Below are 57,671 nucleotides of genomic sequence, written 5' to 3'. Positions count from 1 at the left end.
CGGCGTTAATATCTTGAGAGATGATGACTTGTTGTTTCATATTCGTGGTGTTATGTTAGCGTGGCGATGGTCAGTCGGCATGGGGCACGCTCTTCTTTTTGCCCGAAAATTCGGTGAAATCAACGCGTATGATTTCTACTCTGTGAAAACTGCCATGCGCGTACTTGTCGCCTATCTGCTTGAAATCGGGTGATAGCTTGTCGATGAGCAGGTGGAGGGCTTTCATCTTTTCCTCGTCGCTAAGGCCGCGGCGGGCCTGCCCAAAGAGGATGACGCTTTCGTATTCGGTGGTGAAGCGGCCGGGCAATAGGTTGACATGGCCTACTATGCACAGCGAAACATTGGGATTGGCGTCCAAGGCTTGGAGCTTGCGACCTTGCGGGGCGCAGTGGATGTAGACGCTGCTGTCGCCGTCCCAAACAAAGTTTACGGGTATGCCATAGCCCCCGTTGTCGGCTACCATCGACAAAACACCGTACTCGCCATGGGCCAGCAGCTCTATGGCACGTGACTCTTCCATGAGCCGGTCCTGCCGACGGACCGACTCGTTTGTATATTTCATTTTCATAATCGTTAGGGTTTAGAAGGGATAACCGATGGCTAAATGTAGGCTTTGGCCGTCCTTGAATCGGGGAATATTGTAGAAACCGGAGGCGCCGGGGATATGAAGACCAACGCCCCAATCGACTCTTATGACGAAGAAATCGAGGTTGTAACGCAGTCCTATGCCCGTACCTAAGGCCATATCCTTTAGCAAGCTCTTGAGCTTTAGGGTGCTGTTGGGGCGTGTTTCGTCATTGCGCATGGCCCATACGTTGCCCGCGTCAAGGAACAAAGCGCCGTATAGATTGCCGAAAAGGCGGGGACGATACTCTAAATTGAACTGAAGTTTGATGTCACCCGTCTGGTCTAAATAGGAGGTTGTGTTGCTATGGGCCTGATAAGCGCCCGGTCCGATAGTCCTGACGGTGAAGGCTCGAATGCTGTTGGCGCCACCCACGTAGAACTGTTCGCTCCATGGCGCCGCGTCGGAGTTGCCATACGACCATATCGCTCCGCCGCTGACATGGCCTACCAACTCGTCGTGCTCGGTGAGCCGCCATGTCTTTCGGAGCTCGGTTTCTATCTTGAAGAATTGGGTATAGGGATTCTTGAAGAATCGTTTGCCCCGTTCGTTCCATTTGTTGCCTGCCAATAGGTAGCCCAGCGATAGGAAGTTGGCCGCCTCGCTGACGGTTGTCTGCCACCAAATGGGGTTGCGGTAGCTTGTGGGACTGGAGTAAATATAGCTGTAACGCATCTTGGGCACCAAGTGATCGGCCATGGTTACTTGCAGATAAGGGCTGGTCTTGAGGATGGAATCAAACTTTTCCGTGTGGCCGGACATGTAGTCGTACTGCAAGACTAAGGGCGTAAACTGGTGCATGGAGGTCTCTGACGTCTGGAAAGTGTACGACAGTTCGCCCGAAACGACATGACGTTTGAAGAAGCTAGCCCTATTTATGACGCTCGTAGAAGCCTTGAGCAGCGTGGTGGGCGTGGTGTAGAAACGATGTCGACGGAGGATGGGCAGCACCAAACGGGGGAGTTCCAACGAAATGTCACCGCCGTATTCGTAGGAATTTATCTTGTCTCCCGAGCCCGAAAGGTTGCCTCCCGTCTGCCATTCATAGGACCCTTTGAGGTTTATATCGAGCTTCTCGCCGCCATGGAAGGCGTTGCGCTTGGTCAGACCGATGACCAATCCGGGCCCCATGCGTCCGCTGGTGCGCCCCGTGTAGTTGGTTTCCACGTAGAAATCGTAGGGCTTATCGAAGACGCAATTTAATCGGAGATCGAGCGTGTCGCAAGTGGCGCTGCTGTCGCGGGGCGTAAATTGGAAATCAACGGAGCTGAACATGCCGCTACTGATAATCTTGTTGGATGATTCCAAGTACTGATCGTAGCTGTAAAGGCGGCCGGGACGCAGCTTCAGATCGCGAAGGATGACGCGTGGACGGAGGGGAGAACGGCGCCCATTGAAGTGCACCGTGAGGCGCCGACGGCGTATCGTGTCGTTCAATGTCTCCATGAATTGCTTGCGAAGTTCCAAGTCTACTTTTCCGATATACCACTTATGCTTGGCTTTTTCAGGCAAATTGTCGATTAATTTCATCTTCATGTTGACCTGACCGCTGGCCGATAGCGTGTCGGCCAAGTAGGATGCGTAGCCCGGTTGGTAATAATAATAACCGTTGTTACGGAAAAGTGTGCTGATACGGCTGCGCTCCGCGTCAAGCGAAGCTACGTTGAAAGGGTCGCCCGATTTGACCGCGGCCTTGTCGTGAGTGGTGTGTATCAGGCTGTCGGCTTCATGAGGGAAACCTTCATAGGTGAGGGTGTCAATGGTAAAGAGCCGGCCCATGTTTACCGTATAGCCCAACTTGGCCTTCTTAGGGTTGTTACCCGATTTGATTTCGTAGTCTACATTGCCGCGGAAATAGCCATGATTGCGTAGCACGGAGCGGGCGACGCTGGCTCGAAGGGCCGGATTGACCCAACTGATGAGCACGGGTGCCTTGCCAAAGGTCTTGGTTATCCATTTGGAAAGGTCGTCGTCGCTGTCATGAAATGCGTTCCATATCCATAAACGGTAGGGGAATGGCGTGCGATAATAGGAGCTGCCGAGGAACGCTCCATTGGGTTCACAGGCCAAGGCGGCCTCTATTTCCTCGCTGGTGGTCACAAAGTGGGGGCTCTTTTCGTACTGGGTATAGTTGATTTTTGAGATACCGGTGTAGAGTTGGTCGCCTTCCGGCACGCCCGACGTGGACGAGCAGGAGACGCTCAAAAGGCAACTGACTCCGAGCAGGAGCCATATATAAAGCTTACGTTTCATTGCTTTACGGATTAATCTTGTTGGGATTTCGGAGAGAGTCTTGGGGAGTGGGCAACATGATGGGCAGGTTGTCCTTGAAGTTGAGCAAGTCCTTGAAATGCTGTAGCTTGCGTCTCCAAATGAAACCGGCGCCATATTTGCCCACTGCTCCTTCGAGCCAGTCGTAGCTATCACGGTCGTAGAAGAGCTTGAGATACTGGGTTGAGCTCTCATTGAGTCGATATTCAAAGGATATGTTGTCGAAGAAAGACGCGTTTTTGTTAGCTACATCGGGGCCGGTAGACAGCTTTCCGCCCACGATAATGCGTAAACGATTGTTCCAAAAGCGCTTGGAGAACTTGAAAGAGTAGTCCGTATGCGTGTTACCGTTGACGTCTGTGGAGTTATCCATGCCGAAACTGAGGTCCAATGTGCGCAGGGCGTTGCCGGCAATGCTGTTGATTTGGCTCTGAAGGAAGGCGCTTAGGGCGGAGTTCATTGAGAATCCGCTCGTGTTGCCATCGGCCAAGTACATACCCGTGGTGAGCATGGTAACGGCTATCTTGCCCCGTTCCTCCTTGCTCATGGTGTTAAGCTGGTTGCTGATGGTCATGTCCTCGGGGGCGTCGATGATAAATTCAAGCCCCATGTTCTTCAATGTCTTTGTAATAACGACGCCGGTTTCAAAGGCCACTGACCTGCCGGCGCTGCCCGCGGTTGACACTGTAGCCTTGTTTTGTTCGACGGCTGTGATGTTAAGACGTGGATTCATGGCGTCGCCCGTGAACTCTATGTAGCTTCCATCTTGGATAGTAAAGGTCTTTAATGGGATAACGGGGAGTGAATATTTCATTTCTCCGTTGCTCAATGTGTAGCGGCCGGTCAGTCGAAGGTTGTCGACGGTGTTGTACTGCATGCGTAAGTCGCCGCCACCAATGAGGTCTACGTAGTTGGATTTGTCAGCGTTGAGCGCGCAAAGGATATGAGCGCTCTCGTTAATGCTCATCGTTAAGTCCATGTTAAAGCCTGACAGTGGCGGTCTTTGTACGGTTTGGCGGGTAGAATCGGTAAAGTCCGTGAATTTAACAAGCTCATCCAATTGGTTGTCAGTGGTCAACGGACTGTCGCGAAGGATGTAAGTCATGTCCGTAGAGCCTAAAACATCGAGCTTACCACGCATTTGTAGGTTGTCGATAGGCCCGTTCATGCGTGCAAAGAAATTGACGAATGCTTTTCCGAAAGCCTCAGAACGCAGGTTTTCCTTGGCGTTTATGATTTCAAAATTGCGGGCACGCATGCGCACATCCATGTTCATTTGTGCTATGTCGGAGAAGTCGAGATAGCCTGAAACATCCAATGGACTGTCATTATAGGCATACATTTCAAAGTTCTCAAACAAGAGATGACTGTTGTGAATGGTGACGGGGTCATTGTCGAATCGCATGACTACGCCGTAAGGATCGCTGAACATATAGGCTGAATCCAAATAAGCTTCGCCATTAATGTTAGGTTTCGTGGGTGAGCCGGCCACGTCCAACGTTCCTTCAGCATATCCCTTGAAGCCAATGAGCTGGTCGGGAATGAATCCGTTGATGAAACTTAGGGGCATGCGGGCCATCTTCAACTTGGCGTCTAAGCTGCCTTCACCTTCTGATTGATACGTTCCGGTGAGTGTAGCCACCTCTTTTCCATTCTGAGAAAGGATTCCTTCCAAGTAGTGGGAGCCATCCGACTTAGGCATATATACGAATTCGGTACCTATGTTGCCCATCGGATTCTTCTCATAGAACAAGTTATCGATGGTCATGTCTGACGAAACAGACAGTTGATCGTTGGTTTGAATCAAGTGGTAGTCGCCATTCAGCACGCCTTTTATGTCGGGAGTGTAGGGGAGAACCGACAGAACCTCGGCCAAGTTGAATTGATTTAAGCTGACCGTTACGTCTTGCAAGGCTTCCTGATTGTCATCATTCGTGTAGATATGGGCACCCATTCCGTCTGCGCTTTTCAGCTCCACATTGGCCGATAAGCGTTTGTTGTCGCCCAAGAAGACGTAGTTTCCTTCGTTTACATTGAACTTCTTATATCCCAATATGGGATTGTTCTCCATGATACTTAGCCTGATTCCATCAGGTTCCATGGCCGCTGAAAGTCCTAAGTCGACACCTAATTTGTTCTTGGCGTCATAAAGTTTGGTCTTCAAGAATGAGCCGCGCTCGTTCAATGCGCCGTTGGCTTCGGCGCGGAAAGTGTATTGCGGGTTCTTCTTATTATTGATAACTTGCGCTTGGTAGACAAAGGTGTCGTGGTCAGATTGTATGTTGAACCTGACCGTATCGAGCTGCATGTTATTATAAATAAGCGAGTCAATCTGCAAATTGCCGTTCAATCCCGATACGGGTGATGACTCCATGTGAATGTTGGCCCGTGCAAATTGATAGCCATAGCGTGAAAGGAGATGGCTGAAGAAATTGTTTTTGCCGGTCCGGAGATAGAGTGAAGCCAACGGCAAGGCCTTTCGCAAGGCAACTTGGTCAATGGTTCGGTTCTTGAAAAGAGTAGCGATCTCGTCGCTGAAGCCTTGGCTTTGTGCCAAAAGTTTCTTATAGCCACCTTGTCCGTTGAGGCGAAGCACAAAGTCATCGTTGTTGATAACGGCATGTGTAGTGTCGGGACGAGAGAGTACGTCGAGCGTTATGTAGCCCGGTTTATAGACCTGATGATTGTCATGGATAACCAAATTACCCAATGAACCCTGCACGTTATAGACGTCTTTCAGGTCGGTCTCTATGCTCAAAGAGGCGATGGCAGAGGCGTCGAAAGGCTTTTCCGTCAGGCGAAGGGCATAGAAATCGATACCCGTAACGTTGCCTTGGAGAAATGCTTTGACACGTCTATGGTGTAATTGGGCCGTAAGATTGACGTCACCGTTAACGAGTGGGTTGTTGCTATGGATGGTCGCGTGGGCTTGTCCCTTGCTTATGGTAGCATCAGCCGTTACATTGTCCAGCCTATAACCGCCATATCCGAAGCTGACAATGCGAGCCTTAGCTTGCAAATGCGTGTGAGGAGAGAGAAAATCAGTACCGACGCCCTTGGCATTGATGGTTCCTGTGAACGGGCGTAGGCCCATTCGGGGGAGAAATTGTTGCACGGGCAACTGATGGGCTTGCAGTTGTGCGTTATACGCCATGCGACGAGTATCGAGTGCCACGGTGCCTTTCAGCCGTCCGTTACCTTGTCGTGCCATGAAGCGGGCTGCGTAGTTATTGGCCGTGAACTTAACATTGCCATCCAAAGACATGTTTCTTGGGATGCGAACAGCGCTTGATTTGCCGTTTGAAAGCAAGCCGGACATGAAATCCAAATTATAGGTTTTAATGCTTGCTTCCATGTTTCCACTCAATTGTTGAGGGGTGTAGAGCCGGTCGATATGGCCATTGAAGCGTGCATGAGCGGCTGTTGGAATCTTCAATAACAGCCCTATGAGCCGCATACGCTCCATATTGCCACGTACAACACCGTCTATCTGTAAAGGATAATTGGGCCACTTAGCTTTGAAGCGGGCAGGAACGTCGCTCATGAAGCGTAAGAGGTCTTGCTTGCCCAAGCTGCCATGGAGCGTGGCACTCAACTTTCCGGGGTGGTGAGTGTCAAAGGTGTTTAGGTCGAAATCAACCTTTGCGTTGAGTTGGGACTCAGGAGTGACCAATGAGAAATCGGGAAGTTGCAGCTTGGTGGAATCCAAATAAACCGGGCCCGTCAAGGAACTGATGGCCAAACCGCTTTTGTCAACCATCGAACAAGTACGGAGCCGTAATCCCAATTTGGGCTTGTTGTATTCAAAGGAATCAATACCAATATTGATATTTGAAAGAGCCAAGTGGTTATAATCAAACCCTTTTCGGGTGGCTTCATAAGGAATGTCGTACTTGAGCTTGCCTTTCTTCCAGTCAAAAGTAGCGACCTTATAAATATTTTTATATAAATCGAAGAATCCACGCTGTGCGATGGCTTGCCCCATGTAGGCATTCAGCAGGATGGAATCGCCCGGCATGTGGACCGTCACGCTTGAACGGTCGACCCGTAATTGGTCAACGGATATTTTCCAAAAGGTTTCTGTGTGAGTGGTATCTTCCTTTACGGTATCGCTCAGTGCCACGTCGACTGCCGCATCCTGCAGGTTTACATGGTTCACTTTCACCCATTGAGCACCCAAATCTATGTCGCGGGCTTTTACGCTAAGTTGTCCGATACGGCCTTTTACACGGGTAGAGTGGATAAAATTGGTCGTGTTAAAATGGAGTTTCTCGAAATCGAGCCGATTGATGACCACCCGTTTGCTCAACAAAGGGAGCAACTCAATGTCGACAACGGCTTTACGAATGTCGGCCACGGTGTCCTTCAACTGCGGCAATGAGTCGTTGGGACGAATGGCCTCCACGCCTTCAATACCGAGATTGAAAGGAAATTCAAGATTGACATGCTTGATGTCAATCTGCATGCCGGTCTTGGAAGAAGCATAACTTGTGATTTGTTTTACTGCCCAATTCTGAAAAGGAGGAAAGTAAAACAGCAAAAAACAAAGGAGAAAAAGTAATATAGGGGATAGGATTGCGATTCCTATGAGCTTTATAATCTTATTTTTCATCGAAAATTATGCTTACATGTGCAAAGTAAGCGATTATTTTTGACAAACAGAAACAAATAAGTGAGGTTTTTTGAGCTGCTGAATTTTATTTCGCGATACCCTTCCAAAGATTGTCATTCGGTAGCGGTGAGTCGACAGAAATAGGCTCTTTGGATACCGGATGCGTAAATTCCACGTGATGGGAAAGCAAACTGATACTGCCATCGGGGTTGCTTCGCTTGGCGCCATACTTTAAGTCGCCCTTAATAGGGCAGCCCATGTGGGCCAATTGGCAGCGAATCTGATGGTGGCGGCCTGTGAGTAAGATGATTTCCAGCAAGGTATAGTTATCTGTATGGGCTATCTCGCGATATTTTAAGATAGATTTTTTTGAGTCGGGCACCTCGTGATCGTAAGCATAACTCTTGTTTTGCTTCTCGTTGCGTACGAGCCAATTCACGAGTGTTCCTTCGCTTTGGGCAGGTTTGTTTTTTGTTATGGCCCAATAGGTCTTATGGACCTCGCCGTTGCGGAACATGCTGTTGAGGCGTGACAAGGCCTTGGAGGTTTTGGCAAACACCACTAACCCCGATACGGGACGGTCAAGACGATGCACCACACCCAGAAAAACATTCCCGGGTTTGTGGTACTTCTCCTTGATATAAGCTTTCACAGTCTCGGAGAGTGGTGTGTCTCCGGTTTTGTCACCTTGCACGATTTCGCCACTCTCTTTGTAGACTATGATGATATGGTTGTCTTCAAAAACGACCTGCATCTTACATGTTCATGCCGCCGTCTACCTGAATCACCTGACCTGAAACATAGCTTGAGAGGTCAGAAGCCAAGTAAACCGCCGTGTTAGCGATGTCCTCTACCGTTCCGCCGCGGCGCAATGGAATCTTGCTTACCCACTCTTTGCGGATGTCATCGGGCAGAGCTTGTGTCATGGCTGTGTCGATAAAGCCGGGCGCAATGGCGTTGGCACGAATGCCTTTGGGGCCCATTTCCTGACCTACGCTCTTGGCCAAGGCAATCATACCGGCCTTGGAAGCCGCATAGTTGGCTTGTCCGGCATTGCCATGCACACCTACTACGGAAGCCATGTTGATGATTGAGCCACCACGTTGGCGCATCATGACGGGTACGCAGGCATGAATGAAGTTGAAAGCACTCTTTAAGTTAACGGCGATAACGGCATCCCACTGCTGTTCTGTCATGCGAAGCATGAGTCCATCCTTAGTAATACCGGCGTTATTAACCAATATATCGATAGAACCGAACTCTTCTTTCACCATCTTAACTACCTCTTCGGTCTGTGCAAAGTCAGCGGCGTTGCTGGCGTAGCCCTTGGCTTTCACGCCTTTAGCGGCGATCTCATTTTCAGTGGCCTTACCATTCTCGTCGATAACGAGGTCGGTAAATGCGACATTAGCTCCTTCTTCAGCGAATTTCAGGGCAATAGCTTTGCCGATACCGCGGGCTGCACCTGTAACCAAAGCGGTCTTTCCTTCTAACAATTTCATTTTTTTGTTTTATTAAGTGAATACTATTCTCATTTTGAATTCATCTTTCCCAACGCTCCGTAGACCACTTTGGCCACGAGCGGTTTGCTGGCTTCCTCGGTCATGCCGTGGCCTAAGCGCCCGTAGATGAACGGCACTTCGAGGCCCTTAATACAATAATGTGTAATGTCGGCCACCAATTCTACGTTGTCAATGTCGAACTCTCCATCGGCTTTACCATCGGCATAAACCTTCCGAAACAGCTCTATCTCGTCCTCGTCGAAATTCTTGCGCACTTTCTCTACCATCCAAATGTTCCTGAAAAACTCGGCTCTCAGATTGCCGTTGCGCACGACTGTCTCCTTGATGAGGCTCAAATGGGTGTAAATCAGTTCGATGATTTTCTCTTGGGGGCGTATGTTTTTAGAGGCAACTTCGTCCAATCGGTCCGACAATCGCTCTAATTCAGACTCTATAACAGCGTAGTAGACGTCTTCCTTTCTATTAAAATAGGTGTAAAGTGTGCGTCTGCCCTTACCGGAGGCCACCGCAATATCATTCATTGTTGTATTGGCGACTCCTTTTTTGGCAAACAACTGGCGGGCCACATCAACTAATTTTTGTCTTGTTTTTGATATTGACATACAAAAGTTCCTCCGTAGTAATATTATTGCACATTACTTTTAATTGTGCAAATGTAAAAGTTTTGTTTTATATGACCAAATTATTAAAGCTAAAAAGGGTATAAAACCTTTCTTTGAACTTTATTCTTAAAAAAGTTGATAAATATTTTGTCAGTTCCAAAAAATTACCTACCTTTGCACTCGCAAATAAGGAACAACCCGTTTGTAAACCTTGTTTGAGTGGTTAATATCGCGGAGTGGAGCAGTTGGTAGCTCGCCAGGCTCATAACCTGGAGGTCGCATGTTCGAGTCTTGCCTCCGCAACTTAGGTCCGAAAAGTTTATCTTTTCGGACTTTTTTATTTGTTTTTAAGCCAATGAAAACGCTGTGGTTGCATCGTTATTCTTTGTTTCCTGAAATAGGATAGGGTATAAAAAAAGTGACGAAACCATGCTTCGTCACTTGTAATTAATTGGTATTCTTTGAGTTTTTTCCCGCTTCTATGAATATGGAAATAATGCCGGCGACGGCCGTAAAGCCAAATATGCCGGCAAACTTTTGTTTTCTTTCTTCTTTTACTTTCTTTCAATCATAGAGGCTAAAACAGAAAGTAAAGCGGGGAGATATAGCGTTTAATTAAATGCGAACAATCTTTACAAAATGCTGTTGTAGAATGCTTTATTTGAAAAAAGAAAACAGTTGGGTGGAAATATCGTAATTTTAAGGCTGTTTGTAACGGATTGATAGTTAATGGTTTGTGTTTTATGGCTAAGAAATAGGTGTGTTTTTAGGGTATGAAAGCTATGCTTTTAACTGTTGATATGGCTTATTTTATAAGTGGAAAGATGCGCTTTTATCGGATGAAAGGATAGCTTTGATAAGGTGATAGGGGCAAGATAGGCGCATAGTGATAAAATTTTGGCAGTATGAAAGGCATTAAAAGAGATTTTCATACTTAGATGATGATAAAATAAGAGCTATTTTTTTGACAATTTATTTTGACAAAAAGGTGAAGAAATAGTCGATGTTTTGCAGCTTGATATAAATCATTTTTTGATATTTTTTCATAGGTTTATGTGCTTGTTATTAAACTATTGGAGGGGCCATGCGTCCAAAACTCAAATTTGAATTATATTTTTTTAGACAGTTAAATGAAACGTTATTTACTACAACTTCTTGTGCTCGGCTGCTCGGTTGCGGCTTATGCGCAGTCTACTATATCGGGACGGGTGCTCGATAGGGACACCAAAGAAGGATTGATGCAGGCTACCGTGCAGCTACTTCATGCGAAAGACAGCACTTTCGCGGCAGGAACCGTGTCGGACTTGGAGGGAAAATTCAGCGTGAAAGCTCCGTCGGGAGGCAGTTTTATCGTAAGAATCACGAGCGTAGGTTATCGCCAATATGCGAAGAAAATAGCCGTGGACGCCGTTAAGGACGTGGCCTTGGGCGACATCGTCATGGGCTCTGACGCCATTATGTTGAAGGGAACGACCATTTCGGGACAGGCTCGCAAGGTGACGTTGAAGGAGGATACGTTCGTTTACAATGCGTCGGCCTATCGCACGCCGGAGGGCTCGGCCGTGGAGGAATTGGTGAAACGCATTCCCGGCGCGCAGGTTTCGGACGACGGAACGATTACCATTAACGGCAAAACAGTGAAGAAAATCAAGGTAGACGGTAAGGATTTCATGGCCGGTGATACAAAAACGGCGCTGAAAAACCTGCCTACTTCGATTATCAATAACATCAAGGCTTATGACGAGAAGAGCGATTTGGCCCGCATCACGGGTATTGATGATGGAGACGAATCGACGGTGTTGGACTTTGGTATGAAGCCCGGCATGAATAAAGGCATGTTTTCCAATATCGATTTGGGTGCCGGTACGGAGGGCCGTTATGCGGCTCGGGGCATGGGCGCGTACTTTAACAATGGGAATCAATTGATGGCTTTTGCCAACGCTAACAACACGAACGACATGGGATTTGGCCGTGGCGGTGGTCGATGGGGTGGCGGACAGAACGGTCTGAACGCCGCTAAAATGTTGGGTTTCAACTATAATTATGAAAAGAAAGATAAGTTGAAATTCGACGCCAGCGCCCGTTGGAACCATTCCGATGGCGACCGCAACGCCGTGAGTGCCGTGCAGAGTTTTGTCAATCGTGCGGGCGCGTTCTCTAATAGCATAAGTCAGAACTACAGCCGGAGCAACAATTTTGATGGCAGACTGCGCTTGGAGTGGACTCCCGACTCAATGACCAATATTTTGTTCAGGCCTTCGTTCACCTATTCTAATAATGATGGACGGGCATTTAGCAACTCGGCCGCGTTTAATGTGGACCCCTATCTTACGGTGACCGACCCATTGAGTGAGGACGCTTTGAATCGTCTTGACGCCCAAGGGGAGGTGGTGAACCGTAGGGATAACGCCACATTGAGCTATGGAAACAACAAGAATTTCAGGGCTGTGGCTCAATTGAATCGTAAGTTTGGCAGCAAGGGGCGCAATGTTACCCTGCGAGGAGAGCTTAATTCGGGAAGTAGCGACAGCAAGAACCTATCGTTGAGCAATGTTCATCTGTACCAAGTACTCAACGCGCTTGGGACTGATTCAACCTATCAGACCAACCGTTGGAATTTGGCTCCTGCCAAGAATTGGGGCTACAGCATGCAACTGACTTACAGTGAGCCTGTTTTCAGGGCTGCTTTTTTGCAGTTCAGCTATAAGTATCAATACAAATATAGTAAGAGCGATCGGTCTACTTACGATTTCAGTAACTTGGGAGAAGGCTTCTTCAGTGGCGTTCCCTTGGTTTATGGTGGCTGGAATGCTTACCTGAACAAGTTGGCCAATCCTTTAAGTTCTTATCTTGACGAGGGATTGAGTCGCTATTCTGAATACCGCAATTATATCCATGAGTTGGAAGTGATGTTACGAGTTATCCGTGAGAAGTACAATTTCAACGTGGGCGTGATGGTCCAACCGCAGAGCAGTAAGTTTCTTCAGGATTATCAAGGCTTGCATGTCGACACGACACGGCAGGTGACTAATTTCAGTCCTACGCTCGATTTTCGCTACCGTTTCAGTAAGGTGAGCAACCTGCGCATTAACTATAGGGGTACGACTTCGCAGCCCGGAATGGCCGACTTGCTCGATATTACCGACGACAGCGACCCGCTCAACATCGTGAAAGGTAATCCGGGGCTGAAGCCTTCGTTTACCAACAGCTTCCGACTTTTCTACAACACTTATATGGAAAAGCGCCAGCGGGCCATCATGACCTTTGCCAACTACAATAGTACACGCAACAGTATCAGCAATATGGTGACCTATGACGAGGCCACGGGTGGTCGCACGACGCGTCCCGAGAACATTAACGGCAATTGGGATGCCAATGTCGGCTTCATGTTTAACACGGCCATCGACTCTGCGGGCTATTTTAATGTCAATACGTTCACGCACTTCCGTTACAATAATTATGTGGGTTATTTGAGCCAAAATGCCCATTCGAGTTCGGTAAAGAATACGACCCGCTCTACAACCTTTATGGAGCGCTTATCGGGTAGCTATCGTAACAGTTGGTTGGAATTTGAGTTGGATGGTACGTTGAACTATACTCACAGCCGCAACAAGCTGTTGAGCCAGAGCAATCTCGACACTTGGCAATTCTCTTACGGTGCTACGGTAGGGCTGACGGCCCCTTGGGGCACGAGCATTTCCACGGATTTGCATGAGAACAGTCGTCGCGGCTATAGCGATAAGGCCATGAACACGAACGAACTGATATGGAATGCCCAAATATCACAAGGCTTCATGCGGGGCAATCCGCTCACGGTAATGTTGCAGTTCTATGATTTGCTGCGCAATCAGAGCAATGTAAGCCGTGCCATCAATGCCATACAAAGCAGTGACACCCGTTATAACAGCGTTAACAGCTACGTAATGCTTCATGTGGTTTACCGCCTGAATATATTTGGAGGCAAGCAGGCACGTGAGAATATGCGCCACGGTGGCCCGAGAGAAGGACGTTTCGGTCCTCCTCATGGTGGTCCGGGCAGATTTGGAAGGGGCGGTTTTGGTGGCCGAAGATTCTAAGAACCAACATAAGAATACTATATATAAATAGGTGTAAGTACACCGGAAGATTTGTAAAGGGATGATGAGATGGGCTGTGTCAGCGTGCTGACACAGCCTATTTGTTTGTATATGAGGCCGTAAAAACAAGCATGCCGACAGTCAGTCATTGGCTGTCGGCATGCTTTTATAGTTCGTTGTAGGAAGGAATGTCTTGCAGGAAAGAATAGGATTGCGTAGCGTAGTCTATCTTACAGCAGAAGTGATTCAAACCGTTTGATACGATCAGATAGTCTACATGTAGCTGGGTGTTGTAGGCGAAGATTTGATCAAAGACCTTCTGAGTGATGGGGATGGACGGTGCCTTGTATTCAATGATCATTCTTGGTTGGAGCTTTGCGTCATACAAGACGCTGTCGGCACGAAGCTGTTTATCGCCGATTTGAATCTGTATCTCGTTGGCCATGAGCGCTTGGGGATAGCCCTTGTGCTCTATGAGGTAATGAACAAAATGTTGTCTTACCCATTCCTCGGGCGTCAGGGCTACATAGCGGCGGCGCAGTATATCTAGAATTTTGGGCTTGTCTTGGGTGCCCGATAATTTCAGTTCAAAGCCGGGTAAGTTTAATTGATTCATTTCTTTATTTTATTTTCCCATTCATTTTTTTACGCTACCTTTGCAATTGCGAGATGTTTGTGCAAAGATACGAAAAAACACACAGATTTTTCGCCTTGGTAAAAATGAAATAATAGAAAGTGATGGCAGAGAAAAAAAATGGTCCTTCTTATGACTCCATCATGAGAGATTTGAGAGCGAGAAAGTTTGCTCCTATCTATATACTGATGGGCGAGGAGTCTTATTATATTGATAAAATATCAGACTATATCGCGGAAAACGTATTGCGGCCCGAAGAACGTGACTTTAATCAGTCCGTGGTTTTTGGCTCGGATGTCACGGCAGCTCAAGTGGCTGATTTGTCAAAAGGTTATCCCATGATGGCAGAGCATAGGGTTGTTATCGTTAAAGAGTTTCAGAACCTGAAGGCTACCGATGTTTTGGAAAAGTATATGGAGCGCCCCGTCAGTTCTACGATTTTGGTGTTGTGCCATAAGAATGGAACGGTTGATCGCCGTAAGAAGATTGTGGCTAAAGCCGAGCAGGCAGGTGGAGTGGTTTTTGATAGTAAGAAACTTTATGATCGTGAGCTTCCCGGTTTTATATCTTCATACCTCCAGCAACGACAAACTACGATTGAACCGAAAGCTGCTCAAATGATGGCCGATCATATTGGGGCCGATTTGAATCGGTTGACTTCGGAACTGGATAAGGTCTTGATTTCTCTTCCGGAGAATGATAGGAGAGTTACGCCAGAAGTTGTGGAGCGTGAAGTGGGAGTGAGCAAAGATTTCAATGCGTTTGAATTTAGAAACGCTGTCATAAATCGTGACATTTTTAAGGCTAATCAGATTATGAAATATTTTGACAAAAACCCAAAGGCCGGGTCCATCTATTCGTTCCTTCCTTTTATTTTTTCATATTTTGAAAATCTGATGTTGGCCTATTATGCGCCACAAAAAAACAATGAAAACAGTGTCGCTCAGTATTTGGATTTGCGATCTGCGTGGGCTGCTAAAGACTATATGACGGGGATGAGAAATTATTCCGGAGTAAAAACAATGCAGATAATTTCTAAAATTAGAGAGATTGACGCCAAAAGTAAGGGCTTAGATAACCCAAATACGAGTGCGGGAGAGCTGATGCAGGAGCTGATTTTCTTCATTTTCCACTAAATTTTAGCTGTTTTTACCCTCTTTTTTCTCTAGATGAAGTGCTCCGCAAGAGCACTTTTTTTTAGCTAAATGCCAATGTTATCAGTCGTTTAGCTTCAAAATACCCCCTTAAAAATTCGATTATTTTGAAATATTCTGCCCGTCGTTCGGAATTCTTTAAGCATTTAAAATTTGCTTGTTTTTGAGTCTTCGTAATTTAGTGTTAGGCTTTATTAAGATTTAAAAGGCTAAATAATAGCTCGATTAAACAAAAGTGAATTTGCAAACGTAGCCTTTTAAATCAACAACTGTTCGTTTTTATAAAAGTAATATACAATTAGCAAAACTATATTTAGAAATGTTTTGTTTAGTTATTGATATTGATATGTATATAAATACGTCCACTTTTTGTATATTATAATACACTGAAAACCAATATGTTATAATTGTTTTGGAAATAGATATATGCTATTAAACTGCATAATTAGCCTATAATATCCTATTAAAGCTATTATATGGTTTTGTTGTTTGTAATTAATGAATTTATAGCCAGTTGTTTATAAAACTACGATAAATAAAAGGATAAGTCCTAAAAAGCAGATATTGTTTACATTTACAAATAAAAAGTGTAGCGTTGTAAGTTTTGATTTGTTGATATATAAATTTGAGTATAGAATCTTGAATTGTATATTTGTAAAATTAGAAAAATATAGTTGCGAATGTAAATTCTTTTGTTTACTTTTGTAAAATCAATATGAAATGATATTTAATGCGTTATTTCAGCACTTTTGACTTATGAAAGATAGAATTAGATTGATAATGGAGGGTTCTCACATGAACCAACAAACCTTTGCTCAATTCATAGGAATGTCGTCAGCTTCGCTTAGTAGTATTTTTACCGGGCGTACAAAACCGACGCTCAACATCGTGGAAGCAATCAAAAATAAGATACCGGATATTTCTACGGATTGGTTGATGTTTGGGAATGGTGAGATGTATATTAATAAGGAGAAGAAAAATGATGAGGTGGCAGACACGACCACTTCCTCACCCCATCGGCAAAATGTTGACTTTGAAATGTCACCTCAGGGCGTTGTTCCTTCTTTGTTTGATCCAATTCAAGAGCAAGCGGTTCATTCCTCACCCCAACACGCTCAGAAAATCATTGTCAAAGAAATTGACAAAAAGGTGCGAAAAATTACAGAGATAAGAGTGTTCTATGACGACCAAACTTGGGAGACTTTTGCCCCTAAATAGTAAGAGATAATTCGCTCTGATAATGAGATTTTCTTTGCTCTTTTTTTGCAATTCCATGCTTTTAGATTACCTTTGTTTTATCTAATGATAGCATAATGAAAAAGTATAACCTTGATCTTACGGTTACGTCGGTGGAGCGATTGGGCGCAACACATGTAATCTTAAAATTAACGTCGTGCCAACCATTGCCGGCGATGATACCCGGTCAATTTGTAGAATTGCGTGTAGACCATTCTCCTACAACCTTTCTGCGTCGTCCTATTTCGATTAATTTTGTGGATAGAGCCACGAATGAGTTGTGGCTTCTTATCGCTCTTGTGGGTGATGGGACACGGCAATTGGGACAACTTGTGGTTGGTGACACCGTTAACTGTCTCTTTCCTTTGGGTAATGGTTTCACAATTCCTTCAACGCCGTCCCGTGTTCTCCTTATAGGTGGTGGCGTGGGAGTGGCCCCTCTGCTTTTCTTGGGAAAAGAATTGCAGTCCCAACATGAGGTAACATTCTTATTAGGTGCCCGTTCTTCCAAAGATTTAATGGAATTGGAGTTATTCAGTCAGTACGGGCGCGTGTGTGTTACAACGGAAGATGGCAGCATGGGCGAAAGAGGATATGTGACAAACCATTCTATTCTTCAGACAGAAGAGTTTGATCAAATAAGCACATGCGGTCCCAAACCTATGATGGTGAGCGTAGCTAAATATGCGTTGGAAAGAGGCATATATTGCGAGGCTTCGTTGGAAAACAAGATGGCTTGCGGTGTAGGTGCTTGTCTCTGTTGCGTAGAAAAGACGGTGGAGGGTAATCTTTGTGTGTGCAAGGAAGGTCCCGTATTTAATGTAAAGGATTTGTTATGGCAAGTTTAAAAGTACAGATAAAGGATTTAGAATTAAAGAATCCGGTAATGACTGCTTCGGGAACGTTTGGCTATGGGCTGGAGTTTTCCGATTTCGTAGACCTTAATGAGCTGGGAGGCATTATCGTGAAGGGTACCACTTTGACACCGCGTGAGGGCAATGATTATCCCCGTATGGCTGAAACGCCGATGGGAATGCTTAATTGTGTCGGTCTGCAAAACAAAGGAGTAGATTATTTCTGTCAATCTATTTACCCGCAAATTAGCCATTTTGACACCCACATGATTGTAAATGTGAGTGGGAACAGCCCCGAAAATTATGCCGCTTGCGCCGAAAGAATAGCCTCGTTAGATAAAATTCCCGCCATAGAGCTTAACATCAGTTGTCCGAATGTAAAAGAAGGAGGTATGGCTTTTGGTGTAACTTGCAGCGGAGCTGCCAGCGTTGTAAAGGCTGTTCGTAAGGTTTATCCCAAAACTTTGATAGTAAAGCTGTCACCTAATGTGACAAATATAGCTGATATAGCGCGGGCTTGTGAAGCCGAAGGGGCTGATAGCGTGTCGTTGATCAATACCTTGATGGGGATGGCTGTCGACATAGAGCGTCGCAAACCTTCATTAAGTATCCGCACGGGTGGACTTAGTGGGCCTGCCGTAAAGCCGGTTGCTTTACGTATGGTCTATGATGTTGCCCATGCGGTATCGATTCCCGTAGTCGGCTTAGGGGGCATATCGTGCGCTGAAGACGCCGTAGAGTTTATGATGTGTGGCGCGACCGCCATCGAAATAGGCACGGCTAATTTCATAGATCCTTCGATAACGACGAAGGTAATTCATGGTATGAATACTTGGCTTGATAAGCATGGAGTGCAGGATGTGAACGATATTATAGGAGTAATAGCCTAAAATTTGAGGGAGAGCAAAGGCTCTCCCTCAACCAACACAAAAACTAAACTAGACTTAACTAAACGAATTCGGTGTTTTCACAAATACCAAATTGTCAATTGCAAATATACGACGTTTTTTTAACTGTGGGAAATAAAAAGCTTTAAAAAAGGTTCTTTCTATTTGTTTTTTACAGTTTTGTTGTCCTATTGAGAAGAAAATTGTCCAAAATGACCATAGCGGCCATCGCTTCAACAATAGGCACTGCCCTTGGCAAAACGCAAGGGTCATGTCGTCCTTTGGCTGTAAACGTGATGTTTTCGCCATCTTTTGTTACCGTATTTTGAGGCATTAGAATGGTTGCGACGGGCTTGAAAGCCACTCTGAAATAGATGTCCTGCCCATTGCTGATACCTCCTTGAATGCCTCCGCTGTGGTTAGATGTCATGTGAATGTCCTGCTGTCCTTCAAAAGCATCGTTCTGTTTGCTTCCCCGGTCAGTCACTCCATCAAAGCCCTCGCCATACTCAAAGCCTTTCGCGGCATTGATACTGAGCATTGCAGCGCCTAATTGTGCATGGAGCTTGTTAAATTCCGGTTCTCCCAAACCTATCGGACATCCTTTTATTACTCCCGTTATCACGCCTCCGATGGTGTCGCCATCGTTCTTGACTTCTGTGATTAGAGCTTCCATTTCCTTTGCTTTCTCAGGATCAGGACACCTTACCGGCGATTCTTCAATTAAGTCGAGATTGTATAATCGATAATCTTTATCCAGTTTGATATGGCCCACTTGTGAGGTGTAGGCTTTGATTTCAATGCCCAATTGGCGCAATACCAACTTGGCCAAGGCCCCTCCTACACATCGGGCTATGGTTATTCGTGCCGACGATCTGCCCCCTCCCTTGTGATCTCTTATGCCAAACTTATTATAATAGGTGAAGTCTGCATGCGAAGGTCGGAAGAGATCGCGCATGTTATCATAATCCTTGCTATGCTGGTTGGTATTTCTCACGATGAAACCGATAGGCGCTCCGGTAGATTTCCCTTCAAAGACACCACTCAACAGCTCTACTTCGTCAGCTTCTTTCCTGCTGGTCGTGAGTTTGCTTTGGCCGGGCCGACGGCGTGCCAATTCCGCTTGGATAAAGTCGAGGTCAATGTTTATTCCGGCAGGCATGCCGTCAACAACCCCTCCTATGGCCTGTCCGTGGCTCTCACCAAACGAGGTCAACGTGAAAATATTACCAAAAGTATTGCGCATAGCGTCTTGAATTATCGATATTAATGATGTCCGCAGTTGCCTCCGCAGCCACCGTCATGGCAGTTGCAGTCACCATCCTCGCCGCAGTTACCTCCACAACCGCCGCCACACCCCTTTGAGAAGGAATTGACGTAGTCGGCCATTTCCTCGGCCGAAGCTTCGTGAATCTGCTTGATTTCACCCTTGAAATTCAGCGTCTTACCGGCCAATGGGTGGTTGAAATCCATCTTCACACTGTTTTCAGTGATGGCCAATACGTGCCCGTTAAAGCGTTCGCCCTCTTCGTTTTGCAAGGGAACGATGGCTCCAACGTAGATAAATTCCTCGTCAAACTTACCATCTCTCGTGAAAATAGCCTTATCCAAATCGGTTACATGCTCCTCGTTGTACTCACCATAGGCCTCGGCCGGTGTAAGGTTGAAGTCAAATTTATCGCCTTCATGCAAGTCGTTGAGCGCGTTCTCAAATGCTTCCAACGCAATACCCATACCACTGATAAAGTCAAACGGACGGTTTTCCGTTGTTTCTTCCAGCAGTTCATTCTTTCCGTTGCTTACGTCGTAAAGTTGATACGAAGCAGCAATATACATGTTCTTTTTCTTATCCATATCGGCTTTTTTATCTTTCTATATTAATAATGTGTGTGCAAAGGTAGTGTAATTGGGCGAGATATAAAAGTTAACCCGTTGTTTTTTCATCTTTATGCTTTTGAAGATGATAGAGTGATGATATGAAAGAAATATGATAGAGTGGCGTGATGAAAAGTGTATTTTATGCGCAAATATCTTTCAGTTTGTTATGTTTTGTTTGATATAAGTCAATAATTGTGCCCGTTTGCGCAAACAATGAGGGCAAAAGCTTGCCAATAAGAGCGAATGATAGTACTTTTGCATTGTCTTCAAACGAAGACTATAGGATAATTAACAAATAGGTAACAAGGGAAAGTTCTTGGTGAACGACTCCCTCAAAAGAAAGGTAAAAAGATTATGAAAAAGATGATGATGACCCTCGTGGCACTTCTGTCGATGACAATGAGCTATGCTGCTGATGAGAATGCAAACAACGCTAACGCCAACGCAGCTTATGATATGACCGTTAATTACAACAGTCTTTCTTACGCGCTCAACCTGTCTTCCGACCAGCTCGAAAGCGTTAAAGATGTTCACAGAACGTTTTGCGTAGAGATGATGAATGCCGCCAACGCTCCAAAAGAAGATAAAGCTCAGTTAGTAAATAAAGCTGTTGTGAAAGATTTGAAGTACATGCATTTCATATTGGATAAGGACCAATATCGCAAATATGTAATGCTGCTCAATGCAACGATGAACAATCGTGGATTGAAATAAGAGAGATAAAATTTAAGAGAGAGAATAATTTTTAAGAGGTTGCAAGCTCATTTGATGACTTGCAGCCTTTTTTTATGCCCTGAAAGTTTACTTTTTCCTTTTTATAGGGCTTATTTTAGCAAAAAGAGTAACAATTAGTTGACTTGTTCATAGATTTTAGTATCTTTGTCATACTTTTAAAAAACGACTGTAGTTTATAAGTTTTAATATAATAAAGCAATGAAAAAAATCAAGTTTCTTTTATTATCATTGGTGGCCTTAACGCTCTTCTCGGCTTGTGGAACCACGTCTGTGGTGCCCGTGACCGGCCGTAAGCATACGCTGCTTGTATCAGATGCGGAGGTGCTGAGCTTGAGTAATCAGGAGTACACCAAGTACATGAGATCGGCCAAACGCTCCTCCAATGCGGCCAATACGGCCATGGTACAGCGTGTAGGTAAGCGTTTGGCAACAGCCGTAGAAGGCTATTTAAGAAATAACGGCATGGGGTCCGAAATTCAGAACTTCCAATGGGAGTTTAATTTAGTGGCCGATCAAAATGTCAATGCCTTCTGTATGCCGGGTGGTAAGATTGTGGTTTACGAAGGCTTGTTGCCCATTACGCAGAATGAGTCGGCCTTGGCCGTAGTGTTGGGCCATGAGATTGCCCACGCCGTAGCTAAGCATAGCGCCGAGCAGATGTCGAAAAAAATGCGCCAACAGTACGCTACTCAGATTGGCGGAGCGGTGCTCGGACAGATAGCAGGACAGAGCACTGCCAGCATTGCCACAGCCATTGCACAGCAAGGTTTTCAGTTTGCTAACCTCAAGTACAGCCGTGACGACGAAACCGAAGCCGACCATATAGGACTTATTTTCGCAGCCATGGCCGGTTACGATCCGGCTGTTGCCGTACCTTTTTGGCAGCGTATGGCCGCTTTAGGCGGTGGAAGCAAGAGCGACATCTTTAGCGATCACCCCTCCGATACGAAGCGTATAGCCGCCATTCAGGCCCTTTTACCCACGGCCAATAAGTATTATCAGGCGTCAGGCTATGCCCCCGTGCAGTCTGTCAGGGTTGGTTCTGCCGCCAAATCTTCTGCCAAGTCAACTAAAAAGACGGGCAAGAAGTCAACCCGCAAATAGCATAACCCTTTCATATTCATCAGTTATGGTAGAGTATTTAACCACCCATCTTTGGCTTGTTTGGACCATAGTGGTCTTTGTTTGCCTAACGCTGGAGTTGAGTTCCGGCGACTTCTATGTGACGTGTTTTGCCATTGGTGCCGTCGGCGCCACCCTCTCTGCCATCTTCCATGCGCCCCTTTGGCTTCAAGTTCTCGTATGGGCGGCCTGCTCGGTCTTAAGTATTTGGCTGATACGGCCCCGCCTTTTGCGGCGTCTTCACGACGGACAGCATGAGCGTCTCAGCAATGCCGACGCCCTCATAGGCAGCCACGGAGTGGTCATAGAGCCTATTGAGCCCGGTGGTTCTGGCTATGTGAAAGTAGATGGCGACGCTTGGAAGGCAGTGAGTGCTGCCGAAGATACCATCGGTATCGGTGAAAAAGTAAAAATTATTTCTCGCAACAGTATTATCGTTACTGTTGCTCGTGTTTAACCAAGTTGAGGTTGGCGCGCCGCAAAAGCCTGTTTCTAACGGCTTCTTTTGTGTCGGTCAACCTCTTTTTAATTAAAAACCTAAGTATCATGGACGTTGTAACGTATGTACTGATTGCCTTAGTGGTCTTGGCACTTATCTTTGTTAAGAAGACCATCGTGATTATTCCGCAGAGCGAAACCAAGATTATTGAGCGCCTCGGAAAGTATTATGCCATGCTCTCACCGGGCATTAACCTCATCATTCCCTTTATAGACAGGGCCAAGGAAATCGTTTCTCTGCGCAGTGGTCGCTATGTTTATACCAATACTATCGACCTACGTGAGCAGGTATATGACTTCGATCGTCAGAATGTTATCACAAAAGATAACATCCAAATGCAAATTAACGCGCTGCTCTATTTCCAAATCGTAGACCCATTTAAGGCGGTGTACGAAATCAATAACCTGCCCAACGCCATTGAGAAGCTGACGCAGACCACCCTGCGTAACATCATCGGCGAGATGGAACTCGACCAAACGCTCACCAGCCGCGACGTAATCAATACCAAACTGCGGGCCGTGCTCGATGACGCCACCAACAAATGGGGTATCAAAGTCAATCGGGTAGAGTTGCAGGACATCATTCCTCCCGAGAGCGTTCTCTCCGCAATGGAGAAGCAAATGCAGGCCGAGCGTAACAAGCGTGCCACCATTCTTACGAGCGAAGGCCAAAAGCAAAGCGTTATTTTGCAATCAGAGGGTGAGAAAACCTCAACCATCAACCGTGCCGAAGCTACCAAGCAGCAGGCTATTCTCTTTGCCGAGGGTGAGGCTACAGCCCGTATTCGCAAGGCCGAGGCCGAGGCTATCGCCATACAGAAGATAACCGACTCCGTGGGCAGCAGCACCAATCCGGCCAACTATTTGTTAGCTCAAAAGTATATACAAATGATGCAGGAAGTGGCCCAAGGCGACAAGAGCAAGACGGTTTACCTGCCTTACGAGGCAACCAACCTGCTGGGAAGTATCGGCGGTATCAAGGAACTGTTCACTTCCTCGCAATCGAAGAAGTAATTACTCGTGACCCATGGCGAGGTCATAACTTAGTTAATAAAATGATAAGGGGCAACATTCCGTATGAATGTTGCCCCTTATTTGTTATTTAAGACGTAACTCTTTGTTATTTAAGACGTAATTTTTATTATCAAATCTCTAACTCTGTGTTATCGAAGTTGTAACTCTTTGCTTTTAAATCTCTGACTTTTAGTTATCAAATCTCTAACTCGGTGTTATCGAAGTTGTAACTCTTACAATCTTTTAACTGCCTTTTTTACTTATCTTCAGGTGCTTCGTCAATCAAGTCCATGAACTGATCGAGCTTCGGAGTGATGATAATCTGCGTACGACGGTTGCGCTGTCGGCCCAGCTCGGTATCGTTAGTAGCCACCGGATTGTACTCTCCGCGGCCGCCGGCAGTCAATCGTTTGGGCTCAATACCATAGCGATTCTGCAAGTATTGCACCACGCTGGAGGCACGAAGTGCCGAAAGGTCCCAGTTATTGCGGATATTCTTCATGCTCGCAGCGGCATTGTTAACGGGTACATTGTCGGTGTTGCCCTCTATCAGCACATCGTAATCCTTGTAATCAATGATGATTTTGGCTATTTTGCTTAGCGTTTCCTCGGCCCGGTCGTTGATTTCGTAGCTGCCACTCTTGTAGAGCATGTTGTCGGCCAATGATATATAGACCACGCCTTTCAGCACTTGCACGTCTACTTCCTTCAACTCTTCCTTGCTCAAAGAGCGGGTGAGGTTATTGGTCAGCACCATGTTGAGCGAGTCGCTCTTGCTCTTTACCTCTACCAAATGGCGTATGTATTGGTTGCTCTCATTGATTTGGTCTACCAATTTCGATATATTGATATTGTTAGAGTTGGCATTGCTCAAACTCTGATCCAGCGATTGCTGCAGTCGGGCGTAGTTATTCTTCTGTTGGGCCAACTGCTCTTCCAAGCTGGCTACACGGGCTTTTGAGGCCGCCAATTCCTCTTTGGTGCTTTGATAGTTGGCCGTCAGTTCCCGATTCTCGGTCTGACAGTTTTCCAAGTCTTTCTTGCTGGCACAGCTACTCACCAGTAAAACTCCGGCCATCGCTGCTATAAACAATCTGTTTTTTCTCATATTCATTGGTTTTGGGTTAATGATTTAATTAGTGTTTAGGCCGCTTAAGGGCCGTTCTTTGTTGCATATAATGTGTGCAAATATATAATAGATGACCGCCATTCGGCCTTAAAAGTTTAAGGCTTTAGCTTATTTTAACCGCTAATGCGGCAAATTCAAATTCTTTGACGTTTTACTTTGGCTTTGCGATAGCAGGCCTTTGACCGTGTAAGAGGGCAGCTTTGACATGATGAAAAAGCTGCTTTGAGGCGCTCAAAGGCCCACTATCGCAAAAGCGTAATTGGGCCCTTATGCGGTGGGAGCTAAGGGCGGAAAGTTGTAACATTTATCCATAATTATGTAATATATATATAAGGTGGAATTCGTAACTTTGCATCAGTCAATTATAAATCAAACAATATGAAACAAACTTTTTCAGTATCAGGTATGAAATGCGTACATTGCAAGGCCAATGTAGAGAACGCTATCAAGAGTGTTAACGGCGTAACAGCGGCCGAAGCCAGCCTTGAGGCCGCCAATGTGGTAGTGGATTTCGAGGCGCCCGCTACGGTTGAGGCCATTCGTGACGCCGTAAACGGGGCCGGACGTTACGAACTTACTTTGTAATAGCGGTCGATGAAGCAAACTATTCCCGTGGTCGGCATGGCCTGCTCGGCTTGTTCGGCCAATGTAGAGCGCAAGCTTTGCTCGTTGGAAGGCGTCAGTTCGGCCTCCGTGAGCTTGCCCGGCAGGAGCGCGTTGGTAGATTTCAACGCCGATGTCATTACGCTCGAGCAGATGAAAAAGGCCATTAACGATATAGGCTACGACCTGATTATCGAGGCCGATCGCTCGGTGGAGGAAATCACGAAGCGTGAGTTTGTACGCTTGCGGCGCACCACTGCGCTCTCTTGGTTGTTCTCCTTGCTCGTCATGAGCCTATCTATGGGATGGTTGGGAATTACCGATAAGAGCGTGACCAATCAGTTGGCACTGATCGTTTCGCTGGCCAATATGATTTATTGCGGTCGCTCTTTCTACATCGTGGCGGTGAAACAATTGCGCCATGCCACGGCCAATATGGATAGCTTGGTGGCCCTTTCTACGGGCGTGGCTTTCCTTTTCAGCGCTTTCAACACCTTTTGGGGTGAGCAGGTATGGGGCAGCCGAGGCATAGAGTGGCATACGTATTTCGACGCTTCGGTCATGATTATCACCTTTGTGCTGACCGGCCGACTGCTCGAAGAGAAGGCCAAGGACGGCACGGCGTCGAGTATTCGCCAACTGATGGGCCTTCAGCCCAAGACGGCCCGGCTGGTTGATGGCGACCGTTTGGAGCAAGTGCCCTTGTCGACAATAGAAAAAGGCGACGTGCTCGAGGTGCGGGCAGGTGAGAAAATACCTGTCGATGGCGAGGTGGTATGGGCCGAGAGCTTCATGACGGCTGACGCCGCGTACGTAGATGAGAGCATGATTTCGGGCGAACCGTCGCCGGTTATGAAGCGCCAAGGCAGCAAAGTATTGGCCGGAACCATCCCTAATCAGGGCAAACTGCGTATGAAAGCCCGCCAAATAGGTGAGGAAACGGCGCTTGCACAGATAATAAGAATGGTGCAACAAGCGCAGGGTTCCAAGGCTCCCGTGCAGCGGGTTATCGACAAGGTGGCGCTGGTGTTCGTGCCGGTGGTGGCCGGTTTGTCGCTGCTCACCTTTCTGTTATGGTGGATTATCGGTGGTAATGCCGCCTTGCCCCATGCCGTTTTGAGTGCCATAGCGGTGCTGGTGATCGCTTGTCCGTGTGCCATGGGATTGGCTACGCCTACCGCTTTGATGGTGGGCATAGGCAAGGCAGCCGAGAAGCAGGTGCTTATAAAGGACGCGGCGGCGCTCGAACGACTGCGCAAAGTAAACGCCATTGTCATCGATAAGACCGGAACGCTCACCATACCCAACCAAAACATAGACTTCACCAAGGCCGACGCGCTGCCGCTCAATGAGCGAGAGACGCTGAAACCCAATGCCCGTAACGTGATGGAACGCTTGCAGCGCGAGGGCATAGAGGTATATATGATGAGTGGAGATAAGGAAGAAGCCGCCGCTTATTGGGCCTCGCAGGCCGGTATAAAGCACTATCGCAGCAAGGCATTGCCGCAGGATAAAGAGCAGTTGGTGCGTGAGTTGCAGGCCCGGGGCAAGACGGTGGCCATGATAGGCGACGGTATCAACGATACGCAAGCCTTGGCTTTGGCCGATGTGAGCATGGCTATGGGGCGTGGAACCGACGTGGCCATGGACGTGGCGCAGGTGACCTTGATGGGCGACGACTTACAAAGTATAGCCGATGCGCTTAGCTTAAGCCGCCGAACAGTGAAGATGATAGGGCAGAATTTGTTCTGGGCCTTTATCTATAACATCGTTTGTATTCCCTTGGCTGCCGGCGTATTGTACTTGTTTGGCATAGCTTTTCAGATTTCACCCATGTGGGCTTCGGCACTCATGGCGTTCTCCAGCCTTTCCGTAGTGCTTAATTCCATGCGCTTGAAGTGGGCCGCCTAACGGCTATGCAGCCCATGGAGAAATGATAAAGGTGGAAGTTTCCAATTGGAATCTTCCACCTTTATCATTATAGTTTCTACTTTGGGAATGAGGATTTTTAGGTTTTCATCGCCCATTTCATTATCTTTCATCGGCTCATCCCATGTTCTTTCATTATCTCATTCTCTTATTTTTCATCCTCTCACCTCCATAATCTAACAACCGGACCTTAGGTCCCTCACCCCTATCCTTAATCTTTCCCCTCGGCATTAAAGGTACCTGAGACGCTCGTGAGGCTGTCAGGATTGAGTTGCCATGCCTTTTTCATGTCTTCCTCGGCCCCCGCTTTATCGCCCGTTTGCATCAGTAGGCGGCCATGGAGCAGGTAAAGGTCGGCGGCTTTGGCGTATGATACGGCCTCGTTTTCAAACAACATGATGGCTTTGGTGGCCATAGCGATGGCGTTGACCATGTCGTTTTGGGACGTGCAGGCTTGTGCGTAAAGGTGGTAGGCCTCAATAAGATGGCTGTCGATGATGATAACTTTCTCGCACGCATCTTGCATGGCGACGTAGTCTTTCAGTTGAAAGGCAACGTGGGCCATTTGGATGAGCAGGCCGGTATCATCGGGATGGGCTTCAGAGAGCTTCCTTAATCGCTCGAAATCGTCGGCCAAGGAGTAGGAGGGTTGCTCTGTGGGAGAGGGAGAAACGGGATCGCTGACTTGGGCGAAAGCCTGCTTCGCAGGTTGTTGAGGCTCACGGTAGGCCTTTCCTTTTCGGCCGAATAAGGCGTCGAATAACTTCATGGCGTTTTTATCTTTCAATTTTTGACAATACGGAAGCGGGGATGGCGTCGACCCTTTGCAGTTGGGGATATTCGCGGGCGTTGACATATTCCTGCCCCGGTTCGCGCTCGGCCTCGAAGAGATAGCAGGCGTTGAGGAAGGCGTCATCGCCATCTCTACCTAATATATATACGTAGGCACGGCGCTTATAGCCCGTTATTTTCTTCTTGGTGATGGCAAAGTGGTTCCAATCGGTTTGAGGAACGACGACCGAAATGACCTCTACCTTGGGATATTTCTTACTGAACTCGGCTTTGGCGGCGGCTTTCAGCTTGGCCGCATCTTCACGGTTGGTCATTAAGTCCTTGGTATAAACGGGCATATACTTTATGTCATCTACCGTAATGAGGTCCTTGTCGGAATCAAGCTGGTCAAGTCCGATAACTTCGCCGATACGCTGTCCCGTGGCCGACACTTGTTTCTTGGCTTTCTTGAAAAAGTCGGCTACTCGTTTGGCGATGGGCTGTTGCGGTGGGGTAGTCTTCTTCTGCGCCGCTATGGGCAGGGCTGCCATAATCAATAGGCTGGCCATCAGTTGCTTCTTCATCATATTCTTTCTTAATAAGTTTAACTTATAGCAAGTGGCACTCGTGCTGTCAAACCGGCCGGCTTCCCAACGGTGGCTTCGTAACGGCTCCTCGTGGGCGTTGTAATAGCAGTGCTTTGACCGTGTGATAGCTGTCCTTTTGCGACCCGATAGCAGTGCTTTGAGGCGCTGAAAGCTAAGCTTTTACAGAACTAATGTCGGACTGTTGCCGGTCCATCGTTGGCAAAAAGCGGGCAACTTGCTAAATATCAGTAATTTAATACAACGCAGGCAAAAATACTATAAAAAGGTTAACGTCCAAAATAAATTCAAGTTATTTAATTAACTTTGCAACAAAGTAAAATTTGAAAGGTACGTATGAAGAAAAGCTTAATATTGTTATTATTGGGACTTCATGGCCTCATGGCGATGGCCCAGCAGGATACGTTGGCTACGCTTCGCCAACCGCTTCAGCTGCCTTTGTCATCCTATGGCTACCGTTATGGCATGTATAACTATGGTTGGGGCTTGCATGAGGGGCTGAATGTGAGTATAGATCTGACGGCTTTTGCCACGTTTGGGAAACATGCTCCCCATAAGGGAGGGTTCGGTCAACGGCTGTCGGCAACCTATCTTACGCCCATAGGCAAGGACCGCAAGTGGTGGTTGGCCGGTGGAGGTTACGTGCAACATTTTAACTATGGCAGCGATTCCTACCGTGATGGTGCCCTTTATGCCGCCTTGGGCTACCGATTCAATGAGCATTGGGAGGCATGGATTTATGGAAAAAAGGACATCGCCAACAATTATGACAGCTATGTGGGTCGATGGGGTTCACCTTATTATAATATGTTACCTTACTATGCGCCGGGCATGGGCATGATGGCGCCCGGGGCAGATGTGCTGGGAGCGGCCGTGAAATATACGTTTAATCCCGGCTTCTCCGTGGAGTTGTCAGTGGAAGGAGCATGGTATAACGGCAGCCGCGACAACTATCCGTCACGTTATCGCTACAGTTATCCCGTGCCGAAGGAGTGAGAGTAAGTAGGGGAAGAACATGCCGTCATCGGCCAGTTGGTGATTGATAACGTGCCCGAAGGGAGAGAGTGGAAGCGCACACACAATGTATGAGCATTGTGTGTGCGCTTCTTAGTTAATGGAACGATAGGCTGATAGCAGTTTCTATGCCTTATATCTGATGATTTTTGGGTATCATTTGACTGTTTAAATGCAGCTTTATAGCTTCGTATTCGTACCCGACAATAGGCTGAAATCCTATCTTTTTTATGCTTGAAAGTTTACTTTAGGCTGTTGTTTTCTGTTTTCTCATTTTTTCTTTCGCTTTCATTTGGAGGCTATTTGTTCTTTTATTATATTTACGAAGTGAAGTGGGGGCGTCCATTTCCCATGAATATCATGTCGTATCAAAACATTATCCTTATGAGAATAGTCTATACTTTTCTAATTTCCATTTACGTATCTGTCAGCGATGTCGTATGTTTGGCGCCCCACTCTCCATGCTTGTGGCGTAATAGGTTGCGGAGACAGGGTGATAGAAGAACCTCCTTTTGCGGAAGCTAATAAGCAGGCGGTTAGGCTATAAGTTATATATTGAAAAAGGAGAAATGTATTATGAAGAAACTAAATAAAAGGCATTTGCTCATATTATTTTCCATTCTATTTATTGTAGTGTGTTTTGTGGTCGTGGTTTACATGCAACGTCATCGTTCTGTATCTTACTATCTGACCGATGGTAATTATAAATATTGGTATACGGAAGAATATGATACTTTTCCACGATTGGATGATAAGGAATTCCGCAATTGGCATTATCAGAAGTATGGTACAGTAACGTATCCTGAGGTTGATAGAATACGCTTTTATTATTATTTTGATACATCGGGCAAATGGATAATTTTTGACAGAGATAATCCAGAGGATAAGTTTGAAGAATATAATGGGTATGACGATATTTATGAAAAGAAATGGAAATTAACGAGTGACAGTACGATTCATTTGGGAATGAAAGATTACGATTACAAGATAGTTAGTATTGAAAAAGATACTATCGTACTCATGTATCCTGTACTTGACGGAGTAATCAAACTTATAACCGCAAGGGATATTCCTAAGGAGTTTCAAAGAAGGTGGTAGGCTTAGTGTGTAAGTATGCGGCAGACGTGAGAGTGGTTATGTAATTAATAAAATGATACTTATCCTTTATTCTTCTTTTATCTTTGTGATAGCGTGTCTTTTGGTATCATGTAACTAAAAATAGAGTAATCTATTATAACTATCTGTGGGAATAAAAGTGGTGAGTTATAAAGCATAATACTTAAATATGATTCCATATTGTATGCCATGGCGAAAATGGAATACAACTCCGTATCAGAGATAAGTTTTAAGTTTGTTGTAGTTCTGCTCCTTTGTAGAACTTGAGATTAAAAACCAGTCTATGATAGTCCAAATACCCAAACCACCACAAGTAAGTAATTTGCCAATACCCATACCTGTATTGCCAATATAGAAGCGGTCAACCCCATAGCAGCCTAAAAAGATAGAGAGGAGGAGTGCTGTTGTGGGGTTCTTAAATTTAAATTGAATGGTTGAGAGATCTGCCCATTTTGAATCATCAAGTGCAAGTAGTTTCTCACGTACAAAAGGTGCCACCTCTTCAGGAAGGTTACTACTATTTGCCATAATGAACATGTCAACTTTCTGTGCATCCATATTTTTGTTTTTAAAGAGTTACTTTTTAGCTGAATTCCTTTGGGATATTATGTTACAAATAAAGTTTTTTCAAAGGTACAAATTGTTCTTTGGAAAACTTAAAAATAATACGATTAATTGCCTTTTAGAGTGTAATTTCTTGTATTTCTATTAAAATGTTCCTCCAAATTACAAATTTTCTCAAAATATTAGTAAGGGTAAGTATGAGAACATTATAGATGTATCTGCTTCTTTGCAATACCACTTATTCTTGATATATGTTATAAGAGATGTAATAAATATTCAGAACCCAACGTGAAAATCTTTTATTATAAGTGAATAATAGCTTTATATTATAATATTAATGTATATAGAATGTGGTATATCATCATTTTCCTTTCTCAATCCATTATTGGAAAAGAGCTGTCAAATAAGAAAGAGGAGAAGGTAAAGGCAAGTTGCTATCTGTTTTCTGACGTATGGAAAAAGTTTTGCGTTGCTTGATATTTTTCTTTTAAATTGTTTGGTAGAACAGATTTAATGTTTTATTTTTGCACTTATTAAGAACTTAGAACAGAAGATATGAAGTCGTACGCATCTTACTTTTATTTTTACTTTTACTTTGCAAGAAATTGTGAAGCGGGAAGTTGCGTGTAGAATTCAGCTTAAGAATATGGAAAATAACGAAACGGTCCCGCTCATAAGAGTGTGGACCGTTTTTGTTAAAGCAAGTAGCAAGTGAATAACAATGAAGAAAATAGCGATACAAGGAGAGATAGGATCATTTCATGATATAGCCGCTCATGAGTATTTTAATGGGGAACAGATAGAGTTGCTCTGCTGTTCTACCTTTGAATCATTGTTTGACAGTATTCGTCATGACCCCACCATCATTGGCATGTTGGCTATTGAGAATACCATAGCGGGGAGTCTCTTGCATAACTATGAACTGTTGAGGCAGGCTGATGTGACGATTGTAGGTGAGCATAAACTCTATATAGAACATTCTATCTGCTGTCTGCCTGAAGATGACTGGGCCGATATTCGTGAGGTACATTCGCATCCGGTGGCGTTACAACAGTGTCGCCATTTCCTTTCTCAACATGCAGAGGTAAAGGCTGTGGAGGCTGACGATACGGCCGGTAGTGCCGAATATATAGCCCGGCACAAGATGACGGGGTGGGCAGCAATCTGTTCTGCCTATGCGGCGGGAATCTACGGGATGAAAGTTTTGCAGAGAGATATTCATGACAATAAGCATAATTACACACGTTTCTTAGTTGTTTCCAATCCCATGGAGGCAGAGGAGCTGATTGTTAAGGATAAAGTAACTAAGGCTTCACTTGTTTTTTCGTTGCCCCATTCGGAAGGATCGCTTAGTAAGATTCTGACGATATTGAGCTTTTATGACATTAATCTAACGAAAATCCAATCATTGCCTATCATCGGACACGAGTGGGAATACTTGTTTTATGTGGATGTAACGTTTGATTCTTTCACCCGATACCGGCAGTCTATTGACGCCATCACCCCGTTGGTGAGGAATATCAAGATATTAGGTGAATATGCGGAGTGTTAATGTAAGCCTATGACTGTATAAGAAAAAATTGATAATTTGTTTAGAAAATAACGAAAGCCAATGATTAAACCAGCAACCAGAGTTACTGAAATACAAGAATATTATTTTAGTAGAAAGTTAAAAGAAGTAGCTCGTCTGAACGCTGAGGGGCAAGATATAATCTCCTTAGCCATAGGAAGTCCCGACATGTCGCCCTCAGAACAGACCATCGAAAAACTTTGTGAAGTGGCCCGACAGCCGTCTGCTCATGGGTATCAGCCTACCATTGGTACGCCTGAATTGCGGGAAGCCATGGCCGATTTCTATAGCCGGTGGTATGGAGTTGACCTTAATCCCGCTTCGGAAATACAACCCTTGATCGGTTCAAAAGAAGGTATTCTGCATGTAACTTTGGCTTTTGTCAATCCCGGCGAGGAAGTGTTGGTGCCCAATCCCGGTTATCCTACCTACACATCGCTTAGTACTATTTTAGGGGCGAGGGTGAAAAATTACAATCTATGTGAAGAAAGTGGCTGGCAGCCGGACTTTGAAGAATTAGAGCGGATGGACCTAAGTCGGGTAAAACTGATGTGGGTGAACTATCCGAATATGCCAACCGGAGGCAATGCACGGCGTGAAACGTATGAGCATTTGGTGGATTTTGCGCAACGTCATCATATTGTTGTGGTGAATGACAACCCTTATTCTTTTATTTTAAACGAAGGAGAGAAGCTGTCTATTATGCAAGTTCCGGGGGCAAAGGATTGCTGTATAGAATTCAATTCCATGAGCAAGAGCTTTAATATGCCCGGATGGCGTGTGGGAATGTGTATTTCTAATCCTACATTCATCAGCTGGATTCTGAAAATAAAGAGTAATATAGACAGTGGGACATTCCGTGGAATCCAATTAGCTGCGGCTGAAGCTCTGAAAGAAAATACGTCTGAATGGCATAGAGAGTATAATATTGACATCTACCGAAGACGAAGAATGGTGGCTGAAAAGATTATGGAGACCCTGAAATGTACCTTTGATCCACAGCAGGTCGGCATGTTCTTATGGGGAAAAATACCTGAAAACTACGCTGAAGTGGAAGAACTTACGGAGAAGGTGCTCCATGAGGCACATGTGTTTATTACGCCGGGATTCATTTTCGGGTCGAATGGAAAGCGCTATATTCGTATATCTCTCTGTGCCAAGGAAGAGAAGATGGAAGAGGCTTTAAATAGAATAAAAAAAGTATTTGGGTAAAAAGAGCAATCTTAAGATTGTCCCGAACAGATTCAGAAATAATAATAAAAACATAAAGACTATGGAATTAGAACTACAACCATTGAATTTGCCGAGCGATAATGAGCGCCCCTCGTGTGTGATTGCCGGCCCTTGTTCGGCCGAGACCGAGGAACAAGTGATAACCACTGCAAGGCAGTTGGCTGCTAAAGGCTGCCATATCTTCAGGGCAGGAGTATGGAAACCCCGTACAAAGCCGGGTGGGTTTGAAGGCAAGGGCGAAGAGGCTTTGCCTTGGATGAAACGAGTAAAGGAAGAGACCGGTATGCTGACAGCTACTGAGGTCGCTACACCGGAGCATGTGGAATTGGCTTTAAAATATGGTATAGATATTCTATGGATTGGTGCCCGTACGTCGGCGAATCCCTTTGCCATGCAGGCTTTGGCTGACGCTTTGCAAGGTGCGGACGTTCCGGTATTGGTAAAGAATCCCGTGAATCCTGATTTGGAACTTTGGATAGGAGCGCTGCAGCGTATCAATCAGGCCGGTATTAAGCGCTTGGGTGCCATTCATCGTGGTTTCTCAAGTTATGATAAGAAGATTTATCGCAACCTGCCAATGTGGCAAATTCCCATAGAACTGCATCGTCGAATACCTGAATTGCCTATTATTTGTGACCCCAGCCATATCGGTGGACGCCGTGATTTGATAGCGCCTCTTTGTCAGCAGGCCATGGATTTGGGCTTTGACGGTCTTATAGTGGAGAGCCATTGCAATCCCGAGGAAGCATGGAGCGACGCCAAGCAGCAAGTGGCGCCTGACATATTGGACTTTATTTTAAGTTTGCTTGTGGTGCGTGACGGAAATACGACAACGGAAGGAATACGGCAGTTGCGCAGCCAAATAGACGAACTTGACAACCAGTTGATGGAATTGTTAGCGAAACGAATGCGTGTTTGTAGGGAAATCGGTACGTATAAGAAGGAACACAACATGACGGTTTTGCAGGCTAACCGCTACAATGAGATCTTGGAGAAACGAGGAGCGCAGGCCAGTCTGTGTGGGTTGGCACCGGAGTTTGCAGCTCAGGTGTTTGAGCATATCCATGAGGAGAGTGTGCGTCAGCAGTTGGAAATCGTTAATCAATAAAGAGGCATGAGAATTTTAATAATGGGAGCAGGTAAGATGGGGTCATTCTTTATCGACCTGCTCAGCTTCGATCACGAAATAGCCGTATTCGAGAAAGACCCAAAACGTTTGCGTTTTACGTATAACTGCTATCGCTTTCAGACTTTAGACGAGGTAAAAGAGTTCAAACCTGAATTAGTGATAAATGCGGTAACGGTGAAATATACGTTGTTAGCTTTTGAGGAAATCATGCCCTATCTTCCCGAGAATTGTATCATCAGCGATATTGCCAGTGTGAAAACCGGCTTGAAAGAATTTTATTTGTCGAGACATCATCCTTTCGTTTCAACCCATCCCATGTTTGGTCCGACCTTCGCCAATCTTAATCAATTGAGCGAGGAAAATGCCATCATCATTAATGAAGGTGATTATATGGGCCGCATTTTCTTTAAAGATCTTTATCAAAAACTTGGGCTGAATATCTACGAGTATTCATTTACCGAGCATGATGAGACCGTGGCTTATTCATTAAGTATTCCATTTGTGAGTACATTTGTCTTTGCTGCGGTGATGAAACATCAGGATGCGCCCGGAACAACATTTAAGCGACACATGAAGATTGCCAAAGGAGTATTGAATGAAGATGATTATTTATTGCAGGAAATTCTATTCAACCCCTATACCAGCGGGCAAGTAAGTAAAATACGTGAGGAGTTGAAAGAGCTGCTGCATATTATCGATACGAAAGACGCGGAAGGCATGAAAAGCTACTTAACTAAGATTCGTGTGAACGTTTCCAATAACTCATGAACATATTTTACGCCCTTTTGCTTGGGATTTTCACGATTGTGCAACTCAATTGTGAAAATCTTTTTGACGCGGAACACGATTCGTTGAAAAACGATGTGGAGTTCCTGCCGGAAAGCTATCACCATTGGACGCATTATCGATATTGGCGTAAGCTGACGAATATCAGTCAGGAACTGATAGCTTGTGGAGGAGAGGGGGTAAAATGGACGCAGCCCGATTTGATTGCTTTATGTGAGGTTGAGAATGACAGTGTGTTGACAGATCTTACCAAGAAATCATTGTTAAGAAATGCACGATACGAATACGTGATGACAAATTCTCCGGATGAGCGGGGAATAGACGTGGCATTGCTTTACTCTCCATTCTCTTTTCGGCTCATCACTTCTTATCCTATCCGGATAGATTTATTGCCGGATATGAAACCTACACGTGATATTCTTTATGCTTCGGGCGAAATCATTACAGGCGATACCTTGCATGTCTTTGTGGTACATGCGCCCAGCCGGTCGGGCGGAGCTAAGCTTTCGGAGCCTTATAGAGTGCAAGTGGCAGGGCAACTTGCCGCCTCTATTGATTCAATAAGGCTGCTTCGGCGCGAAGCTAAAATTGTTGTGGCTGGCGATTTTAATGATTATTCAAATAATAAAAGCCTTCAGACCATTTGTAACCATGAAATGGTAGATATTTCAGTGAAGGCCCAAGGTAGGCATGGGGCTAAGGCTACCTATAAATTTCGTGGCGAATGGAATAGTTTGGACCACATATTGGTAAGCCGTAGTCTGGCGCGGAAAAGATGGGATTGCTATGTGGTGGACTATCCTTTTCTCCTTACTCATGACGATAAGTATGGAGGAGTAATGCCGCTACGTAACTTTACCATGTATAAATATAATGAGGGTTACAGCGATCATCTTCCATTGGTGGCCCAAATTGATATATAAAATATGGTTGATATTTCAACTCAAATACACTTAAAATACATTAAATAATAGTTTTATCTTTCGTCATTCATTATTATATTATGTAATTTTGCAACCGTCTTAGTGGGATATATCCGTAAATATTACATTTTATTATGTTTGAGAATCTTAGCGACAGGCTTGAAAGGTCGTTTAAAATATTAAAAGGTGAAGGCAAAATTACAGAAATAAATGTAGCTGAAACCTTGAAAGACGTACGTCGTGCATTGTTAGATGCTGACGTAAACTATAAAGTTGCGAAAGGCTTTACTGATAGCGTTAAGCAAAAGGCTTTGGGTATGAATGTACTCACGGCTGTGAAGCCCGGTCAATTGATGGTGAAGATTGTTCACGATGAATTGGCACAACTCATGGGAGGAGAAGAAGCTCCGTTACGTCTTGATAGCCAATTCTCGATTATCCTGATGAGTGGTTTGCAAGGTTCCGGTAAAACAACGTTTAGCGGAAAATTAGCAAATTTGCTTAAGAAGAAAAAGAATAAGAAACCTTTGCTCGTTGCTTGTGACGTGTATCGCCCTGCTGCTATAGAGCAGTTGAAGGTCGTTGGTGAACAAGTTGGGGTAGAGGTTTATTCTGAACCGGACAACAAAAATGTAGTTGAGATAGCCCAACATGCCATCCGTCAGGCTAAGGCTAACGGCAATGACGTGGTTATCGTCGATACAGCAGGTCGCTTGGCCGTAGATGAGGAGATGATGGTGGAAATCGCTAACCTTAAAGAAGCGATTCATCCACATGAGACATTGTTTGTTGTTGACTCAATGACCGGTCAAGATGCGGTAAATACTGCAAAGGAATTTAACGACCGACTCGATTTTGATGGTGTAGTTCTGACCAAACTTGATGGCGACACCCGTGGTGGTGCGGCGCTCAGTATCAGAACGGTTGTAACCAAACCTATTAAGTTTATAGGTACGGGTGAGAAGCTCGAGGCCATAGATGTATTCCATCCGGAACGTATGGCTGACCGCATCTTGGGAATGGGTGACGTCGTTTCGCTGGTGGAACGTGCCCAAGAACAGTTTGATGAGGAAGAAGCTCGTCGTCTTCAAAAGAAGATTCAAAAGAATAAATTTGATTTTAATGACTTCCTGAATCAAATTCAGCAAATCAAGAAGATGGGTAATCTGAAAGATTTGGCAGGAATGATACCGGGAGTAGGAAAAGCCATAAAGGACGTGGAGATAGACGATAATGCTTTCAAAGGCATTGAAGCTATTATCCAAAGTATGACTCCTAAGGAGCGTACCAATCCTGAAGTCCTCAATTCCAGCCGCCGTCAGCGTATCGCGAAAGGTTCTGGTACCAATATTCAGGAAGTAAATCGACTGATTAAGCAGTTTGACCAAACGCGCAAAATGATGAAAATGGTTACCGGTAACGGTATGGCCAACATGATGCGCCAAATGAAAGGAATGCCCCGATGACATTGATTGACGGTAAAGCTACTGCCGCGGCGATAAAAGAACAGATAGCCGCTGAGGTGAAAGAGTTGGTGGCGCAAGGCAAAAAGCAGCCACATTTAGCAGCTATACTCGTAGGACATGATGGTGGAAGCGAGACTTACGTAAAGAATAAAGTACTCGCTTGTGAGCAGTGTGGCTTCAAATCTACGCTGATACGCTACGAGGATACGGTCACAGAGCAAGAACTTTTATCGTGTGTTGATAAGCTGAATCATGACGAGGATGTAGATGGTTTTATCGTTCAATTGCCATTGCCAAAGCATATTGATGAGCAAAAGGTCATTATGGCGATTGACTATCGCAAAGACGTTGACGGTTTTCATCCTATCAATGTCGGCCGGATGGCCATTGGTTTGCCTTGTTTTATCAGTGCCACTCCATTGGGAATACTGACCCTCTTGAAGCATTACAATATACCGACTTCAGGTAAGAAGTGTGTAGTATTAGGCAGAAGCAACATTGTAGGAAAGCCAATGTCGCAGTTAATGTTGCAAAAACAATATGGTGATGCGACGGTAACGGTATGCCATAGCCACTCTGCCACTTTGAAAGAAGAATGCCGTGAGGCTGATATTATTATCGCCGCGATTGGTCAACCCAATTTTGTTACGGCTGATATGGTAAAAGATGGAGCGGTGGTTGTTGATGTCGGTACGACTCGAGTTCCTGATGTAACTCGTAAGAGTGGGTTCAGACTTTGCGGGGACGTCGATTTTGAGAATGTAGCTCCTAAGTGTAGCTTCATTACTCCCGTTCCCGGAGGAGTTGGTCCCATGACAATCTGTTCGCTGATGAAGAATACATTATCGGCCGGAAAGAAAGAATTTTATTAATGATTTTAGATATTATAACAATACTTGATTTTTTTATAACTCTCTAATAGTGAAGCAGATTCGTAGTGATACGAGTCTGTTTTTTTATTGTCAATGTATTAATATTTATTCAATAATTAGAGGGAAAAAACGCAATATGGCTATTTTGTACTTGACAAATGTTCAGTTAAAAGCTATATTTAACATGTTTTTGTAATATATTTTTGGTTCAATGAAGTTTTTTAAATTACTTTGCAACGCTTTTGCACGGAAGCCTCTGTGATTAGATATTAGGTTAGGAGTGCTTAAGTCGTATAAATATAAGATTTAAAAAGGATAATTTTTTAATTTAATAATAATTCATTTAATTTTAGAGAGAAATGAAAAAACTCGTTTTATTGTTTGCAGCTGCTGCAATGACTTTCTCAGTTTCTGCTCAAACTGTTACAGAGAGCAAAACTTTCGACAATGTTTATTTCGGTATTAATGGTGGTGTAGCTACTAAGACAACCGGTCACGCTTGGATGAAGGGTCTTGATCCTAACTTCGGTGTTCGTTTGGGTCGTTACTTCACTCCGGTATTAGGTTTGGCTGTTGAGAGCAACGCTTACTTCTCAAACAAGCCTTGGGCTTCTACCGGTACTGCCGTTCGTTTCGTTAACACAAGCCTCCTTGGTACTGTAAACTTGAGCAATTGGTTCGGTGGTTACAAAGGTGAGCCACGTCCTTTCGAGGTTGTCGCTGTTGCAGGTCTTGGTTGGGGACACCTTTTCGGTAACTCAAGCGAATACGATAAAATCAACGCCAAGAACAATCTTACTTCTAAGTTAGGTCTTGATTTCGCTTTCAACTTTGGTGCAAACAAGGCATGGCAGTTCTATGTTGAGCCCGCTATCATCTACGGTCTCAATGACAAGACCGGTACTCCTTATAACCTCGGTAACGACAGAGTACAGTACGATGTAAACCACAGCTTTGTTCAGTTGAACGCAGGTCTCGTTTACAAGTTTAAGAACTCTAATGGTTCACACAACTTTACAATAGCTCAGCTTCGCGATCAAGCCGAAATCGACGCTTTAAACGATCAGATCAACAGCCTCCGCAACGAGCTTACTCGCAAGCCGAAAGAAGTTGTTAAGGAAATCGTTAAGGAAGCTCCCGCTCCTCAGCAGGTAAAGGTTGAGAACCTTGTATTTGTAACATTCGCTCAGGGCAAGGCTCTTCTTACTAAGGAAGCTAAGGCTGCTTTGGATGGTGTTGCAGCCGGCAAGCACGTACAGATTGTAGGTACAGCTTCTCCTGAAGGCTCAAAGGAAGTTAACGATAAGCTTTCTCAGTCTCGTGCAGACGCAGTTGCTAAGTATCTTCAGGACAAGGGTGTTGTTGTAGACGAGGCTACCGGTAAGGGTGTGCAGGGTACTACTTCTAACCGTCTTGCTGTAGTTTACGTAAAGTAAAGAATAAGATACTACTACGATAGTATTTAAAGCATAAAGTAACCCCCGAAAGTTAATCATAACTTTCGGGGGTTATTGTATGTAGAAAATGAGAGGGGGAGGGGAAGCTCCCCCTTATTCATACTTTTAGAATATGCCCATTTTACCAAAAACGATAAGTACAGAGTAGCCAATTATCAGACCAACGATACCAACAATCAGTCCAACTTTAAGCATATCGTTTTGTTTGATAAGTCCGGTAGAGAACGCGATGGCGTTTGGAGGTGTGGAGATAGGAAGTGACATGGCGCAACTTGCGGCGATGGCAATACCAATCAATACGGTAGGTGTACCACCGATCATTCCAAGTTTATCACCCATACCGACGCAAACTACGGTTAAGATAGGTATCAGAAGGGCAGCTGTGGCTGTATTTGATATAAAGTTACTAAGTATAAAGCAAACCAAGCCACTGATAACCAAAATAATGATGGGGTTAAATTCGCCGAAAGGAATGCTGTTAACGGCGTTAGCGGCTAATCCGGTTTGGTTCATGGCATTACCAAGGGCGAAACCACCGGCAACCATCCATATAACCGCCCAATCTATATCTTGCAAATCCTTGGCGTTGATCACTCCCGTGAAAGCAAAGGCGGCAATGGGCAGCATGGCTACGGTATTGGCGTTGATTCCTAATTGTTTGCCGAAGATCCAAAGGATGATGGTTAGGATAAATGTGGCAGCCACTACTTTGGTGCGCCAATTGTGAGAAACTTCACCTTCAATTTGAAGTTCTATTGTCTTTTGGCTGAATGGGAAGAGTTTGATAAGGATTCTCCATGCGATAATTAAAAGGATTATAACCATGGGAGCCATAATCAACATCCAATGACCAAAGCTGATACCGAGATTCATTCCGGCAGGATCATTGAGTACCTTGTAGGCAAATGCGTTGGGAGGCGTACCGATAGGAGTTCCCATACCGCCGAGGTTCGCGCCGATAGGAATGGCCATTGTCAGGGCGATACGTCCTTTACCGTTGGCCGGCAGAGCCTTAAATACGGGTGTGAGGAAGGTCAACATCATGGCTGCCGTGGCCGTATTGGATATGAACATTGAGAAAATACCCGTGATGAGCAAGAAGCCCAACAGCACATTTTCGCTCTTCTTGCCAAATGGAGCTATCAAAGTTTTGGCCATTAAAACGTCGAGTCCACTCTTTGTTGCGGCGATAGCCAAGATAAAACCTCCAAGGAACAGAATGATGGTTGGGTCGGCGAAGCATGACATTACACCTTGGTAGTCAAGCAATTCTCCATATTCCCCCTCTGTGCCTTGTAGGAAGTTAAACGCCGAATCTGATACGCAGAAGAGGAGAACGAAGATAATGACGATGGAAGTAGCCCAAGATGGGATGGCTTCCGTCAACCATAGGAGGACTGCCATGACGAAAATGGCGATAACACGTTGTTGAACTACGGTCAGCCCATCTATCCCAAAGCTGGTGATGGGCAGGTTCCATACGATTAAAGTAATGAGAGCCGTAATGGCTAACATCAGTGCCTTGCGCTTATTAAAGTCGCCGGAAAGCACTTTGTGAATTGTTTCTTGCATGTTTTTAGATCTTAATTATGTTTTTATTGATAATTTAGTGCTTAACAAGCTAAGTGATAGTAGTAAAATATGGTATTAATATCGGGCAAAGATAGTATATTCCCATAATATTCAAACACAGAAAAGCACTTTTTTGTTAAAAAGGAATGAAATTCATTGGTTTTGATAGCGGAAAGTCGTAACTTCGCAAAGCAATTGGTTCATGCCGTTGATTAAAAAGGGAATCAGGTGAAAAACCTGAGCAGTCCCGCTGCTGTGAACGGTGTTTTTGAAGAACAATGGCCACTGGATAGCTTGTCCGGGAAGGCGTTCTTCGTAAGCCGTGAAGCCAGAAGACCTGCCAATTTGCTTTTATGTTTCCCGTCTCGAGGAGGATAGGAATATACCATATCTTTTATGTTGATATCTGTATTATTTGCCAGTATAGCGGTTGCTATGCCTATTGACACCACCAAAATTCATCATTTGGAGGGCGTTGTCATTGAGCGTTCCCATGTTTCGGAGAATGTATCGAGTGCCAGCCCCATGCAGATACTTGACCGACAGCACTTCAGTGTCTTGGGTGTTACCGACATTGCGGACGCTTTGCATCGGCTGCCCGGTGTCAATTTAAAGGACTACGGTGGCGCCGGAGGCATGAAAACCGTCAGCGTGCGCGGGTTCGGAACCCAACATACGGGTGTCAGCTACGATGGTATCATCTTGGGCGATGGGCAGAGTGGGCAAGTAGACCTATCGCGTTATTCATTAGGAAACCTTAGTCAGATAGCTTTATCCGTAGTTGATGGCAGCGATATTTTCATCCCCGCACGCAATGTGAGCAAGGCTGCGTTATTGAATATCAATACCTTGCAAATGCCCACTCATCGGCAAGTCTTGTCAGGAGAGGTAAAAATGGGCAGCTATGGTTTGGTCAATCCTTTTGTCAGATGGCAACACCGTATTTCCGAGAAGTTGGGCATTTCGCTCATGGCCGATTATCTTTATGCCGACAATAACTATCCTTATACCATTCAAAATGGCATGGAGAAAGTTCATGACCGTAGGCAAAACAGCCGCATGAACAGCGCCCATGGCGAGTTGAATTTCCTATGGAAGGATGGACGCCATCAGCTGAATGGCAAGCTCTATTATTACGATAACCGCCGCTTATTGCCGGGTATTGTACGCTATTATACCAATTTAAACCGTGAAAGCCTGCACGAACGCAACGCTTTCGGTCAGTTTACCTACGAATATTTATTATCTTCCCGTTGGCAAATGAAGTGGAATGCGAAAGTAGATTGGGCCGAAACAAAATACATAGATGGTAACTATCCCGACGGAATCAACGACGGTCATTATTGGCAACGTGAGTATTATGCCAACATGTGTCTCCTATGGAAACCCGCTCCCGGCTGGTCGGCCGATTACTCGGTAGACTATAGTCATGCCAATCTTAACAGCACCAAGCTCATTTACGGTTTGCCTTATCGCAACTCGTTGCTGCAAACCGTGGCCCTCAACTATCGGAAAGGGCGCCTGCAAGCCGTAGCCCGCATGCTCCATTCGCTTTATCTGAATGGCAACAAGAGTGGCGACGCGGCCGATGACATGAAGCGATTCTCACCCTCCTTGTCGTTATCATGGCGATTGCTTCAGCAAGAACGATTGTTTGCCCGCCTTTCTTTTAAGAACATCTTTCGTGCTCCCAGTTTCAGCGAGAGCTATTTTGCCCATCATGGCAGCCGAGCCTTGAAACCGGAATCCACCGACCAACTGAACGTGGGACTTACGTTTGAAAAGTCTGATAGCCGCACCCATCTCGTGCTGACTGCCGATGGCTATCTCAATCATGTGAAGGATAAGATTATCTCTATACCTTATAATATGTTCATTTGGCAGAACATCAATCTCGGCAAGGTCGAAATGTTGGGACTTGACGTGGCCGCGCATTGGGAGCGGAAGCTCCACCACCGCCACACGCTGACGGCCGCCGTGAACTATAGTTATCTAAGAGCGGCCAACCATACCTTGAGATCTTCGGACAATTACGGCCTGCAAATAGCCTATACCCCCGAGCATTCGGGCAACATAGCGCTGGGCTGGCAGAATCCGTGGGTTAATCTTAGCCTGAACGCTACGGGCGCCACCAAGCGTTGGGCCACGACCAATCACTATGAGCAAACCGACCTTTCGAGCTATCTCGACGTAGGGGCAACGCTCTATCGGGCGTTCGCTTTAGGGAAACATCAGTTGAACGCACGCTTTGACATGATGAATCTTTTCCATACACAATACGAAATCGTGGCCCATTATCCTATGCCCGGGCGGCGTGTCATGCTGACTTTGGCGTGGGAACTGCATAATCATTAAGAATCATACATTAATTAATAATAAACCAATATGAAGAAGTTATTTTTAAATTTATCAATGTTGCTGGCCGCCGTGGCCACCTTTACATCGTGTAGCAAGGAAGACAATAACGGTCCTCAGTTGCGGATTTACAGCAATGGAGCTTATGTTGTCAACGCCGGAAACATGGGAAGTAAAATCGATGGTTCGCTGACCGCGATCGATTATAAGAGCAACACGGCCAAGCAGAAAGTATTTTTGGGAGCCAATGGTGTGAGCCTTGGCAATACCGCTAACGACGGACTTGTGTATGGTAGCAAGGCTTATATCGTGGTAGATCAGGAAAATACGATAGAGGTAGTTGACAAAACCACCTTTAAACGCATTAAGCAGATTAAGACAACCGAGCTTTTGGGTGCGGATGAAGGTAAATCTCCACGCCATATCGTGAGTGGTTACGGTAAGGTGTTTGTCAGCACCTTTGGCGGCGTAGTGGCCGAGATCGATACCGTTAACTTCAAACTTGTCAAGAAATATACCGTGGGTAAATACCCCGAAGGCATGCTTCTGAATGGCAATAGCCTGCTTGTGGCCAACTCAAACTACGGTAATGGTGGTGGAAATATCTCCATTGTCGATTTGTATAGTGGCAAGGTTACGACCAAGAATGTAAAGGATGTTGAAAATCCACAGCGCTTCTTTGTTGGCGCCGACCATAATCTGTATGTGCTTGATTGGGCTATTTATGATCCAAAAACTTGGGCCCCCAAGACCGAAAATGCCCTTCGCCTTGTCAGTCCCGATTTGACTACGTCAAAGAAGGTGGCCAATGCCAACTACGTAGCTGCGTTAAATGGCGTATTCTACATGATAAACGCGCCTTACGGAGCACCTGCCACCTATTCGGTTTATACGCCCGGTGCCGGCGCGGTGGCTTCTTGGAAACTCTCGGAGACCGTGCAATACCCTTGTGGACTGTCTATCGACCCCGTAACGGGTGAGTTCTTTGTGCTTTCTAATTCAAAAAGCAAGGATGGAGAGTTCGCTGATTACAATGCCGATGGCTACCTTTATCGCTACAATACGGCCGGAACGAAGGTTGCCGATTACAAAGTGGGCGTAGGTCCGGTGGTCGTTTTCTTTAACGCCGGTGCCGAGTGGCTCAATAATTAATCATGGCTTTAAATTTTATGAAGAAAATACAACTCGCTATTTTCTTCTCTTTCCTATACCTCTTCTTATCATGCAACGGCGCACGTACGGGCGCCGTTGCCGATAAGGGAGATACTTTGTCCTTGAAATATGCCCGCCATCTTACGATGGTAAAGCATGCTGATTACACCGTGGTCACCATTTCCGACCCTTGGCATGCCGGCAAAACGCTCCATACTTATATTCTTGTAGCCCGTGAAGACTCTGGGCGCACGGCCCAATTACCCGTTGAGGGCACCATTGTCTATACGCCCTTAAGGCGCAGTGTGGTCTTTACGACGGTTCATTCGGCCCTGCTTTACGACCTGCGTGCGGCCGAAGCCATCAGTGGCGTGTGCGATTTGCAATACATTCAAATACCCGATGTGCAGCGGAAAGCCGCGCAAGGACGTATCGCCGACTGTGGTAACAGCATGAATGCCGACATCGAACGCATCGTAGCTTGCCATCCGCAGGCCATCATCTTGTCGCCTTACGAGAACAGTAGCGGCTATGGCAAACTCGAACAGATAGGCATTCCCATCATCGAGGCGGCCGACTATATGGAGTCAAGTCCGTTGGGTAGGGCCGAATGGGTGAAATTCTACGGCATGCTTTACGGGCGCTCGGCCGAGGTGCAGCGGCTTTTCGGCCAAGTGGAGAAAAACTATCAGGAATTGAAGGCTAAGGCAACAAAAACTCAAAAACGCCGTTCTGTTATTACAGAGCGCAAGACGGGCGGCGTATGGTACGTGCCCGGAGGCAAGAGTTTCATGGCCCGGCTCATTCAAGACGCGGGAGGAAACTACGCTTTTGCCAATGATGGGAGCGAGGGTTCGTTGAGCTTATCGTTTGAGCAGGTGCTCGATAGGGCGGGACAAGCCGACGTTTGGCTTTATAAATATGGCGACCATCCGGCTTCTTTGTCCGAACTGAGGGCCGAGTATGACGGCTATGCGGCCATGAAAGCCTTTCAGCGGGGCGAGGTTTATGGCGCCGATACCAATAAGAACCATTATTTTGAGGAGTCGGCCTTTCATCCCGATTATGTGTTGCGTGACCTGATAGGCATTCTTCAGCCTGAATTGAAGTTGGGAACTTTACGTTATTATCATAAGTTAAGTGAAAAATAAGGGACCGGTATATTGCTTGGCGTTGGGCGGAATCATCCTTTTGCTGTTTCTGCTCAACTTGTTTGTGGGAAGCGTCAGTATTCCCTTGGCCGACATGTGGATCATTCTCTCGGGTCATGAGAGCCCGAATGCCTCGTGGCAATTCATCGTTCTCGGATCACGTTTGCCCCAAGCGCTCACCGCCCTGCTTAGCGGTGGGGCGCTGGCCGTGAGCGGACTCATGCTCCAGACGGCTTTTCGCAATCCCTTGGCAGGCCCCGATGTCTTTGGTATCAATAGCGGAGCGGGACTGGGCGTGGCCCTTGTCATGTTGGCGATGGGCGGCAGCGTCACGGCCGGCATGGTTACCTTTACCGGTTTTATGGCCATATTGTTCGCGGCCTTTGTCGGTGCCATGCTCGTCACGGGCGTCATTTTTATGTTCTCTTCCATGGTGCGCAACAATGTCATGCTGCTCATCATCGGCCTGATGATAGGTTATTTGGCCAATTCGGCCATATCTTTGCTTAATTTCTTTGCCACCGAGGAGGGTGTCAAGAGCTATATGGTATGGGGAATGGGCAACTTTGGCAGCGTGTCGATGGGCCAAATGCCTTTGTTCGCCTCTGTCACATTGATGGGCTTGGGAGCCTCGGTCTTGTTTGTCAAGCCGCTCAACGCGCTACTGCTCGGTACGCGATATGCCGAGAATTTGGGCTTTAATGTAAGGCGGGTGCGCAATTGGTTGCTCGTTGTTACGGGCTTCCTTACGGCCGTGGTCACGGCTTTTTGCGGGCCGGTGGCCTTCATCGGCCTTGCCGTTCCCCATGTGGCACGCATGCTTTTCCGCACCGACAACCATCAGATACTGCTGCCCGGTACCATTCTTTGTGGCATGGCGGTGGCGTTGTTTTGCAATGTTCTCTGTTGCTTGCCGGGCCGGGCGGGTGTCATTCCGCTCAATGCCGTGACGCCATTGATAGGCGCTCCCGTCGTCATTTATGTGATAGCACGGCGCAGGTAGCCTCCGTAAAAAACAGAATATAGGTAAAATATAATTCGTGAAGCTATGAAAATATATACCAAACATGGGGACAAGGGCCTTACGTCGCTCATGGGCGAGGCGGCCGTAGCCAAGGATGACATTCGTATAGAGGCCAATGGCATGCTCGATGAGCTTAACGCCGCCCTTGGCGTGGCGAAGGTATCCATGGCCGAACCGGCTGTCGTGGAACTGATAAACGCCGTGCAAAACATGATAATGCGTGTCATGGGCGTTGTTGCCGGTGGGAAAATGGGCGACAGCACGTTGGTCAGTGAATTGACCGCACGCATGGAGCACGAGATTGACAGCATGAGAACCGATGGCAAGTTTTGCTTCGTCGTGCCGGGCGAAACGCCGCTCAACGCTTGGCTCCACGTAGCCCGGGCCAAGTGTCGCACGGCAGAGCGCCGCCTATGGACCATGAACGCGAGCTATCCTTTGGACCCCGAAATCATGAAATTCGTCAATCGTTTGAGCGATTATCTTTTTGTTTTGGCGATTAACTGCTGAACGGCTGTTGCGCCATGGCTTGAAAGGCGGTTTGTCAAAGCTGCGCTTTTACCCGCTCATATCAGCCCTTTCGTCCGCCCAAAGCACTGCTTTGAGCCGGTGAAAGGGCTGCTTTTGGAAGTGTTAAAAGCGGCATGTATTGGGTATAGCCTTCTTTTTTCTCGTTTTTTTTGCGTATCTTTGAATTCTTCCTTTCGCCAAGTTACTGATTCAAAGGCGAATGAGCATGTATCAAGATAGATACGTTCTTATTATCACTCTATATTTTTATAAAGCTAATGAAATTAGAAAAAATAACTTTCACGAGCACTGTCGCTTATCCGGGATTGGCTGTTTTGGCCGCGTTGTCGCTGGTTTGCGCTATCTTCCCCGATTGGACGAGCGGCATGTTGACTACCATTCAAGCCGCTATTTATAAGAACCTGAGCTGGTCGTACATACTTTTGGTGTCCTTTTTCTTTATATTCCTGATGGTGTTGGCCTTTAGTAAGCTCGGCAATATACGTTTGGGAGCTGATAACTCCGCGCCACAATACAGCTTCTTTTCATGGATAGCGATGTTATTTGCCGCGGGAATGGGTATCGGGTTGATGTATTTCGGCGTGGCTGAGCCTATGTCACACTATGTCAACCCTGCTCTTCCAACGATTGTCAATCCGGCGAAGGAGGCCCAACTTGCGACTTTCTTCCATTGGGGAATCCACGCTTGGAGTATCTTTGCCATCATGGGACTGATATTGGCTTACTTCTCTTTCCGCTATAAGCTGCCGTTGGCCATCCGAAGTGGGCTCTATCCGCTGCTCGGAGAGCGCATCAATGGGCGTATAGGCAATGTTGTCGACATCTTTGCGTTGGTCAGTACCTTCTTCGGTATAGCCACTTCACTGGGTTTCGGGGTAGTGCAGCTCAACGCGGGATTGGTTCATTTGGGCATACTTCATGAGTCGAGTTTCCTTTTTCAGTGCATGATTATCACGCTGGTGAGTGGAGTTGCCATTGGATCGGCGGTGGCCGGCGTGAACAAAGGCGTGAAACGACTGAGTGAGATCAATCTTGCGATGGCGGTGTTGTTGATGATTTTCGTGTTGTTATTGGGCCCTACCAACTTCCTGTTGAGTGCGTTCAGCGAGGGCGTGGGCTATTATATCAATCAGTTTGCCGACCTTACGTTTAATACTTTCGCCTTTGAAAAGGACGGACGTGGCTGGTTTACCAATTGGACGGTCATGTATTGGGCGTGGTGGATAAGCTGGGCACCGTTCGTGGGGCTGTTTATAGCCCGCATTTCCAAGGGTCGGACGATACGGGAGTATATCGTGGCCGTGTTGTTGGTGCCGTCGTTGTTTATCTTCTTATGGATGACGGTTTTTGGCAATGGGGCCATTTGGATTGATAAGAATGTGGCTCACGGGGCCTTGTCGGCCTTGGCCGGTAATCCGGACGTGCTTCTGTTCAGTTTCTTCGAGCAGTTCCCATTGGCCACTCCGCTCTGTGTGCTGGCGCTGTTGATGATTGCTGTCTTCTTTGTTACGTCCGCCGACTCGGGTATTCTTGTAATGAACAGTATCGCGTCGGGCAACCAACCTCATTCGCCCAAGTGGCAAAACGCGTTTTGGGGCATACTTCTTGCGCTCATATCCATGGCTATGCTTTATGCCGGTGGGCTGGGGTCGCTCCAGACCATGACGCTTGTGTCGGCGCTTCCGTTTGGAATTATCATGCTGATACTCTGCGTCGGACTGCTGAAAGCCCTGCGTGCCGATAATCTCTATCATGGTACGAAGATACCATACGGCAGCCGTAATTGGGACGGCAGCCATTGGCATGAGCGTCTCGATCAGATTCTAACCTTCGCGCAGAAGACTGATATACTGCGTTTCTTTAACGAAAAGGTGCGTCCGGCCTTTACCGAACTCTCGGAAGAGCTTGCCAAACGAGGCATCGCCGCTGAGATAAGGACGGGCAAGCGTGGCAAACTGTCTATTGAGTTGCTTATCGCCCACGATCAGATATGGAACTTCCGCTATGGCGTAACGGCGGAGAAGCGTAGTATTTCCGACTATCTGATAGACGAGGATAACACGCCCGACGCCAATTCTAACCAGCAGTATATTCCCATTACCTATTACAGTGACGGTAGGATGGGCAATGATATTCAGTATTTGAACAAAGAAGAAATTATTGCCGACGTGCTTCGCGAGTATGAACGCTATCTAAGTGTTGTGTCGGACGAGGAAAAGGCTATGATGTTCGTGGATAAGGAAAAATACAGGTTGTAAGGAAAACCGCGGCCATGGTGGGATAGGAAATAAGGGATTGGCCGGACTTTAGGAAACGAAAAAAGACTGCATCGGTAGCATAAAGGCCGATGCAGTCTTTTTTATTCGTGGCAAATGCGAGGGCAAATGCCAACCGTATGGGGATGATAATTAATAGGCTGACTCGAATTCCTTGAGGAATCGTGTGTCGTTCTCGGAGAAAAGACGCAGGTCGTTCACACGATATTTCAGGTTGGTGATACGCTCCACGCCCATACCAAAAGCATAACCGGTGTAGACATTGGGGTCGATACCGCAGGCCTCAAGGTCGTGTGGGTCGACCATTCCACAACCGAGAATCTCCACCCAGCCCGTATGCTTGCAGAAACCACAGCCCTCACCGCCGCAGATATTGCACGAAATATCCATTTCGGCGCTGGGTTCAGTAAAGGGGAAGTAGCTGGGACGCAGGCGAATCTTGGTGTCGGGACCGAACATTTCACGAGCGAACGTGAGCAAAACTTGCTTCAAATCGGTGAAACTAACGTTCTTATCGACATACAATCCCTCCACTTGATGGAAGAAACAGTGGGCTCGTGCGCTGATGGCCTCGTTGCGATAAACGCGTCCGGGGCACAGAATGCGGATGGGAGGCTCGTGGGTTTCCATGTAATGAGCTTCGTCTCCGGAGGTGTGACTGCGCAGAAGTACGTTTTTGGTAACGTCGCTTGGGTCGCTGCGTTCTATGAAGAAAGTGTCCTGCATGTCACGTGCGGGGTGGTCGGCGGCGAAGTTGAGCATGGTAAACACATGCTTGTCGTCGTCGATTTCAGGCCCGTGATAGAGCGTAAAGCCCATGCGGGCGAATATATCGATGATTTCGTTGGTAACGATGGATATGGGGTGGCGTGTTCCTAAGCCGATGGGGTAGGCCGAACGTGTGAGATCGATGTCGTCACTATGGCTTTCGGCGTGCTCGTTCTCGTCTTTCAGTTGATTAATTTTCTCAATAGTGATTTGCTTGAGTTCGTTGATTTTCATGCCGACAGTCTTCTTTTGGTCGGCGGCCACATTGCGAAAATCAGCCATAAGGGCATTAATCTCACCTTTCTTACTAAGGTATTTAAGGCGTAACTGCTCTATTTCTTCCGCGTTGGAAGCCGTAAGCTCACTTACTTCCCTAAGTAATGATTCAATCTTTTCTAATAACATATCATTAAAAACTTTTATTTTTCAATTCTTATAGCGTAAGGATAGAAATGTCAAAAGGCATGAAAGCTATCCTCTTACATGGCCGAAAGCAGCCTAACTTCTGCAAAGGTAGCTAAAAGAATTGATATTGTGGAAATGTGGGTTTAGTTTTTTGAACATGTCACCTTTTTTCCCTTATATTCTTGTTTCATTGTGGAAATAAAGTTGTACTTTTGCGTTCGATTACCAGATACCGGTTATGAGAAAAATTTTTATCTTCATTTCTGTAATTGTTTTATTCTCTATTGGCTTTTCGACGATAGGCTGTTCCAACAAGAAGCCTGAGCCCACGGATTCCGTGGCGGTGCAAGCGGACAGTCTGCCTGATACTTCGGCCGTCGACACAATGGAAAGTATCATTGCCGAAACGCCCATGCCAAAGGCTGCGGATGAGCTGTTTGACGATTTCATCTTCAACTTTGCCGCCAATAAAAAGCTGCAGCACAAGCGTATTCACTTCCCTTTGGACGTGTATAAGAACGGCAAGAAAGACCATCAAATTCAGAAGAAAGAGTGGAAAACAGAGCATTTCTTCATGCATCAGGACTTTTATACGCTGATTTTTGATAACAAAAAGCAAATGAATCTGGTGAAGGATACCAGCGTAAGTCATGTGGAAATAGAGAAGATTTTCTTTAATATAAAGACCGTAAAGCAATATCTGTTTAATAGAATCAACGGCCAATGGATGTTGACAAGTATCAACTACAAGCCGATGTATCAAAATCAGAACGCGTCGTTCTTGAAGTTTTATCGTGATTTTGTTACCGATTCAGCTTTCCAAGTGCGTAGTGTAAACGACCCTCTCGCTTTTACCGGTCCTGATCCGGAGGATGATTTCAGTACCATGACGGGTACGTTGGCGCCGGAGCAGTGGCCTATGTTTGCGCCCAGTCTGCCTCGTGAGATGATGTATAACATCATTTATGGGCAGAAATATACGGAGAGCAATCAGAAGATATTTGTCATTCGAGGTATTGCGAATGGCTTGGAAACCGAGTTGACCTTCAAGCGAATGGGGGGGATTTGGAAGCTGACGAAGTTGTCGATGTAGGAAAGAGGCATGAGAGAAATTGCTAATTATAATCTTCGAGATAACAACACATTTGGAATAGAGGCCTTTTGCGACCGTCTTATCGTTTATGACAGTGTGGCTGAAGCCCAAAAAGCCGCGGAGCAGATACGTGCTGCCGGCGAATTCCTGATTATTGGTGGCGGTAGCAATTTGTTGCTGACAAAAGATTTCGCGGGGCTGGTCGTTACGCCTGAACCCCGTTTTGGCGTGGAGCAAGTGGACGAGGACGAAACCGGAATCTACTTGAAATGCTGGGCCGGAACGCAATTTGATGATGTGATAGCCTATGCCATTGCGCATCAGATGTATGGCGCGGAAAATCTGTCGCTCATCCCCGGTGAGGTCGGTGCGAGCGCCGTGCAGAATATCGGAGCCTATGGGGCAGAGGTGAAAGACCTGATTGTAAAGGTTGAGGCGGTAGAGATAGCTACGGGGAATGTCGTAAGTTTCGATAATGAAGCGTGCGAATATAGTTACCGTCAAAGCCGATTTAAGCAAGATTGGAAGAATAAATATCTCATTACGGCTGTCATCTATCGGTTTCATAAGGAGTTTATTCCTCATTTGGATTATGGCAACATACGGGCTGAATTGCAGCAGGCACACATTGATATGCCTACCGCAAGTGAGTTGAGGGAGGCTGTCATCAGAATCAGGCAGGCCAAACTGCCCGATCCGAAGGTGATGGGCAATGCCGGAAGTTTCTTTATGAATCCTATTATTGACAGAGATAAGTTTGAGTTTTTGCGGCAAGATTATCCCGATTTGCCCCATTACACCATTGATGAGCAGCATGAGAAGATTCCGGCCGGCTGGATGATAGACCGGTGTGGCTGGAAAGGAAAGGCGCTGGGGCGTGCCGGTGTGCACGATAAGCAGGCGTTGGTATTGGTGAATCGTGGTGGAGCTACGGGAATGGAGGTACTTGCCTTGTGTGACCAAGTGCGGAAAGATGTTTTTGAACGCTTTGGTATTCACATTTATCCGGAGGTGAATATCGTATGAAACTGACATTGCTGGGAACGGGAACTTCGCAGGGTGTGCCTCTGTTGGGTTGTGATTGTGAGGTTTGTAAGAGCACTGATCCCAAGGATAAGCGTATGCGTACGGCGGCGTTGGTGGAGTCGGAGACTACTCGTATCTTGATAGATTGTGGCCCCGATATACGGATGCAACTCATGGATCAGCCTTTTCGGAAAATCGATGCGGTATTGTTGAGCCACATTCATTATGACCATGTGGCCGGAATAGATGACCTGCGACCTTATTGCAGGTTGGGAGATATTGAGATTTATGCCGAGCAGAATGTTACCAAGGCTTTGAGGCAGACCATGCCTTACTGCTTTACGGAGCAATTGTATCCGGGAGTTCCTCGTTTGAATCTGCATGATATTGTCCCTCACCAGCAGTTGTCTTTTGGTGACATTGACGCGATTCCCATCCGGATTATACATGGTCAATTGCCTATATTGGGCTATCGGTTTGGTGATTTGGCCTATATAACTGATATGAAGACCATTCCGGAGGAAGAATATGGGGCATTGCAAGGAGTGAAAATCTTGATTGTAAATGCTTTACGATGGGAAAAGGACCACCATAGTCATCAATTGGTGGCTGAGGCTATCGCCTTTTCACGTAAAATAGGAGCCGAGCATACTTATATTATCCATGTCACTCATCAGATAGGATTGCATGAAGAAGCAAATCGGAACTTGCCTGACGGCTTTGAGTTTGGCTACGATGGGCAGGTCATTTATTTTTAATGACTTGACAAGAATTGCGCTTTAAAGTTGTTCAAAACGCATGGGCATAAAAAAAGGAGTACCGCCGTATTTATTATATATAAATTAACATATTTTAAACAACTTTGTAAGTATCAGAATATCAGGTAGTTATAAATTAATTTTGTAGTTTTCAAAAATTGAAATATCTTTGCAGTATATACAAAAGTGTACACCAAATGTACACCACGAAATATAAAATTATGAAAGTTACACTGAAATTATATACCTCAAAGGTATTGTCAAACGGAGAAAGCCCTATTATAATAGAATTAAATGATAAAGGTAAAAGAAAAAAAGTTAGTACAGGTGAAAGTGCTAAACCATCAAATTGGCTTGCAAGTGGTAAGGTTGGATGCAGAGACCCTAAAAGTGATGAGAAAAATAAAGCAGTAAAAGAATTATATGACATTATATATAATAGGTGTGACGAGTGTTATAATACGTTAGGCAGTTATGATTTCAAGTTGATTTGTGATTTAACTAAACCTATAACCAAGGAAGATACAATAACAAATGATGATATAGTTAAGTTTACTGACTTTTATGACCTTTTAGACTATAAATCACAGACACAAAAGCCAACATCACAAAAGAATTTCAAGCAATTAAAGAACTACCTAATTAGTGTATATGGTGATTCTTTGCCAATGAGAAATATAAATCAACGGTGGATTGAAGTGTTTCAAAGCAAATTAGCTGAAGAAAAAAGCATAGCACAGCAAGCCAAGCTCTCAAAGTATTTTATGATTGTGTTCAATTTTGGTCGTGATAATGATTTGATTGACAATAGGAAGGTGTCAATTGATAGAAAGAGAGTTGTCTATAAAGTTAAAGGTAAAGAAGCATTATCCCCTTTAGCTTTGAAGCAGATGTATATCCTTTTATATGAAGTACTTATCAGCCATACACCCTCTACTGATTACGAATTGACATATATGATGCACCATCCTTGCAATGGTATTATGGTTTATATGCTTGATTTGTTTTTTCAAGGCTTAGCCCCAGTTGACCTTGCAAATTTGAAGTGGGGTGATTTGGAAATTAAATCAAAGCTTGAAAATAAATTAAAGGCTATGCAACCTAATGAGACTATAAAATATTTCGAGGGATGTTCAAAAGAAGAAGTTAGGGTTAAACTAAAGAAGCTAAAAGAGAATGATATAAAGTATATTACTATACCTAATGGCCTTTTTAGGCAAAAAACAAGCTCTGAAGTGCAAATTGTAATACCATTAACTAAGGAATTGGAATCACTATTGGAGTTTTTCAAGTATAAAAAGGATGGTTCATTGAAAAGGGAAGATGATTACATTGTTAACATTTTGGATAAAGACAAAGCAAGAACTGCAAAGCAACAAGTTGAGAGAGTTTCAAATTGTGTTACCTTTTTAAAGGAGGGTATGTTAAGGGCAATGGCCAAGGAAGACATACCTGAAAATATAATGAAGGAGTTTGAAAATATGTCACTATACACAATGAGACATACATTTGTAACAGTGGGACTAAGGTTAGGAATTGATAAAGAGCAATTAGCAAATATGGCTGGACATAGTGTAGATGAGCAAGCCACATACTTTGATGGGTTCCACGAGAATACTATTTTAGAAAACAACCTAAAAATATATAACTCTTTAAAAGATTAGAAAATGGGTGTAACTTTAGTTGTTACACCCATCATATTAATTAATCATTTGCTTCTTATAATCACCATTAGAATCCTTTATAAAAAGGTAAGCATACTCTTTTGGTACTAAGTACACAGCCTTATATCTGCTATCATTTTTGGTTATAGTAGTTGCAGGAAGCTTCATTTTTTCTTCTTTGACCTTACCACTATCAATCAATTTCTTTAGTTTTACATAGGAGAAGAAATACAAGTGATTGCCAAATATTTGACATATAAGTGAATTTACTGTTTTGCTTTTTTTATATAAAACATCCATATAATCAACTTTGGACTTCTCTACTATAAAGGTGGGGTATGATTCATATTTTTTATTTCTATCTTTAATTTCGATTGTATAGGTTTTACCGTTTTTAGTTAAGACAGCATCCACTTGATTGTATTTGTCTTCAGTAAAATTGAAATCAGTTATACCCTTATATATTAGAAAATCTTCAAGCTTCTTTCTACCTTTTGTTTCTGCATTTTGATATAATATATCTTCACCAACATAGCACATCATTACAAAAGGGTTAGAAGCATTGGGATTATAGTATAATACCATATCAAGTGAATATGAACTACTGATATAGTTATAAATGAGATTACAATTCCTTTGTCAAATAGTGACAATGCCTTATAAGCTTCTATCAAGCTTAATGTTTTTTTCTTCATATTTATTGTTATTTAATAATAAATATCAAGCAAAAAACAAAAAAAACATTTTATATGTAAAAAAAATAACAAAAAAAAATGATGCAACCTTTTACAGTTGCATCATCAAAATAACAATAATAATATATAAACAAACTATGAGTTTTATTTACTATAAAATATCTTCTACTTTTCTTTTTTTTTCTTCATCCAAATCTTTGTACTCATTGTAATATAAGATTTCACAAACCCCTTCAATTTAATTTTCTTTAGTATAAGTATTAAGTAAAATTAAAAAGTTTAAAAGTATAGTAAATTTTATTGCATTACAAAT

The 57,671-nt window shown here is 45.2% G+C and carries 48 protein-coding genes, 1 tRNA gene and 1 riboswitch (1 of these 50 running past the window's edge); of the genes, 32 read left to right on the top strand and 17 right to left on the bottom strand.

Features of this window, described 5'->3' with window-relative positions:
- The 7 genes from aroB to VIR50_RS02740 form a co-directional block, all read right to left on the bottom strand.
- On the bottom strand, positions 1 to 40 hold the beginning of the coding sequence (aroB, locus tag VIR50_RS02770; protein WP_331933620.1) for a 3-dehydroquinate synthase. Its footprint begins 1,025 nt before the window's first position; 40 of the gene's 1,065 nt are visible here — the first part of the coding sequence; it begins with the start codon at positions 38 to 40; its stop codon lies off the left edge, out of view.
- A 30-nt stretch (positions 41 to 70) separates the two neighbouring features.
- A complete protein-coding gene (locus VIR50_RS02765; protein ID WP_331933634.1) occupies positions 71 to 562 on the bottom strand; it encodes a pyridoxamine 5'-phosphate oxidase family protein in 492 nt (163 codons plus the stop codon).
- 18 nt (positions 563 to 580) lie between these two features.
- Complete coding sequence (locus VIR50_RS02760) at positions 581 to 2,878, bottom strand: translocation and assembly module lipoprotein TamL (RefSeq protein WP_331933619.1); 2,298 nt, start codon at positions 2,876 to 2,878, stop codon at positions 581 to 583.
- A 4-nt stretch (positions 2,879 to 2,882) separates the two neighbouring features.
- Positions 2,883 to 7,508, bottom strand: coding sequence for a translocation/assembly module TamB domain-containing protein (locus VIR50_RS02755; protein WP_331933618.1), 4,626 nt, complete (start codon positions 7,506 to 7,508; stop codon positions 2,883 to 2,885).
- Positions 7,509 to 7,593: 85 nt separating this feature from the next.
- Positions 7,594 to 8,262, bottom strand: coding sequence for an RluA family pseudouridine synthase (locus tag VIR50_RS02750; protein WP_331933617.1), 669 nt, complete (start codon positions 8,260 to 8,262; stop codon positions 7,594 to 7,596).
- A 1-nt stretch (position 8,263) separates the two neighbouring features.
- A complete protein-coding gene (fabG, locus tag VIR50_RS02745; protein ID WP_331933616.1) occupies positions 8,264 to 9,010 on the bottom strand; it encodes a 3-oxoacyl-[acyl-carrier-protein] reductase in 747 nt (248 codons plus the stop codon).
- A gap of 29 nt (positions 9,011 to 9,039) precedes the next feature.
- Positions 9,040 to 9,633, bottom strand: a complete 594-nt coding sequence (locus tag VIR50_RS02740) for a TetR/AcrR family transcriptional regulator (protein ID WP_331933615.1) — start codon at positions 9,631 to 9,633, stop codon at positions 9,040 to 9,042.
- A gap of 230 nt (positions 9,634 to 9,863) precedes the next feature.
- Between VIR50_RS02740 and VIR50_RS02735 the strand changes: the two genes are divergently transcribed.
- A tRNA-Met gene (locus VIR50_RS02735) sits at positions 9,864 to 9,936 on the top strand.
- Positions 9,937 to 10,763: 827 nt separating this feature from the next.
- Positions 10,764 to 13,709, top strand: coding sequence for a TonB-dependent receptor (locus VIR50_RS02730; protein WP_331933614.1), 2,946 nt, complete (start codon positions 10,764 to 10,766; stop codon positions 13,707 to 13,709).
- Positions 13,710 to 13,875: 166 nt separating this feature from the next.
- On the opposite strand, the gene VIR50_RS02725 is transcribed toward VIR50_RS02730, so the two are convergent.
- Positions 13,876 to 14,325, bottom strand: coding sequence for a type I restriction enzyme HsdR N-terminal domain-containing protein (locus VIR50_RS02725; protein WP_331933613.1), 450 nt, complete (start codon positions 14,323 to 14,325; stop codon positions 13,876 to 13,878).
- 122 nt (positions 14,326 to 14,447) lie between these two features.
- On the opposite strand from VIR50_RS02725, the gene holA reads away from it, so the two are divergent.
- The 4 genes from holA to VIR50_RS02705 all read left to right on the top strand — a co-directional run bounded on the left by holA (position 14,448) and on the right by VIR50_RS02705 (position 18,477).
- Entirely contained in the window at positions 14,448 to 15,479 is a 1,032-nt protein-coding gene (holA, locus tag VIR50_RS02720) for a DNA polymerase III subunit delta (RefSeq protein ID WP_331933612.1), read from the top strand.
- Positions 15,480 to 16,253: 774 nt separating this feature from the next.
- Positions 16,254 to 16,715 (top strand): helix-turn-helix domain-containing protein, encoded by a 462-nt coding sequence (locus tag VIR50_RS02715; RefSeq protein ID WP_331933611.1) that lies wholly within the window; start codon positions 16,254 to 16,256, stop codon positions 16,713 to 16,715.
- 95 nt (positions 16,716 to 16,810) lie between these two features.
- Entirely contained in the window at positions 16,811 to 17,581 is a 771-nt protein-coding gene (locus tag VIR50_RS02710; protein ID WP_331933610.1) for a dihydroorotate dehydrogenase electron transfer subunit, read from the top strand.
- Positions 17,569 to 18,477, top strand: coding sequence for a dihydroorotate dehydrogenase (locus VIR50_RS02705; RefSeq protein ID WP_331933609.1), 909 nt, complete (start codon positions 17,569 to 17,571; stop codon positions 18,475 to 18,477). Before VIR50_RS02710 ends, VIR50_RS02705 begins: the two co-directional genes overlap by 13 nt.
- 169 nt (positions 18,478 to 18,646) lie before the next feature.
- Here VIR50_RS02705 and aroC read toward each other — a convergent pair whose 3' ends face one another.
- Together aroC and VIR50_RS02695 are read right to left on the bottom strand one after the other, a co-directional pair.
- Positions 18,647 to 19,720 carry a chorismate synthase gene (gene aroC, locus VIR50_RS02700; RefSeq protein WP_331933608.1) on the bottom strand — a complete coding sequence of 358 codons (1,074 nt, stop codon included), beginning with the start codon at positions 19,718 to 19,720 and terminating at the stop codon, positions 18,647 to 18,649.
- Between the two features lie 20 nt (positions 19,721 to 19,740).
- Positions 19,741 to 20,328 carry an FKBP-type peptidyl-prolyl cis-trans isomerase gene (locus VIR50_RS02695; RefSeq protein WP_331933607.1) on the bottom strand — a complete coding sequence of 196 codons (588 nt, stop codon included), beginning with the start codon at positions 20,326 to 20,328 and terminating at the stop codon, positions 19,741 to 19,743.
- 378 nt (positions 20,329 to 20,706) lie between these two features.
- On the opposite strand from VIR50_RS02695, the gene VIR50_RS02690 reads away from it, so the two are divergent.
- The 4 genes from VIR50_RS02690 (at position 20,707) to VIR50_RS02675 (ending at position 23,721) form a co-directional block, all read left to right on the top strand.
- Positions 20,707 to 21,066, top strand: coding sequence for a hypothetical protein (locus VIR50_RS02690; RefSeq protein WP_331933606.1), 360 nt, complete (start codon positions 20,707 to 20,709; stop codon positions 21,064 to 21,066).
- Positions 21,067 to 21,285: 219 nt separating this feature from the next.
- A complete protein-coding gene (locus VIR50_RS02685) occupies positions 21,286 to 22,191 on the top strand; it encodes a M48 family metallopeptidase (RefSeq protein ID WP_331933605.1) in 906 nt (301 codons plus the stop codon).
- A gap of 25 nt (positions 22,192 to 22,216) precedes the next feature.
- On the top strand, positions 22,217 to 22,666 hold the full coding sequence (locus tag VIR50_RS02680) for an NfeD family protein (protein WP_331933604.1): 450 nt from the start codon (positions 22,217 to 22,219) through the stop codon (positions 22,664 to 22,666).
- Between the two features lie 89 nt (positions 22,667 to 22,755).
- Positions 22,756 to 23,721, top strand: a complete 966-nt coding sequence (locus VIR50_RS02675) for an SPFH domain-containing protein (protein ID WP_331933603.1) — start codon at positions 22,756 to 22,758, stop codon at positions 23,719 to 23,721.
- 256 nt (positions 23,722 to 23,977) lie between these two features.
- Here the strand turns inward: VIR50_RS02675 and VIR50_RS02670 are convergent, their stop codons facing one another.
- Positions 23,978 to 24,829 (bottom strand): OmpA/MotB family protein, encoded by an 852-nt coding sequence (locus VIR50_RS02670; protein WP_331933602.1) that lies wholly within the window; start codon positions 24,827 to 24,829, stop codon positions 23,978 to 23,980.
- 399 nt (positions 24,830 to 25,228) lie between these two features.
- Here VIR50_RS02670 and VIR50_RS02665 point away from each other — a divergent pair, with 399 nt between their 5' ends.
- Both VIR50_RS02665 and VIR50_RS02660 read left to right on the top strand, forming a co-directional pair.
- Positions 25,229 to 25,435 carry a heavy-metal-associated domain-containing protein gene (locus tag VIR50_RS02665; protein WP_331933601.1) on the top strand — a complete coding sequence of 69 codons (207 nt, stop codon included), beginning with the start codon at positions 25,229 to 25,231 and terminating at the stop codon, positions 25,433 to 25,435.
- A gap of 9 nt (positions 25,436 to 25,444) precedes the next feature.
- Complete coding sequence (locus VIR50_RS02660; protein ID WP_331933600.1) at positions 25,445 to 27,364, top strand: heavy metal translocating P-type ATPase; 1,920 nt, start codon at positions 25,445 to 25,447, stop codon at positions 27,362 to 27,364.
- A 229-nt stretch (positions 27,365 to 27,593) separates the two neighbouring features.
- Here the strand turns inward: VIR50_RS02660 and VIR50_RS02655 are convergent, their stop codons facing one another.
- Together VIR50_RS02655 and VIR50_RS02650 are read right to left on the bottom strand one after the other, a co-directional pair.
- Positions 27,594 to 28,151 (bottom strand): tetratricopeptide repeat protein, encoded by a 558-nt coding sequence (locus tag VIR50_RS02655; protein WP_331933599.1) that lies wholly within the window; start codon positions 28,149 to 28,151, stop codon positions 27,594 to 27,596.
- 7 nt (positions 28,152 to 28,158) lie between these two features.
- Positions 28,159 to 28,740: a Tat pathway signal sequence gene (locus tag VIR50_RS02650; RefSeq protein ID WP_331933598.1), complete on the bottom strand. Its 582-nt coding sequence runs from the start codon at positions 28,738 to 28,740 to the stop codon at positions 28,159 to 28,161.
- Between the two features lie 354 nt (positions 28,741 to 29,094).
- Between VIR50_RS02650 and VIR50_RS02645 the strand changes: the two genes are divergently transcribed.
- Both VIR50_RS02645 and VIR50_RS02640 read left to right on the top strand, forming a co-directional pair.
- Entirely contained in the window at positions 29,095 to 29,754 is a 660-nt protein-coding gene (locus VIR50_RS02645) for a hypothetical protein (RefSeq protein WP_331933597.1), read from the top strand.
- Positions 29,755 to 30,348: 594 nt separating this feature from the next.
- The gene (locus VIR50_RS02640) at positions 30,349 to 30,870 is read left to right on the top strand and encodes a hypothetical protein (RefSeq protein WP_331933596.1); all 522 of its coding nucleotides are present in this window, start codon (positions 30,349 to 30,351) and stop codon (positions 30,868 to 30,870) included.
- A gap of 234 nt (positions 30,871 to 31,104) precedes the next feature.
- On the opposite strand, the gene VIR50_RS02635 is transcribed toward VIR50_RS02640, so the two are convergent.
- Positions 31,105 to 31,446 carry a TM2 domain-containing protein gene (locus VIR50_RS02635; RefSeq protein ID WP_331933595.1) on the bottom strand — a complete coding sequence of 114 codons (342 nt, stop codon included), beginning with the start codon at positions 31,444 to 31,446 and terminating at the stop codon, positions 31,105 to 31,107.
- 727 nt (positions 31,447 to 32,173) lie between these two features.
- On the opposite strand from VIR50_RS02635, the gene VIR50_RS02630 reads away from it, so the two are divergent.
- The 8 genes from VIR50_RS02630 (at position 32,174) to VIR50_RS02595 (ending at position 40,867) form a co-directional block, all read left to right on the top strand.
- Positions 32,174 to 33,004 (top strand): prephenate dehydratase, encoded by an 831-nt coding sequence (locus VIR50_RS02630; protein WP_331933594.1) that lies wholly within the window; start codon positions 32,174 to 32,176, stop codon positions 33,002 to 33,004.
- A 60-nt stretch (positions 33,005 to 33,064) separates the two neighbouring features.
- A complete protein-coding gene (locus VIR50_RS02625; protein WP_331933593.1) occupies positions 33,065 to 34,234 on the top strand; it encodes a pyridoxal phosphate-dependent aminotransferase in 1,170 nt (389 codons plus the stop codon).
- 61 nt (positions 34,235 to 34,295) lie between these two features.
- Positions 34,296 to 35,363, top strand: coding sequence for a bifunctional 3-deoxy-7-phosphoheptulonate synthase/chorismate mutase type II (locus tag VIR50_RS02620; protein ID WP_331933592.1), 1,068 nt, complete (start codon positions 34,296 to 34,298; stop codon positions 35,361 to 35,363).
- 6 nt (positions 35,364 to 35,369) lie between these two features.
- Positions 35,370 to 36,152 (top strand): prephenate dehydrogenase, encoded by a 783-nt coding sequence (locus tag VIR50_RS02615; RefSeq protein WP_331933591.1) that lies wholly within the window; start codon positions 35,370 to 35,372, stop codon positions 36,150 to 36,152.
- Complete coding sequence (locus tag VIR50_RS02610) at positions 36,149 to 37,093, top strand: endonuclease/exonuclease/phosphatase family protein (protein WP_331933590.1); 945 nt, start codon at positions 36,149 to 36,151, stop codon at positions 37,091 to 37,093. Before VIR50_RS02615 ends, VIR50_RS02610 begins: the two co-directional genes overlap by 4 nt.
- 134 nt (positions 37,094 to 37,227) lie before the next feature.
- Complete coding sequence (ffh, locus tag VIR50_RS02605) at positions 37,228 to 38,559, top strand: signal recognition particle protein (protein ID WP_331933589.1); 1,332 nt, start codon at positions 37,228 to 37,230, stop codon at positions 38,557 to 38,559.
- Positions 38,556 to 39,431, top strand: coding sequence for a bifunctional methylenetetrahydrofolate dehydrogenase/methenyltetrahydrofolate cyclohydrolase FolD (gene folD, locus VIR50_RS02600; RefSeq protein ID WP_331933588.1), 876 nt, complete (start codon positions 38,556 to 38,558; stop codon positions 39,429 to 39,431). Before ffh ends, folD begins: the two co-directional genes overlap by 4 nt.
- Before the next feature lie 359 nt (positions 39,432 to 39,790).
- Entirely contained in the window at positions 39,791 to 40,867 is a 1,077-nt protein-coding gene (locus VIR50_RS02595) for an OmpA family protein (protein ID WP_331933587.1), read from the top strand.
- 126 nt (positions 40,868 to 40,993) lie between these two features.
- Here VIR50_RS02595 and VIR50_RS02590 read toward each other — a convergent pair whose 3' ends face one another.
- Positions 40,994 to 42,460: an SLC13 family permease gene (locus tag VIR50_RS02590; RefSeq protein WP_331933586.1), complete on the bottom strand. Its 1,467-nt coding sequence runs from the start codon at positions 42,458 to 42,460 to the stop codon at positions 40,994 to 40,996.
- A 179-nt stretch (positions 42,461 to 42,639) separates the two neighbouring features.
- Positions 42,640 to 42,819: riboswitch (cobalamin riboswitch) on the top strand.
- Between the two features lie 37 nt (positions 42,820 to 42,856).
- Between VIR50_RS02590 and VIR50_RS02585 the strand changes: the two genes are divergently transcribed.
- The 6 genes from VIR50_RS02585 to VIR50_RS02560 all read left to right on the top strand — a co-directional run bounded on the left by VIR50_RS02585 (position 42,857) and on the right by VIR50_RS02560 (position 50,931).
- On the top strand, positions 42,857 to 44,815 hold the full coding sequence (locus VIR50_RS02585; RefSeq protein ID WP_331933585.1) for a TonB-dependent receptor plug domain-containing protein: 1,959 nt from the start codon (positions 42,857 to 42,859) through the stop codon (positions 44,813 to 44,815).
- Between the two features lie 30 nt (positions 44,816 to 44,845).
- A complete protein-coding gene (locus VIR50_RS02580) occupies positions 44,846 to 45,967 on the top strand; it encodes a YncE family protein (protein ID WP_331933584.1) in 1,122 nt (373 codons plus the stop codon).
- Positions 45,968 to 45,984: 17 nt separating this feature from the next.
- Positions 45,985 to 47,118, top strand: a complete 1,134-nt coding sequence (locus VIR50_RS02575; protein WP_331933583.1) for an ABC transporter substrate-binding protein — start codon at positions 45,985 to 45,987, stop codon at positions 47,116 to 47,118.
- On the top strand, positions 47,108 to 48,121 hold the full coding sequence (locus VIR50_RS02570) for an iron ABC transporter permease (protein ID WP_331933582.1): 1,014 nt from the start codon (positions 47,108 to 47,110) through the stop codon (positions 48,119 to 48,121). The genes VIR50_RS02575 and VIR50_RS02570 overlap by 11 nt, the downstream gene beginning before the upstream one ends.
- A 45-nt stretch (positions 48,122 to 48,166) precedes the next feature.
- The gene (locus VIR50_RS02565) at positions 48,167 to 48,652 is read left to right on the top strand and encodes a cob(I)yrinic acid a,c-diamide adenosyltransferase (protein WP_331933581.1); all 486 of its coding nucleotides are present in this window, start codon (positions 48,167 to 48,169) and stop codon (positions 48,650 to 48,652) included.
- Positions 48,653 to 48,930: 278 nt separating this feature from the next.
- The gene (locus tag VIR50_RS02560; protein WP_331933580.1) at positions 48,931 to 50,931 is read left to right on the top strand and encodes a BCCT family transporter; all 2,001 of its coding nucleotides are present in this window, start codon (positions 48,931 to 48,933) and stop codon (positions 50,929 to 50,931) included.
- A gap of 150 nt (positions 50,932 to 51,081) precedes the next feature.
- Here the strand turns inward: VIR50_RS02560 and pheS are convergent, their stop codons facing one another.
- Positions 51,082 to 52,122: a phenylalanine--tRNA ligase subunit alpha gene (gene pheS, locus VIR50_RS02555; RefSeq protein ID WP_331933579.1), complete on the bottom strand. Its 1,041-nt coding sequence runs from the start codon at positions 52,120 to 52,122 to the stop codon at positions 51,082 to 51,084.
- A gap of 238 nt (positions 52,123 to 52,360) precedes the next feature.
- Between pheS and VIR50_RS02550 the strand changes: the two genes are divergently transcribed.
- The 4 genes from VIR50_RS02550 to VIR50_RS02535 all read left to right on the top strand — a co-directional run bounded on the left by VIR50_RS02550 (position 52,361) and on the right by VIR50_RS02535 (position 56,663).
- Positions 52,361 to 53,215 (top strand): DUF4348 domain-containing protein, encoded by an 855-nt coding sequence (locus tag VIR50_RS02550; protein WP_331933578.1) that lies wholly within the window; start codon positions 52,361 to 52,363, stop codon positions 53,213 to 53,215.
- Positions 53,216 to 53,224: 9 nt separating this feature from the next.
- Positions 53,225 to 54,241 (top strand): UDP-N-acetylmuramate dehydrogenase, encoded by a 1,017-nt coding sequence (murB, locus tag VIR50_RS02545; RefSeq protein ID WP_331933577.1) that lies wholly within the window; start codon positions 53,225 to 53,227, stop codon positions 54,239 to 54,241.
- Positions 54,238 to 54,999: an MBL fold metallo-hydrolase gene (locus tag VIR50_RS02540; RefSeq protein ID WP_331933576.1), complete on the top strand. Its 762-nt coding sequence runs from the start codon at positions 54,238 to 54,240 to the stop codon at positions 54,997 to 54,999. Before murB ends, VIR50_RS02540 begins: the two co-directional genes overlap by 4 nt.
- Positions 55,000 to 55,220: 221 nt before the next feature.
- Complete coding sequence (locus VIR50_RS02535; RefSeq protein ID WP_331933575.1) at positions 55,221 to 56,663, top strand: hypothetical protein; 1,443 nt, start codon at positions 55,221 to 55,223, stop codon at positions 56,661 to 56,663.
- A 36-nt stretch (positions 56,664 to 56,699) separates the two neighbouring features.
- Here the strand turns inward: VIR50_RS02535 and VIR50_RS02530 are convergent, their stop codons facing one another.
- Positions 56,700 to 57,248, bottom strand: a complete 549-nt coding sequence (locus VIR50_RS02530; protein ID WP_331933574.1) for a hypothetical protein — start codon at positions 57,246 to 57,248, stop codon at positions 56,700 to 56,702.
- Positions 57,249 to 57,671 lie beyond the last annotated feature (423 nt).

Source organism: Prevotella sp. (assembly GCF_036570325.1).
GTDB lineage: Bacteria > Bacteroidota > Bacteroidia > Bacteroidales > Bacteroidaceae > Prevotella.
This window is presented reverse-complemented; position numbering and strand designations above follow the sequence as displayed.

Bases quoted from the DNA above. Each gene is read 5' to 3' on its own strand.
- VIR50_RS02765 (WP_331933634.1), bottom strand. From the start codon at position 562: ATGAAATATACAAACGAGTCGGTCCGTCGGCAGGACCGGCTCATGGAA.
- VIR50_RS02760 (WP_331933619.1), bottom strand. From the start codon at position 2,878: ATGAAACGTAAGCTTTATATATGGCTCCTGCTCGGAGTCAGTTGCCTT.
- VIR50_RS02755 (WP_331933618.1), bottom strand. From the start codon at position 7,508: ATGAAAAATAAGATTATAAAGCTCATAGGAATCGCAATCCTATCCCCT.
- VIR50_RS02750 (WP_331933617.1), bottom strand. From the start codon at position 8,262: ATGCAGGTCGTTTTTGAAGACAACCATATCATCATAGTCTACAAAGAG.
- fabG (WP_331933616.1), bottom strand. From the start codon at position 9,010: ATGAAATTGTTAGAAGGAAAGACCGCTTTGGTTACAGGTGCAGCCCGC.
- VIR50_RS02740 (WP_331933615.1), bottom strand. From the start codon at position 9,633: ATGTCAATATCAAAAACAAGACAAAAATTAGTTGATGTGGCCCGCCAG.
- VIR50_RS02730 (WP_331933614.1), top strand. From the start codon at position 10,764: ATGAAACGTTATTTACTACAACTTCTTGTGCTCGGCTGCTCGGTTGCG.
- VIR50_RS02725 (WP_331933613.1), bottom strand. From the start codon at position 14,325: ATGAATCAATTAAACTTACCCGGCTTTGAACTGAAATTATCGGGCACC.
- holA (WP_331933612.1), top strand. From the start codon at position 14,448: ATGGCAGAGAAAAAAAATGGTCCTTCTTATGACTCCATCATGAGAGAT.
- VIR50_RS02715 (WP_331933611.1), top strand. From the start codon at position 16,254: ATGAAAGATAGAATTAGATTGATAATGGAGGGTTCTCACATGAACCAA.
- VIR50_RS02710 (WP_331933610.1), top strand. From the start codon at position 16,811: ATGAAAAAGTATAACCTTGATCTTACGGTTACGTCGGTGGAGCGATTG.
- VIR50_RS02705 (WP_331933609.1), top strand. From the start codon at position 17,569: ATGGCAAGTTTAAAAGTACAGATAAAGGATTTAGAATTAAAGAATCCG.
- aroC (WP_331933608.1), bottom strand. From the start codon at position 19,720: ATGCGCAATACTTTTGGTAATATTTTCACGTTGACCTCGTTTGGTGAG.
- VIR50_RS02695 (WP_331933607.1), bottom strand. From the start codon at position 20,328: ATGGATAAGAAAAAGAACATGTATATTGCTGCTTCGTATCAACTTTAC.
- VIR50_RS02690 (WP_331933606.1), top strand. From the start codon at position 20,707: ATGAAAAAGATGATGATGACCCTCGTGGCACTTCTGTCGATGACAATG.
- VIR50_RS02685 (WP_331933605.1), top strand. From the start codon at position 21,286: ATGAAAAAAATCAAGTTTCTTTTATTATCATTGGTGGCCTTAACGCTC.
- VIR50_RS02680 (WP_331933604.1), top strand. From the start codon at position 22,217: ATGGTAGAGTATTTAACCACCCATCTTTGGCTTGTTTGGACCATAGTG.
- VIR50_RS02675 (WP_331933603.1), top strand. From the start codon at position 22,756: ATGGACGTTGTAACGTATGTACTGATTGCCTTAGTGGTCTTGGCACTT.
- VIR50_RS02670 (WP_331933602.1), bottom strand. From the start codon at position 24,829: ATGAGAAAAAACAGATTGTTTATAGCAGCGATGGCCGGAGTTTTACTG.
- VIR50_RS02665 (WP_331933601.1), top strand. From the start codon at position 25,229: ATGAAACAAACTTTTTCAGTATCAGGTATGAAATGCGTACATTGCAAG.
- VIR50_RS02660 (WP_331933600.1), top strand. From the start codon at position 25,445: ATGAAGCAAACTATTCCCGTGGTCGGCATGGCCTGCTCGGCTTGTTCG.
- VIR50_RS02655 (WP_331933599.1), bottom strand. From the start codon at position 28,151: ATGAAGTTATTCGACGCCTTATTCGGCCGAAAAGGAAAGGCCTACCGT.
- VIR50_RS02650 (WP_331933598.1), bottom strand. From the start codon at position 28,740: ATGATGAAGAAGCAACTGATGGCCAGCCTATTGATTATGGCAGCCCTG.
- VIR50_RS02645 (WP_331933597.1), top strand. From the start codon at position 29,095: ATGAAGAAAAGCTTAATATTGTTATTATTGGGACTTCATGGCCTCATG.
- VIR50_RS02640 (WP_331933596.1), top strand. From the start codon at position 30,349: ATGAAGAAACTAAATAAAAGGCATTTGCTCATATTATTTTCCATTCTA.
- VIR50_RS02635 (WP_331933595.1), bottom strand. From the start codon at position 31,446: ATGGATGCACAGAAAGTTGACATGTTCATTATGGCAAATAGTAGTAAC.
- VIR50_RS02630 (WP_331933594.1), top strand. From the start codon at position 32,174: ATGAAGAAAATAGCGATACAAGGAGAGATAGGATCATTTCATGATATA.
- VIR50_RS02625 (WP_331933593.1), top strand. From the start codon at position 33,065: ATGATTAAACCAGCAACCAGAGTTACTGAAATACAAGAATATTATTTT.
- VIR50_RS02620 (WP_331933592.1), top strand. From the start codon at position 34,296: ATGGAATTAGAACTACAACCATTGAATTTGCCGAGCGATAATGAGCGC.
- VIR50_RS02615 (WP_331933591.1), top strand. From the start codon at position 35,370: ATGAGAATTTTAATAATGGGAGCAGGTAAGATGGGGTCATTCTTTATC.
- VIR50_RS02610 (WP_331933590.1), top strand. From the start codon at position 36,149: ATGAACATATTTTACGCCCTTTTGCTTGGGATTTTCACGATTGTGCAA.
- ffh (WP_331933589.1), top strand. From the start codon at position 37,228: ATGTTTGAGAATCTTAGCGACAGGCTTGAAAGGTCGTTTAAAATATTA.
- folD (WP_331933588.1), top strand. From the start codon at position 38,556: ATGACATTGATTGACGGTAAAGCTACTGCCGCGGCGATAAAAGAACAG.
- VIR50_RS02595 (WP_331933587.1), top strand. From the start codon at position 39,791: ATGAAAAAACTCGTTTTATTGTTTGCAGCTGCTGCAATGACTTTCTCA.
- VIR50_RS02590 (WP_331933586.1), bottom strand. From the start codon at position 42,460: ATGCAAGAAACAATTCACAAAGTGCTTTCCGGCGACTTTAATAAGCGC.
- VIR50_RS02585 (WP_331933585.1), top strand. From the start codon at position 42,857: ATGTTGATATCTGTATTATTTGCCAGTATAGCGGTTGCTATGCCTATT.
- VIR50_RS02580 (WP_331933584.1), top strand. From the start codon at position 44,846: ATGAAGAAGTTATTTTTAAATTTATCAATGTTGCTGGCCGCCGTGGCC.
- VIR50_RS02575 (WP_331933583.1), top strand. From the start codon at position 45,985: ATGAAGAAAATACAACTCGCTATTTTCTTCTCTTTCCTATACCTCTTC.
- VIR50_RS02565 (WP_331933581.1), top strand. From the start codon at position 48,167: ATGAAAATATATACCAAACATGGGGACAAGGGCCTTACGTCGCTCATG.
- VIR50_RS02560 (WP_331933580.1), top strand. From the start codon at position 48,931: ATGAAATTAGAAAAAATAACTTTCACGAGCACTGTCGCTTATCCGGGA.
- pheS (WP_331933579.1), bottom strand. From the start codon at position 52,122: ATGTTATTAGAAAAGATTGAATCATTACTTAGGGAAGTAAGTGAGCTT.
- VIR50_RS02550 (WP_331933578.1), top strand. From the start codon at position 52,361: ATGAGAAAAATTTTTATCTTCATTTCTGTAATTGTTTTATTCTCTATT.
- murB (WP_331933577.1), top strand. From the start codon at position 53,225: ATGAGAGAAATTGCTAATTATAATCTTCGAGATAACAACACATTTGGA.
- VIR50_RS02540 (WP_331933576.1), top strand. From the start codon at position 54,238: ATGAAACTGACATTGCTGGGAACGGGAACTTCGCAGGGTGTGCCTCTG.
- VIR50_RS02535 (WP_331933575.1), top strand. From the start codon at position 55,221: ATGAAAGTTACACTGAAATTATATACCTCAAAGGTATTGTCAAACGGA.
- VIR50_RS02530 (WP_331933574.1), bottom strand. From the start codon at position 57,248: ATGGTATTATACTATAATCCCAATGCTTCTAACCCTTTTGTAATGATG.